The sequence below is a fragment of the Brevibacterium sp. genome (assembly GCF_052105255.1).
In the GTDB taxonomy this organism is placed as follows: domain Bacteria; phylum Actinomycetota; class Actinomycetes; order Actinomycetales; family Brevibacteriaceae; genus Brevibacterium; species Brevibacterium linens_B.
Genome location: NZ_JBQDYQ010000003.1, coordinates 262 through 57932 on the forward strand (window position 1 = coordinate 262; position 57671 = coordinate 57932).

The window sequence follows — 57671 nt, forward strand, 5'->3', positions numbered from 1 at the left end:
GGTTGTTTTTTTGGCGGTGTTCGGGGGGTGGTGGTGGGGGGGGGGGGGGGGTGCAGTGGGTGTGTTGTCCCCCCCCCCCCCCCGCCCCCACCCCCCCCCCCCCCCCCCCGCCGGGGGGGGGGGGGCGGGGGGGGGCCCCCCCCCCCCCTCCGTTGCCGGTCTTGGCTGTCGACCTGTCTCGGATCAGAAGCTGGTCGGAGTCTGGCCGAACTTGTTCTTGCGGCCGGTCAGAGCGATAGCAGCGCCACCGACGAGGAGGAGCAGTGCTCCCGTGGTCAGTCCGCCGAGGTCGGCACCGGTGCGCGGCAGCTGGCTACCGCCTCCACCGTTTCCGGCGTTCCCGTTGTCGCCGCCGTCCGAGCCGCCGCCGTTGGCGCCTTCGGTGACCTTGAAGGAGTCCTTCATGGTGTCATCGCCGCAGGTTGCAGTCGCGGTGTAAGCGCCGACGTAGGCCGAGGCGTTCGAGGAGGTGCCGAAGACGTTGACGGAGGCATTGCCTTCGTCATCAGCCTTGACGGTATTCTCGTAGGCCGTGACGTTGATGCCCTTTGGATTGACCTCGAAGTGGACATCTGCGCCCGGTTCACAGTTCTCAACAGCGAGGGTGACGCCCTTCTTGTCGTTGGCGAAGTCCGCGGCCTCGATCGTCTTCGGGGAGACTGTGAAGGTCGCCTCGGCGGGAGCCTCGGTCTCACCATCGTCTTCGCCGACAACGTTGATGTTGCCATTGAGAGTCTCTGACTCGGTGCCTTCGCGGTCGATGGTGACGGTGAACGGAACCTTTCCGACCTCGAGGTTGTCGGGGTTGCCCTCGTACCAGAGGTGGAGCTTGTAGTCGCCATCGGCATCAGCGGTCTCGCTCTTGCCGGTGAGCGAATCGGTGATCGTGTCGCCCTTCTTCACGCCGGAGACGGTGACGGTCACGCCCTTGTCCTTGTTGGCGAGATCCTCGGCGGTGATCTCCTTGGGGTCGACCTTGAGCGAGGCGTCGATCGGATCGACGGCATCGTCTTCGGTCACAGTGATTTCGACGACATCGGACTCTTCGCCGGACTCGTCGTCGACGAAGGTCAGTGAGTGCTTGCCTGCTTCGATTGGCTCGGGTGCGATCACGGCGCCCACGACATTGCCGTCCTCGTCGGCACGAAGTTCATCGGCCTGAGTGGCTGCGGCACGCTGGGCCGAGACGGCTTCGCCCTTGACGCTGACGGTCTGATCCGGAGAGAAGCCGGTTCCGCTGAACTTCAGTCCGTCCTTCTTGAAGTTCTCGAGGGAGATCGTCTTCGAAGCAACCTTGACGGTCGGGTCGATCTCCGAGTCTTCGGTGATGGTGAAGTCCTGGCCGGGGGAGTTGGTCTTGGACTCCTGGTCGACACCCCAGACGGGGTAGTCGCCGGCCGGGAGCTCGCCGTCGCCCTCGAGCTTCAGGGTTGCGGAGACCTTTCCTTCGTCGTCGGCTTCGACTTCCTGAGTTGCGAACGGCGATGTTTCGTCGCCGCCGTCGACGGTAACCTTGCCGTTCGGGGTGAAGCCGTCGCCGGAAACCTTGATGCCGTTGTCCGCGAACTCGCTCTGTGTGAACTCATCGGCGTTGAGCGAGACCGTCGGATTGACATCAGGAGCAGCGTACGGCGTGTACGAGAATGAGGTCGATTCCGTTGCTGTCGGAGCGCTCGTGCGTTGCACCTGGACGGCGAGGCTCTGCTTGCCGGATGTGAGCGACTCTGCGTCTTTGGCAGACCGCAGCTTCAGGGTCGCGGTCGACCCCTGAGCGGTGACGGCCGGACCGGCCAGGCCGGACTTGGCGGCGACCTTGTCGCCCTTCTCGAGGCCGGTGACTTTGACGGTCACACCGTCTTCGTGGAGCTCCTCGGCGGTGACTTCACCCGAGGTCACCTGCACCGAAGCGTTGATCGGGTTGGCCTTGTCCTCGGACTGGTCCTCGTCCTTAGAGTCCTTGTCGTCCTTGGGGGCAGGAGAGGGCTTCGGATCGACCTTCTTCGGAGGCGTCTTTGCCTCGTCCTTCTCATCCGTTTTGTCCTCGGCGGCCTTCTTCTTGTCCGCCTTCTTCTCAGCGGCTTTCTTGGCAGCCTCGGCCTTTTCCTTGGCCTTCTTTTCGGCTGCCGCCTTCTCCGCAGCTGCCTTCTTCTCGGCTTCAGCCTTCTCAGCCGCGGCCTTCTTGGCCTCTTCCTTCTTCTCGGCTTCGGCCTTTTCGGCTTCAACCTTCTTCTGCTTGGCCTTCTGCGTGGAAGCCGACTGGGCGGACATCGATTCCGCGGCGGCGACCGGGCTCGCGACAAGTCCGGTGAACGCGAGCGCGACTGCCGGCGCGAGGATGATCTTCTTCATGGGTGTGCCTTCAATCTCTGTGGCGAGGGGTGTGATACGGCACTCATCCTAGGTTCTAAGGGTTTTCCAAACTATTTCTGTACGTTTTGTTCAGGTGTAATTGCTGTAACGCTTAGGTGAATTCCTTTTACCGTTTCGTGACCTACTGGTCGGTAAAGGAATGACTGTCGGGGCCGCCTCGGCGAGGGGAATCGGCGCCCGCGCCAACTCAGCGGTTCCGAGCTAGACCGGCCACGCCTCGGCGCGGATCTGCTTGCGCTGCTCGACTGTCGGCACACGGACGGTCAGGGCCGCGGGGGCGACCTCCATCTCGAGGTACGATGACTGACCCAGCGGATCCCCGTCGAGTTGGATATCAACGTCTTCACCGGCTTCGATGACGACCTTGCGGCACTTCCGGATGTTCGTGTGCAGCCCGCGTGAGGCCCGCCGGCCGGCGATCGATGCGAGCACGCCGACCCATTGGCCGAGGTTCTTTGGGCTGACGATGAGCACATCGAGCATGCCGTCGTCGATGACCGCCTGCGGCAGCAGCTGGATGCCTCCCTGCAGACGGCCGCAATTGCCGCCGAGCACTGAACGGACCCTCGCCGAGACCCGATATTCGTCGTCGAACGTGACCTTGACATGACTGGGTTTGCCGGTGAGTTTCCGTGATCCGGCCTCGACGTAGGCGAGCCAGCCGAGGCGAGCCTTGAGCTCGTCGCTGGTGTCGGCCATGACCGCGGCATCGAAGCCGAGCCCGGTCATCACGGTGAAGATTTGGGTGTCGCCGTCCGGATCGGTCTTCGCCGTCCCCACGTCGATCTCGCGATTGCGCCCCCATAGGGCGATCCGCAGCGCCCACTCGGTCTTGTCGAGGATGAGGTCGATATTGCGGGCGAGCAGATTCCCGGTCCCCAACGGCACGATCCCCATCGGGGTCGATGTCCCTGCCAACGCCGAGGCGACAGCGCGGATGGTGCCGTCTCCGCCGGCGGCGATGACGACGTCGACTCCCTCGTCGAGGGCGCGGACCGCGGCCCCTTCGCCGGTGTCCTCAGGGGTGGTCTCGAGCACGAGCGGAGGGTTCCATCCCTCGAATCGACAGATCGCCTCGGCGGTGGAGGCCAGGTTGTGCACATCGGTCTTCGTGGGATTGACGATGAGGGCGGCGCGATATCTGGCGGCGTCATCGACCACCTCGTCGGAGAGATTTGCCGGGTGGGCGTAGCGTCTCATCGTGTTGAGCGTGCGTCGCACGCCGGTGCGACGGCCGATGAGGAACACGGCCGCGAGCACAGCGAGTGCGCCGACGATGATGACCCAGGTCATCAGGGGATCCAGCTCGATGATCATGGCTCAAATGTACAGTGCGGAACTCAAATGCGAGCTGAGGGTCGAATATCGAAAACACGTCCGGCCCGTTAAGCTGAGAGGGTGATCGATCTAGCGCTTCTCAGAGACAACCCGGCCCTGTTCAAGGCATCGCAGGAGGCTCGCGGGGCATCCGTCGAGCTCATCGACGAGGTCATCGCCGCCGATTCTGCTCGTCGTGCGGCCATCACCGCGTTCGAAGACGCACGTGCGGATCAGAAGTCTTTCTCCTCCCAGATCGCGAAGGCGGCGAAGGAGGACAAGCCGGCACTCATCGCCGAAGGCAAGGCGAAGTCCGAGACCGTGAAGTCGCTGTCGGCCGAATCCGAAGAAGCCACGTTCGCCTTCGACCAGCTCGTGTCGAAGGTCCCGAACCTCATCATCGACGGTATCCCCGCCGGCGGCGAAGAGAACTTCGTGACGCTCAAGACCGTGGGCGTTCCCCGTGACTTCGCCCCTGACGGCTTCGAACCGCTCGATCACCTCGAGATCGGCGAGAAGCTGAAGGCCATTGACACTCAGCGCGGGACGAAGGTTTCCGGCTCGCGGTTCCACTACCTCACCGGTTTCGGCGCGAAGCTGGAGATGGCTCTGCTCAACCTCGCCCGCGATGTCGCCGAGGAGGCCGGGTTCAGCCCGACCATCACCCCGACCCTGGTCCGTCCCGAGGTCATGCGCGGCACCGGGTTCCTCGGTGAGCACGCCGACGAGGTCTACCGTCTCGAAGCCGACGACCTGTTCCTCGTCGGCACCTCCGAGGTGCCGCTGGCCGGCTACCACATGGACGAGATCATCGACCTGACCGACGGTCCGCTGCGCTACGCCGGCATCTCCTCCTGCTACCGCCGCGAGGCCGGCTCCTACGGCAAGGACACCCGCGGAATCATCCGCGTCCACCAGTTCCAGAAAGTCGAGATGTTCGCCTACGTCCCGGTCGAGGATGCCGAAGCCGAACACGAGCGCATGCTGTCGCTGCAGGAGAAGATGCTCGGACTGTGCGAACTGCCCTACCGGGTCATCGACACCGCTGCCGGCGACCTCGGCGATTCCGCCGCCCGCAAGTTCGACTGCGAAGCCTGGGTGCCGACTCAGGGCACCTACCGAGAGCTGACGTCGACATCGAACTGCACGACCTTCCAGGCTCGCCGCCTGCAGATCCGCGAACGCCGCGACGGTTCGACCCGCCCGGTCGCCACCCTCAACGGAACCATGGCCAACACGCGCTGGTTGGTGCCGATCCTCGAGAACCATCAGCAGGCAGACGGTTCGGTCACGGTGCCCGAGGCACTGCGGCCCTACCTCGGCGGGATGACCGCGCAGGGCCCGGAGGGACCGCGCTACTGAGGCCGGACTCGGTCACGGGGCACCGACCGTTTCGGGGGCCTCGGCGGAACTCGGCGGAATTCGGTTGGGTTCGGTCGCCTCGGCGCCGGAACAACGACGACAAGAAGATTGACGCATACGTTGGGAGACACCTTGACCCCGCACCTCATCGCACTCGATGTCGACGGCACGATCGTCGGTTACGACGGATCTCTGTCGGAGTCGGTGAGGCAGGTGCTCGATCGGCTCGCCGAGGATGGCCACCACCTTGTGATCTCCACCGGCCGAGCCCTGCCGGGAGCGCTCGAGGTCGTCCACGCGCTCGACCTCAAGCGCGGTTTCGTCGTGTGCTCGAACGGATCCGTCGTCGTCCGCCTCGACCCGGAGTTGCCGCTGGGGTGGGAGCTGCACCATGTCGTGTCCTTCGATCCGAAGGATGCGCTCGAGCAGATGCACGCGGCACTGCCGACGGCGCTGTTTCTCGTCGAGGATCCGGACCTGCACCGGTGGGCGTCCGGAGCGTTCCCGGTCGGTGAGCTCGCGGAGTCCGACACGCTCGACATCGTCGACTTCGACGAGCTGCTGACCAAGCGGGCCACCCGCATCGTCATGCGCGAGGTCAACGGCACCGCCGAGGAGTTCGCGGCCGCCGTGGACTCGCTCGGACTGCATGAGGTCAGCTACTCGGTCGGCTGGAGCAACTGGCTCGACATCGCCCCCGACGGGGTCTCGAAGGCCAGCGGGTTGAAGATCGTGGCCGACGAGCTTGGGATCGAGCATGCGCACACCGTGGGCGCCGGAGACGGGCTCAACGACCTCGAGATGATCGAATGGGTCGAGCACGGAATCGTCATGGGCCAGTCGAAGGACGAGCTCAAGGTGCTCGCAAGCGTGGTCACCGATTCGGTCGCCGACGACGGCCTGGCAGTGGCGTTGGTCGACTACTTCGGCATGGACGCGGCGCTCCTCGAAGCAGAGGGCACCACGAACACCCGCCCCTGATTACTACCCGACGGCGGCCCAGCAACCTCGCGCGAGGTTGCTGGGCCGCCGTCACGTAGCAATTGGGACTAGTTGGGGCGGGCGTCCAGGACGGCGTCGAGGTAGCGGGCGACTCCGTCGTCGTCGACTTCGTCGGTGACCGCCGCGGCGATCGCCTTGACCGAACCCAGTGCATTGCCCATCGCGACTCCGTGCCCGGCCCACGACAGCATCTCGATGTCGTTGGGCATGTCCCCGAACGCCATCACCTGCGACCGTCCCACCCCGAGGTGGTCGCACAGGTCCTCAAGCGTCTTCGCCTTCGTGATCCCGAACGGGGCGAGTTCGACGAGCCCGTTGTCCGGCTCGGAGAACGAGGCATGGCAGGTGCCGTCGACGAGCGGATCGATGAGGTCGTGCATCGCCTGCGAATCGCTCGTGGCCAGACGCACCAGCACCTTGACGACGTCTTCGCCGGCGAGTTCGGAGACATCATCGATGATCCGGGCCTCTCGCGGCCGCCCGGGGACGAAGTCCTGGTCGATGAAACCGCCGTTGAGGGTCTCGTAGGCGAACCGGGCCTCGGGATGGTCCACGCGGACGGCCGCGATGATCTCCGTCAGCGACTGTGCGTCGATGGTGTGGGCGTCGACGACGGACTGAGAGGCGATGTCATAGACGACCGCTCCGTTGACGCACACGACGCGTCCGAGGTCAGGGATCTGATCGGCGATCGGCGCCAACCACCGCATGGGCCGCCCGGTGACGAGGACGAACGGGATTCCAGCGTCCTGGCAGCGGTGGATCGCATCGATCGTGGCCGTCGAGATCGGCTCCCAGTTCAGCAGCAGAGTGCCGTCGATATCGCTGGCGACGAGGCCGAGGTCGAAATCGCCAGGCGGCAGGATGTCGGGGCTGATCGGAGGTCTCATGATGCCTCTACCCTAGCGAGAATCTCTCGTGCCCGCCCCAGCAGCTCCTCGGCGTCCGAGATGAATCGAGCCGTGGCCTCGGCGCTCGAGTCGATCGACGGCCCCGTCGGACCCTCCGACCGTGCCATCGACGCCGCCAGCACCGCCTCACCGACCTTCGACGAGGCCTTCGTCAGCAGCTCCGGCACGTCGCCGACGGCCTGCCGGGTGGGCCCGGGCACCACCTGACCGGTGACGGGACAGTGGGCGTGGAGGGTCGCGGTCAGGTCGTCGACGACATCGACGAGTGCGTTGAGCCGGTGGGTGCCGTCGACGATGACGTCGACCGGATCCGTCGCCGAGGCGGGCGTGGCCTCGCCGTCGGATGTGTCCGCCGAGGCGGCTGACGAGGTGGTGCTGCCACCGGAGTCCCGTGCTTCGTGGAGGGCCACCGCGGTGGTGTAGTACCGGTCGACGGCGCGGATGAAGCGGTCACGGTTGTGCCGCCACAGGCCGGTGCCGAACCGATCATCGTCCTTGACCGCGGTCGTCGCCTTCTTGCGCAGACCGGAGAAGAAGCGCTTCACAGATAGTTTCCGGTGCCGGGGTCGTTGCGATCCGGCTCCTTCTTCTCACCCGGCTGTTCTGCAGACGGTGTCATCCCGGGCGGAACCATTCCCGGAGGCAGCTGACCGCGACCGGCCATCTGCTGGGCCATGGCCTGCTGAGCCGCGATCGCCGTCTGGATGCCGTGGAAGAGACCCTCGAGCCAGCCGACGAGCTGAGCCTGGGCGATCCGCAGCTCTGAAGTCGTCGGGGGACCGTCGGCCGAGTCGAAGGGCAGGTCGAGGCGTTCGAGCTCCTCGAGGAGATCCTTCGACAGGCCCTCTTCGAGTTCGTCGATGGACCGACGGTGGATCTCGGCGAGGCGTTCGCGTCCCTTCTCATCGAGCTCGGTGCCGCGGACTTCGTCGAGCAGCTGCTTGACCATGGTGCCGATGCGCATCACTTTCGCCGGTGACGAGACATCCGCCTGATCCTGTTGCGCCCGCGCCAGGCCGGCCTGCACACTGTCGGCGTTCGCCGCACCGTCTGTGTTCGCAGCATCCTCGGTGCGCATCTCACCCGCGGAGTTCTGGACGCCGCCCGCGGAATCAGGAGTCTCAGCCATTGTTCATGCACCTTCCTCATCGACGATGAGCAGAACCTTGCCGATGTTCGCCCCGTCCTCGAGTGTCTGATGGGCACGGACAACATCGGTCAACGGCATAGCTTCATGGATGATGGGGCGGATGTCTCCTGAGATCACGGCCGGCCACAGCTGCTCAGCCACCTCAGCGACGATGGCGATCTTCTGTTCCTTCGGCCGCGCCCGCAGGGTCGTGGCGGACACGGTCTTGCGCGGCTGCATGAGCCAGCCGAGGTTGATCTCGGTCTTCGTCCCGCCCTGCATACCGATGATGATGAGACGGCCGTCGGTGTTCAGCGCCTTGATATTGCGCTCGAGGTACTTCGCGCCGATGATGTCGAGGATGACATCGGCGCCGGTCGACCCGTCGTCGTGGGTGCAGATCTCGCGGACACGGTCGACGAAGTCCTCCTCGCGGTAGTTGATGATTGCGTCGGAGCCGAGTTCACGGCAGAATTCGGCCTTCTTCTCGGAACCGACGGTCACGACGATCTTCACGCCGAGGTGGCGCGCGATCTGGATGGCGGCCGTGCCGATGCCGGACCCTCCGCCGTGGACGAGCAGCCATTCGCCGGCCTGCACCTGCCCGCGGCCGACGATGTTCGACCAGACGGTCGACAGCACCTCTGGCAGGGCTGCTGCCTCGGTGAGGTCGAAGCCGTCGGGAACGGGAAGCAGCTGACCTGCGGGAACAGGCACGTATTCGGCGTAGCCGCCGCCGGAGAGCAGAGCGGCCACCCGGTCGCCGACGGACCAGCCGGTGACATCGGCGCCGAGCCTCTCGATGGTGCCGGAGACCTCGAGTCCGGGAATCTCGGTGGCCCCGGGCGGGGGGTCGTAGAATCCGCGTCGCTGCAGCAGGTCGGCCCGATTGACCCCGGCGGCATGGACGCGGACGAGGACCTCATCGGCGGCGATGTCGGGCGTCGGTTCGTCGGTGACCTGCAGGACCTCGGGGTCACCGGGGGAGGAGATCGTGATAGCGCGCATGCGTCCACTCTAGTAGCTGGGCGCGCGAGAGGGCAGGGGCGCCGGGGCGCGGGAGCCGTTCGTGCTCATCGCTGCTGCCCGGCGAGTTCTGCGTCGGCGCTGTCGGGTTCCGGCGGCTCCTTCGCCGCGCGACGCATCGCCGCGATTCCTTCGATCGAGACGAGGACGCTCGAGCCGATGATGACGATGTCGATGGCCAGAAGCAGCCAGTCCGGGCCTGCCGGGTCGGCGAACGAGACGAGCTGTTCGATCGCCGCCCAGAACGAGAGGACGAAGACGAACGCCAGCGGGATCAGAGCGGGCCAGGGATTGCGGCGCTTGCGGATGAGGACGACGGCGATGATGATCAGCGTGAGCGCGGCCAGCAGCTGATTGGTGGTGCCGAACAGCGGCCAGATGCGCATGCCGCCCTCTCCGCTCATTCCCTGCGAGAAGGTCAGACCGCCGCCGAGGACGAGCACCACGAGAGTGGCGGGGACCTTCGGCAGTCGGATGTTCATGTTTCCGCCGATCTCTTGGACGACGTAACGCATCAGTCGGACCACCGAATCGAGCGTGGTCGCGGCGAACAGCACCGCCATCGTCGCCAGGACGGTGGCGCTCAATCCTGCGGGCAGTCCGATCCCGGTCTCGAGGAGCATGCCGCCTCCTTCGACGAACGACTGGACCCCGGCATCGCCGAACTTGCTGTAGACCTCTTCCCAGTCGGCGACTGTGCGGTAGCCGCCGGCGATCGCGAGAATGGCTCCCAGCGCCAGCATTCCCTCTCCGACAGCGCCGAAGTATCCGACGAATCGTGCATCGGTCTCCGTGTTGAGCTGTTTGGCGGTGGTCCCGGAGGCGATGACCCCATGGAAACCCGAGATGGCTCCGCAGGCGATCGTGACGAAGAGAAGGGGGAGGATGCTCGGCGTGCCCGCGGGCAGATCGGTGTTGATGGCGGGAGCGACCAGTCCGTGTCCTGTGCCGAAGAGCGCCGAGGTGATGACGGCACCGTAGAGGAGGATGAGGGCGATGAAGAGCTGGACGCCGTTGATGTAGTCGCGAGGCTGCAGCAGCACCCAGACCGGCAGGACGGAAGCGATTCCGCAGTAGACGAGCAGGACGATGATCCACAGGGCCGTGGGTTCGAGCCCGAGGAAAGAGTCCGGCATCGACACCGGGAACCGGTCGCCGAGGAGGATGAGCGAATAGAGAGCGGCAACACCGACGATCGTGACGGGGATGAGGGGCCACCGCAGCCTGTATATCGCAACCCCGACGAGCAGCGCCACGCCGATGGCACCCCAGGAAGGGATCACGGCAGAGGGCAGGGCCACGAGCAGATCGGTGATGACCACGGAGAACGCGGCGATGACCATGAACCCGAGAATGAAGATGACCAGGAGGAAGAGCGCAGCTCCGCGTCGGCCGATGTAACGAGCCGACAGCGCCGCAATGGTCTGTCCCCTGTTCCTCGTCGAGGCCCACAGGGAGCCGAGGTCGTGCATTCCCGCGAAGAAGACCGTGCCGATCGTGACCCAGAGGAACGCGGGCAGCCATCCCCAGATCATTGCGATGGCAGGTCCCACGATGGGAGCGGCTCCTGCCACGGAGGTGAAGTGGTGGCCCCAGAGGACGAATCTGTTGGTGGGGACGTAGTCGACGTTGTCGCGCAGCTCATGCGCCGGCGTTGTGAATCGGCTGTCGAGCCGGTAGATCCGTTTCGACAGGAACTTCGAGTAGAACAGGTATCCGAATGCGAAGATCGCGATTCCCAGCAGGAGAAGCAGAACGGGACTCATCGTTGAATTCCTTTCGGAGACTGGGCGACATCAGCGTCCTCACCCTTCTGCAGGCGAGTTGTGACCCGGTCAGGGGACGGTTCTTCGTAGAATCCTAACAAGTGTTCTCTGTTCTGAACTCCCTCACCGCCGTCGAGGGTGTCCGCCGTCGGCCCGCCGCCCGGTCCCTCAGGCGAAGAGCCGGAACATCGGCGAGTTCTGGTGCACGCGCTCGACCTCGATGTTCGAGGCCTCCATCCTCTCGAGCAGATTCGGCAGGTCTTCGGCATAGCCGAGCTGGATGCCGACGAACGCCGGTCCGGTCTCGCGGTCGGAGCGTTTGACGTACTCGAACATGGCGATGTCGTCCTCGGGTCCGAGCACCTCGTTGAGGAATCGGCGCAGGGCGCCGGGCTCCTGCGGGAAGTCGACGATGAAGTAGTGCTTGAGGCCCTCGTGGACGAGTGAGCGCTCGAGGATCTCCGGGTAGCGGGAGATGTCGTTGTTGCCGCCGGAGACCAGGCACACCACGGTCGATCCGGGTTCGATCGTGATCGGTTTGTCCGAATCCGGTCCGCCGATCCCGGCCGAGGCCAGGGCCCCGGAGGGTTCGGCGATGATGCCGTCGACCTGGTACATGTCGAGCATCTCGGTGGCCACTGCGCCCTCGGCGACGGGACGGATGTCGAGGCCGAGTTCGGCGATGACGTCGTAGGTGATGGCACCGGCGCGACGCACGGCCGTGCCGTCGGCGAAGCGGTCGATGTTCTCCAAGGTCACGGGGTGGCCGGCCTTGAGCGCTGCGATCATCGAGGCGGCCCCGGCGGGTTCGGCGCCGATGATCTTCGTGTTCGGCATCCGTTCGGCCGCATAGGCGGCGATTCCCGCGAGCACGCCGCCGCCGCCGACGGGCACGACGATGTAATCCGGGTCGGTTTCCAGCTGAGCGTGGATCTCAGCGGCCACGGTGCCCTGACCGGCGATGGTGCGCATATCGTCGAAGGCAGAGACTAGGAGTGCCTCATTGCGTTCGGCGAACCGGTGGGCCAACGCCGAGGCGTCATCGTAGGTGGAACCGGCGATCTCGATCGTCACCTGCTCCCCGCCGAAGTGACGGACGCGTTCGATCTTCTGCTTCGGCGTGGTCTTCGGTACGAAGATCGTGCCCTGGATGCCCAGTTCCCTGCAGGCGCGGGCGAAGCCCTGGGCATGGTTGCCCGCCGAGGCGCAGACGACACCGCGTGCGCGTTCGTCGGCATCGAGCTGGAGCATGAAATTGAAGGCGCCGCGGATCTTGTAGGAGCGCACCATCTGCAGGTCCTCGCGCTTGAGGTAGACCGTGGAACCGGTCGCGGTCGTCAACCGCTCGCAGATCTGAAGTGGCGACAGGATGACGGAATCGGAAATTCGCAGCGCAGCGGCCTCGACCTCGCCGGCGAGTGTGAGCTTCTGGGGAGTCATGTCTGTTTCAACCACCAGACTATTGTGCGCCCTTCGTCTTGCCATTTGGCAACTCGTATCGATATGAGGACCGTCGCCCGGTCAGTGAGAACCCGCCCCGTGCCCGCCTCGCGCCCACCTGAGCCCCGTGATTCGGCTTCCGACTTCGGGGCTTCGGGTGCGCCCTGGACCGCGAATACCCCATATCATGATTGGATGGAGGATGCCCGTAATCCCTTCTAGGAGACGTCATGGCCATCAGCAGTGAGCTCGAACAACTGTTAGCCAGCTGGATACCCCGACAGCCGTGGTTCCCCAAGCTCGCAGCAGATTTCGGGACCGACCCCGACATCACTCCCATGTCGGTGGCCCGTGCGTTCACTTACACCGCCGAGGAGCTCGGTGGTTTTGCGGGTCTCGTGACCGTCATCTCCGTCGGCGACGGCCCCACCCTGCGTCGCCTCAACATCCCCCTGACCCTGCGCGGTGCCGAGGACATGCACCTGCGCCACGCCCTCATCGGCCGCGTCGACGACCTCGCGCTCGGCACCGTCTACGTCTACGACGGCGCAGCCGATCCCGTATTCGTCAACCTCATGGCCGACGCGATCACGAAGCGCAAGGTCTTCGACGGCGGGCAGCTGTCCACCGAGTCCCTGCGCCACAGCCAGGAGAAGACCGAGGCTCGGGACCGTGCGCCGATGCCGTTCCCGGTGACCGCGAACGGGGCGGCCGCCTCGGCGAATGGATCGACGAACACCGCCGTCGAGGCGGTCCCGCCGAAGCCGTCGATCGGTGACCTCACCGCGGGGGCGGAGGACGTCATGCCCGTCGAGATCCGCCCGATCGAGGTCTCGGACTCCGGCCAGCACAAGTCGACCGTCATCATCCACGACGAATACGAGCCGATGGAGCTCTCGTTCTTCCGCGTGCTCGAGAACGGAATGCCGTCGTCGCTGACGATCCCGGTTCTGCTCACCGAGGCGGGGTCGCGCAGCGTGCCCGAGGTCATCGGTTGGGGCTCGGGCCGCTGGTACGACATGTTCGAGGTCCAGGAGATGGAGGCGCCGATGGCGCTGCTGTCCCACGTCGATGTCGATGCCGAACCCGCCTGGCGCGAGGCCGTGAACACGGTGTGCGCCGTCGACTCCGGTTCGATCGGGGCCTACAACGCCCACGCAGCGGAGATGGGGCGGCGCATCGGTGAACTCCACACCGACATGGCCGCCGAGTTCGGTGTCGTCGAGGGCGCCGGCGAGCCGACGAAGCAGCTCGTTGCCAAGTGGGTCGAACGCATCGATTGGGCGCTGGGTCGGGCTCCTCTGGCCCTGGATTCGCTGGTGTCGGAGCTGCGCGGCCACCGTGCCCGGCTGCAGGGGCTCGAGACCATCGGCACCCTGCAGAAGATCCACGGCGAGCTGACGCTCGACCATGTGGTCAGCTCGTCGACCGACGGCTATTCGGTCGTGAAGTTCACGGACTCGACGAATTCGGACCCCAAGCCGGCCGCCTTCGACCTCGTGGCTCTGCTGCGCAGCATCGACTACGCCGCCGGATTCGCTCGTCTCCAGCGCACCGACGCGTTGGACTCCGAAGACGGCTCGCTGGTCGTCAGCGGCTTCGGCAATGATCCGGGGGCGCTGCGCGCGATCTTCGATTCGCCCGAATACCTCTGGGCCTCGCAGGTGCAGAACTCGCTGCTGTCCGGATATTCGCGGGCACGCGGCGACAGCATCGGGCTGAGTGATCCCGTGCTGCGAGCCGCACTGGTCGACCGGCTTCTCGTCGAGGTCGTCACCGAGCTGCGCAACCGCCCGAACTGGCTGTCCGTGCCGCTGGCGACGCTCACCCTCGTACTCAAGGGCAAACCGCCCCGCACCGAGGAGGGTGCCGAGACCCGTCCGAGGTGGGCCGAATCCGGCGAGACGGAGTCCGAGGCAGCCGAGGGCTCAGCTGCATCCGGCGACGCAGCCGGTGCTGCTGGTGCCGAGGACTCGGATGCGGACGCCGAGGGCCCGGACGCGGAGGCTGAGTCGACTGACTCGTTCGCCGTGGCTCCACCTGCCGACGAGTCGACCGCTGCCGATTCGGAATCGGTCGCTGCGGCACCCCGCGGAACCTCCGGCGCCGTCGCGGCCGCGATCGCGAGCTCGGATACCGATGACTCGGAATCCGGAGAATCGGACGCCGAGGACTCCGACGCCGGCGCCCCCGAACCCGAAGAGGTCGAGGTCGCCGATATCGCGGAGAACACCGTTGACGCGGTGGCGGATCCCGACATCGACGATGTCGAGGACTCCACCGTGGTCCCGCCCCAGGACGATGCATCCGAAGCGGCTCCAGCTCCGGCTCCTGCTGACGACGAAGAGTTCGTCGACGAAGAGTTCGTCGACGAAGAAGAACCGGAAGCTCCGGTCCGACGAGTCCCGGCCTCGTTTGCGGCGCGCGGCGCCACCTCGGAGGACGCCGACAGCACCGGACACGAATCGCAGCCGGCCAAGCCCAAGGACGCACCGAAGCTCGGTCACACATGGAGCGAGCGTTCGCAGAACCCTGGCAGCGACCGCGGAACATTCGGCGAACCGCTGTCCGACCGATCGGACCAGAACCGCAGCGACGCTGAGACTCAGCCGAAACTCAGTGACGCTGGGGCACGGTCCGCGGGCTCGAACGACCGGTCCGGTGACGATTCGAAGCCTGCCAGCGGTTCCGTGTTCGATGACCTTTTGGGCACCGAACGCAAGCGGAACCGGATGAAGAAGCGCAAGAAGGACTGACCGCCTCCGCGGACTCGTCGCCTCGATGCCGGTCATGCCCGCTCCGGTGAAGTCCGTGCGTGGCCCGCTCCGGTGAAGTCCGTGCGCGAAACGGCCAATTGGCAGATGCTGTTGCGGTTGTGAGAAACTATGGTGGCTTGACCTCGCGTCGAGCAGGCCGGGTTCGCTCCATCTCTGTCACAGTCATGGAAGAACCGAGGGAAGCGTGTCCGAGCGGCCGAAGGAGACGGTCTTGAAAACCGTTGTGCGGCAACCCCGCACCGTGGGTTCGAATCCCACCGCTTCCGCCCAGTGAAGAGCCCCCGAACTCATCGTCAGCAGCGAAGAGTTCGGGGGCTTTCACATGCCCGCGATTCGGCCGCGCCAGCACCCGCGGCTTCGAAATTCATACGCCCTGATCAAGATCACCGCATATGAATTTTGAGGCCGCGCTTGCACACCATCCGGCCGGTAGCGAGCGCCGGAAGCGAAGGCTCAGTCGCGGACCGGCGCTCCCGGTTCGCGACCGCTGGATCCAGCGTGTGTCCCGGCGCCTTCGCCGGCCTCCGGCACCTCGGGTTCGGACATCTCGGCGTCGGCCTCGGGGTCGTCGAAGCTGCGCACCGAACGTTTGAATCCGCGGGTGAGCACGGCCAGGTAGATGATGCCGATCGCCAGCCACACCAGGCCGCCGATGAGTGCGGTTCCGTGCAGGCTCGCCCACAGGATTCCTGTGAGGATCGCACCGATCCCCGGCATGACGATGAAGCTGAACGCCGACTTGAAGTCCTTGACCTGCCTGGTCCGGAAGGCATAGTGCGCGATGACCGTGAGGTTGACGAAGGTGAAGGCGATGAGCGCACCGAAGTTGATGAGTGCGGAGATGAGCTCGAGGCTGAACGACATCGCCAGCAGGCACACCGCACCGACGAGCACGATGTTGAACACCGGGGTGTGCGTCTTCGGGTTGATGTATCCGAAGGCCCTGCGCGGCAGCACGCCGTTGCGGCCCATGACGAGCATCATTCGTGACACCGACGCGTGCGAGGCCAGCCCCGAGGCGGCGGTCGCAGCGAATGCCGCGGCGACGAAGAAGAGTTGGAACAGGTGGCCGCCGGTGATCATGCCGATCTCCGGCAGCGGATCGTCGACGATGGTGAACTGCGAATTGTCGGGGAAGAGCAGCTGTGCGAAGTAGCCGGCGACGAGGAAGATGAGGCCGCCCGCGAGAACGGTGAGCATGATCGCTTTCGGCATGAGGCTGACGTGCTTGGCTTCGTTCGTGTACATCGTCACGGCGTCGAAGCCGATGAACGAGAAGCACACGACGGTCGCACCGGTGAGGACCGCGCCGAGGTGGACGCCCTCATGGATGAACGGCTCCGGACTGAAGACGACTCCGGCCCCTTCGCCGGCGTTGAGCTGCATGACGGCGAGCACGCAGAAGGTGGCGACGAGGACGACCGCGAAGACGAGGAGGATGCCGTTGATGTTCGCGGTGCCCCGCATCGAGGACAGCACGATGCCGGTCATGACGATCGTATAGACGACGACCCACACCCACGCAGGCGCATCGGGCACCATCGACTCCATGTAGAGCCGGATGATGAGGCAGTTGACCATCGGCAGCAGCAGATAGTCCATCAGCGACGTCCACCCGACGAGGAAGCCGAGCGCCGGTGACATCGTCTCCCGCGTATAGGTATAGGCCGAGCCCGCGGTGGGGAAGACCTTGACCATCTTGCCGTAGCTGAAAGCCGTGAAGATCATGACGATGAGAGCAACGAGATACGCCGCCGGAACTGCTCCATTCGTCTGCTCCGAGACGATTCCGAAGGTGTCGAAGACGACCGTCGGCGTCATATACCCGAGCCCGAGTCCGACGATGGACCACAGCCCGAGGTTGCGCTTCAGTGAGCCAGAGGCAACCATATCAATCCTCCCCAATGAGATTTGCCGCCCACCGGGCCGTCGATGCCGACATCGATGACCGGCCCGGAAGTGATGTGCGTCATGATCTTAACGCCCAAAGCACTGAAAGCGAAACCTTCGCCGAGGATTCGCCCGAATATCAGTGCCAAAATGCAACATTTTCGATGAAAAACGTCAAATCAACGACGATATCGGTAGTCCCGACAGAAACCGGCATGTCCGGTGATCGAACGAACTGTCAGTGCCGACGCGAAACAGAGTAGATTGCAGTCAACGGACAATGTGGCCCCACGAGAGGTGTGAGAGAAGTATGGCGATCGAAACACTCAGTCCCCAGCAGTCGGCGGCGTGGAAGGACCGCGTCCTGCCTCCGGTCGAACAGGTCGCCGAGGGTGTCTGGGCCCTGCCGGTCCCGATCCCCAACAACCCTCTCGTCTACACCTACTGCTATGCCCTCGCCGACGGTTCTGGCGTCGTCCTCATCGACCCGGGCTGGGACGGCAAGGATCAGTACCTGGCGCTCACCTCGGCGCTTAACGACCTCGGCTTCAGCGTCGCCGATATCCACGGAATCGCGATCACTCACTATCACCGCGACCACATCGGGCTCGTGCCCGCACTGCTCGCGAAGAACCCCGACGCCTGGGTCGCCATGCACGGCGAGGACCTGCGCGCGATCAAACGTTTCTACACCAACGCCGTCGACCTCGGCACCGGCATCGACCCCAACCTCAACATCGCCCGCGCCTACGGAGTCCCCGAGAACCGGTGGGCCGAAGTCGAAAGCCTGCAGGTCGGATCGAGCAAGGGCGGTAGCAAGAGCGAATCGATGAGCCTGTACAGACAGGCCATGAGTCGACTGCCGGAGAACATTCACGTCCTCGACGACGGCGCCGAACTCCCTCTCGACGAGGGCCGAGTGAGCGCTATGTGGACGCCCGGACACACCTACGGGCACTCGGCGTTCGTCCGCGACGAGGACAAACTGTTCTTCTCCGGCGATCACGTGCTGCCCACGATCACCCCGAACATCGGCCTCGATTCCGGGGCGATCACGCACAGCCTCGGCGACTATCTGCGCTCGCTGGAGAAGATCGGCGAGCTCGACGAGGACGTAGCGGTGCTGCCGGCCCACGGCTTCCGCTTCACCGGACTCCACGACCGCAAGGTCGAACTCGTCGAACACCATCACGAGCGCCTCGGCGAGATCCGCGCCCGCATGGAGGCCACCGACGACCACAGCGTCTACTCGATCGCGGCGGGCCTGCATTGGTCCCGCGGCTTCGAGAGCCTGCACAACTTCAACCTCTTCGCCGCCCTTGCCGAAACCGCCGCGCACATGCATTATCTCGGTATCGACATCGGCGTCGGCTCGCTCGTCGGCAGAGACTGAGCCGGGCTCGGTCGTAAGAAGAGGGACAGCAAGGAGGAACCAGCATGAGCACCGAATTCGTCCCCGCCGCCGAGGTGCGGCCCGTGACCTTCGCCGTCCGCGCGAACGACCACATCGAACGCGGTCACCGCCGTGGCGAGGAGCTGCGCACGGGAATCGCGTCCGCCCTGGACGCGTATCGGCGCTACTTCTCGCACCTGTCTATCACCGAGGCGGCCGTGGCGTCCGCGGCCGTGTCGAGTTGGCGACAGCTGCAGGTTTGGTGGCCGACCGGCGCCGAGGAGGTCGAAGCCGTCGCCGCCGGGGCCGGAATCGCCGTCACCGAGCTCATGGAGATCATCGCCCGCACCGAGATCATGACCCTGGCGGCGGCCGCGCCGACCGAATGCTCGACCGTGAGCCACACCAGCCCGGGGGCCTCCGTAGCCGCGCAGAACTGGGATTGGGCGGCGGACTTCTCCACCCTGTGGCACTTCAACGATGTCGGTGCCGTGCCCGGTCAGCACCGGCATGTGGGCATCGCCGAGTTCGGAATGCTCGGCAAGATCGGTCTCAACGAGGCCGGCGTCGGCGTCCTGCTCAACATCCTCAAGCACACCGGCGACGAGGCCGGGGGAGTGCCCATCCACATGATCCTCGCCCGGGTCCTGGCCGAAGCGGACACCCTCACCGAGGCGCTCGAGATCATCGGCTCGGCCCCGACGTCTTCGTCGTCGGTCATCACCGTCATCACCGCCGAAGCGGCCGTCCAGGTGGAGGTCGCCGGCGAGCTCAAACGCGAACGGCGGGTGCGGTCGGCCCGCGGGGCCGACGGGGCGACGGGGGCGTCCGGGTTCCTCCTCCACACGAACCATTTCCTGCACCCGGATCTGCTCGACGGTGCGCTCGAGCTGCGCCCCGATTCGACCTCGCAGGAACGGTACCGTCACCTCGCCGAGGCGGTCGTGCACTTCGAAGCCGAACGTGCCGCCTCGTCCGGTGATGCTGCAGAACCGGCAGCCGTCACGGTCGGAGACCTGACGAAACTGCTGACGACGGGACCGGGCGAGGCGCCCGTGTGCTGCACGCCGGCACCCGGTGCCACCTACGGGAATCGTTCGGCGACACTCGTGAGCGTGCGCATCGATCCCGCGCGCAAACAGATCGACCTCGCACCCGGGTCACCGGCCGACGGCCTGCACGGAAACCGCCGCTTCCAGCTCTGAACCGGCGGCGGCCGCTCAGTCCTCGTCTGCTCCGTCCGCCGCACTGGCGGAATCATCGGAACTCTCGTCCGCATCGGCGGCTTCCTGCTCGCGCATCTCGATGACTGCATCGAGGGCTGACGCGATCGCATCGTCGTTCTCCAGTGCGGCCTGGATGAGCCGCCACGGCACGAGGTCGAGATTCTGATCGCCGATGACGAAGCGGATGAACGGCTGCTTGCTGCGCGGATCATCGGCTTCGAGCCCGGCGCCGTAGCGCCACTGACCGAAGGCGATGCGGCGCACCGTCTCACCGATGAAGCGCATGGCCCCGGCGGTGAAGGGGGTCTCGTCCTCGGCGATCATGTCATCGGGGCCGTCGAAGCGGACCGCGACCTGCTTGCCCAGACGGGCGAGGCTCTCCCGGTCGAAGCCCCACGAACTCGGATCGGCCTGCTCCTGCGTCCAGGCCGCGATGCCCGGTTCGACGGTGCCGATGAAGCGGGTGAGGAATTCGACCTCCTCCTCGCTCGAGTTCTCGGCATTGAGCACGCCGAGCGAGAGCCCTGTGCACTTGCGTCTGGGCTGCCCGTCCCCGCCGAGGAGCTCCCGTGCCTTGTCGAGCACGGCGGTGAACACCTCGGCGCTGCGCTGATCGACGGCGGTCAGCACGATTCCCACGAGCGGGATCGGCTCACCGGCGGCCGGGCCGTCGGCATTGTCGGGGCGGATGAACGGCATCCCGTTGCCTGTCGATTCGTCGTGGTCCCAGACCCCGCCGATCGCACGCAGATAGGTTTCGCCGAGGTACCGGATGAGTCCTTCGAAGAAGCGGCGGTTCTCTGGCTTGAGGATCTCTTCGGTGTTCGGGAACTTCGAGAGCACGAAGAGTTCGAGCATCGGCAGTGATTTCGGCCCGAAGTCCTTCGGGAACTTCACGGTCTCCCCGTCCTCCTTCTCGAAGGTCTCGGGGAGGTCGGCGAGGACGAACGCGCCGAGGCGGACGTCCATATTGTTGATGAAAGCAGAGAATTCGCGCTGGAGTTCGTTCACGGGCACCACCTTAGTGCCTCGAACCGTCTCGTCGAGCGCGTTCAGACGTTGTTATAGGGACAGGAGCCTCCGGGCATCGCTGTCGGGGCAGACTCGTTCAGCCATCTCTGTCGGGACAGAAGTCGATGAGGTGCATGAGGGCCTCGACGATGAGGCTCGGATCGATGTCGACGTGCTCGTCCATCTTCTTCCCGGCCGCCGCAGTCAGGGCGATCCGGTTGAACACGGAGATGATGACCGTGAGGAAGTCGCCGATCGGCTGCTTCGTCGTGGCGCCGGCGACGTCGAGGGCCGTGGTCACGAGTGCGGCCAGCCGGTCGAGCTGAGTGGCGTTGAGTTCGACATAGCGGGCGTGAAGATGTGGGACCCGCAGGCAGTAGAGCTCGATCTCCTGTTCCGTGATCGTCTCGGCCACGGTCTGCTTCTTCTCATTGAAGACATCGTCGATGAACTGCGTCATCAGCGCTTTGATCTCCGGCACCTCGGCAGTGGCCATGAGCTGCTCAGACCACCGCTGGATCGTGTCGTCGAGGCGATCGAGATTCTCCGAGATGCGCATCTCGATGATCGCGAGCACCAGATCGTCACGGCTGGAGAAGTTCGAATAGAACGCCCCGCGGGTCAGGCCTCCAGCCTCGCAGATCTCCTCGATCGAGGCGCCGTCGATGCCGCGCACGGCGAAGACCGAGGTGCCGGCCTGAACGAGGGTGGATCGGGTCTGGCGTCTGCGTGGGCTGAGTTCGTCTGTGTTCATCGTCATTTCGTTGCGGCGGGGTCGGCGATGGCCAAGGTGGTGCAGTCGTCCGCGCAGGCATCCGAGCCGGCGGCGGCGGGGCGGAGGGCGAGTCAACTGAGCATCTCATGGGAATCCTCGCTCAACCTGGGATCCATTTGCATGGAGGGTGGGCAGTGCACAACAATACAATACTGTATCCAATACACTTTTGTATCGAGGTTTTCGTGTCAACTTTCCTCTACGCCCTTGGGCGTCGTGCGTATCGCACCCCGTGGCGCTTCATCGCCGCGTGGCTGCTGATCTTCGTCCTCGTCGGAGCCGGAGTCGCCGCCTTCTCCAAGGACTTCGACAATGACTTCACGCTCCCGGGTTCGGAGGCGCAGACCGCTCTCGACTCGATGAAGTCGACGTTCCCCGAAGCCGCCGGCGTCTCCGCCTCGGTGATCGTCGTCGCCGATGACGGCGATTCGGTCGAGGACGAGGAATACAAGGACGCGATCGAAGACGAGATCGACCGCATCGAGGACCTCCCGCACGTCGACACGGTGACCTCCCCGTACTCCGACCTCGTCGAGGGCGCCATCAGCCAGGATGAGACGGCGGCCATGATCTCCGTCCAGTACGACGGCACTCAGCAGGACGTCGGGGAAGACGCCGGCGACCAACTCATCGAGGCCCTCGACCCGCTGCGCGATGCCCTGCCCGGCGCGCAGGTCGAAGGCGGCGGTGAGCTCTTCCAGATCACCGGTGTCGAGATCTCCTGGGTCGAAGGCATCGGCGTCGTCATCGCCTTCATCGTCCTCCTGCTCACCCTCGGGTCCTTCCGCGCCGCGGGAATGCCGCTGATCACCGCGCTCATCGGAGTCGGCATCTCCGTGCTCCTCATCGTCGGGGCCACCGCGTTCGCGACGATCAACTCCTCGTCGATCATGCTCGCGCTCATGCTCGGTCTGGCCGTGGGCATCGACTACGCACTCTTCATCGTCTCCCGCGCCCGCGACCTCCTCGCCGAGGGCCACGACCCCGTCGAGGCGACCGGACGAGCCGTCGCGACCGCCGGGTCCGCCGTCGTCTTCGCGGGCATGACCGTGATGATCGCACTCCTCGGCCTGTCCCTGGCCGGAATCCCCTTCCTCACGATCATGGGCATCGGGGCCTCCGGCTCCGTCGCCGTGGCCGTGATGATCTCCCTGACGATGATCCCCGCCCTGCTGGGACTCGCCAAATCCAAGATCACCCCGAAGCCGACGAAGCGCTACCGGAAGGCCTACGCCGCGGCCGCTCAGCGGACGACGACGGGCACGACCGCCTCGGCGCAGGGATCATCGACCGGCACCGAGGCAGGCGACGGTTCCACGGGAAGCCCCGCCGAAGCGGCCGATCCAGCACTGCGGGAGAGGATCGCCGACGAGGCGCGCGCCGAGGGCGGCGATCCGTACCCGCCGACGATCATGAACAAGTTCTTCGCCGGGTGGCTCAAGGTCGTCACGAAGATCCCGCTGCTGACGATCGTCGTCATCGTCGGCGGCCTCGCGCTCTTCGCGATCCCCGCCACCCAACTCCAGCTGTCCCTGCCCACCGCAGGCGACCAGGAGCAGGGCACCCCGGCGCGGGCGACCTACGACCTCATCGACGAACACTTCGGACCCGGCTACAACGGGCCCCTGGTCATGACCAGCCAGATCGTGACCAGCGACGATCCGCTCGGAGACGTCGAGGAGATCGAGAAGCGCATCGAGAAGGTCGACGGTGTCGAGCAGGTCATCATGGCCACCCCGAACAGGGATGCGACCGTCGGGCTCTTCCAGATCATTCCGACCACCGCCTCCGATGATCCGGCGACGCTGGACACGGTCGATCGGCTGCGGGACCTGAGCACGGAGATCGAGGACGACTTCGACTTCGACACCGCCGTCACCGGTGCCACCGCGATCCAGATCGACGTCTCCGACCAGCTCGGCAAGGCTCTGGTGCCCTTCGGCGTCTTCGTCGTCGGCCTGTCCATCATCCTGCTCATGATGGTCTTCCGCTCCGTGGCGGTGCCGATCAAGGCCACCGGCGGGTTCCTCCTCTCCGTCTTCGCCTCCTTCGGCACGGTCGTCCTCGTCTTCCACGACGGACTCTTCGCAGGCCCCTTGGGCATCGACGGGACGGGACCGGTCATCAGCTTCCTGCCGATCATCGTCATGGGCATCCTCTTCGGCCTGGCCATGGACTACGAGGTGTTCCTCGTCTCCGGCATGCGCGAAGCCTACGTCCACGGCGCCTCGGCCAAGGACGCCATCAGAGCCGGCTTCGCCTCGTCTGCCCGCGTCGTCTCCGCCGCGGCGATCATCATGTTCTCCGTCTTCGCGGCCTTCGTGCCCGCCGGCGAACCGATCATCAAGTCGATCGCGCTCGCCCTGGCCTCGGGCATCTTCGTCGACGCCTTCGTCGTGCGCATGTCGCTGGTGCCGGCGATCATGCAGCTGCTCGGCGACAAGGCCTGGTGGCTGCCGAAGTGGCTCGATCGGATCCTGCCGCGCCTCGACGTCGAAGGTGAGGGCCTCGCCCACGAGGTGGCCCTGCGCGACTGGCCGGAACCGAACTCGGACTTTTCGGTCTACGGACGCGGAATCGGCGTGTACTCCGGAGACCGCGGCTTCGCCCGCGTCGACATCTCCCTGCTGCCCGGTCAGATCCTCGTCGTCAGCGGCGCCGCCCGCCGGGCTCTCCTGCTCGCCGTGTCCGGTCGCGTCGGACTCACGGCCGGGGAGATGAAGATCGGCCAGAACGTCCTGCCCGAACACGCCGGACGGGTCCGCCGCCAGGTTCCCTACCTCGACCTCAACCGGGGTGAAGCCGACCGGATGATCAGTCCGCGCGATATCTCTCGGATGGCCGCCTCGGCGCCGGATCTGCTCGTCATCGACGGGGCGGAGAAGCTCGCTGCCGGAGCACGGGAATCGGACGGACCGGCACGGGACCTGCGCGATCTGCTGCCGCAGCTCGTCGCCGACGGCACCACCGTGATCCTCGGCCTGCCCGACGGGGATGTGACCGGGATCTTCGATCCCGAAACGAACTACTTCCACCTCGACCTCGACGAGGCTCGACCCGATGAGCGGGGCGGAACCGATAGCGAATCCGACGGCGACCACACCCACGCCGTCGACAGCACCAACATGGAAGGTGTGCAGTCGTGAGACTCGAACGTGCGAACTCGAAGAAGCCGGTGAACTGGCTCTCACTCCTCGGCCTGGTCCTCATCCCGATCATCGTGGCGGCCGGTTTCATCCTCGCCACGTGGAAGAGCGGCGATCGTCTCGAGACCATCGAGGCGGCCATCGTCAACAACGACGACGGGGCGAAGGTCGACGGCAAGACCGTGCCGATCGGGCGACAGCTGACCAGCGGTCTGGTGGGTGAGGACGAGAACAACATCCACTGGGTCATCACCGACGAAGAGGATGCGCAGAACGGGCTGTCCGACGGCACCTACGCTGCGAAGCTGACGATCCCCGAAGGCTTCTCCCGCGCCGTGACCTCGGTCGATGATGCGAAGTCGGCGACGCAGACGCAGCTCGACGTCGACGTGTCCGGGACTGCGCCCGCGCTGGACACGCAGATCTCCCGATCCGTCGCCGAGGTGGCGCGGACGACCTTCAACACGCAGATGACCGAGAACTACCTCGACAACATCTACCTCGGCTTCAACAAGATGGGCGAGCAGATGAAGGACCTCGGCGACGCCGCCGGGGAACTCGACAAGGGTGCCGAAGGCCTCAAGGAAGGCACCGGGCAGTCGGCTGAAGGCGCCGGCGAGCTGTCTACGGGCATGCAGCAGCTCAGTGACAATGGCGGCGAGCTCAAGTCCGGAGCCACGGAGCTGTCGAAGGGCGCCGGCGAACTGTCCAAGGGCGCCTCCGAGATGTCCGGGGGCCTGAACGAACTCGACAAGAAGACCTCGAAGCTGCCCGAGAGCACGCAGAAGCTGGCCGACGGCTCCGGTGAGCTCTCCGACGGTGTCGACGAGTACACGAAGTCCATCGACGAGATCATCAAGGGCTTCGCCGGAACCGGTGACTCGGGTGAGGGCGGCCTCGGCGACATCACAAAGGGCGGCAAGGAGCTCGAAAAAGGCGCCGAGGGTGTGTCCACGGGAGCCTCCGGCCTCTCCGACGGACTGCACGAGTACCGTGACGGGCTGAAAGACGGTGCCGACAAAGCCGATCAGCTGGCCGGGACGAAGCCGGACCTCGACGGGCTCGTCGCCGCCGGCATCATGACCGAAGGCGAGGCCGAGCAGGCACGGGCTCAGATGTGCCCGACCGGCACTCCCGACCAGGTCTGCCAGGGCATCGAACAGGCCTACGCGCAGGGGCTGCTGGGCGGAACCTCGGGTGGTCTGAACCAGGCCGTCGACGGGCTCGAACGGGAGCAGAACGGCTCGTCCCTCCTCGGCGGGTCCGATGAACTCGCCAAGGGCGCTTCGGAACTCTCCGACGGGGTCACCAAGTTCGTCAAGGGACTCGAGGACGGCCTCGGTGACCTGATGAAGGGCATGGAGGACATCTCGGAGAACGCTCCAAAGCTGCTCGAGGCCTCGAAGGGGCTGCGCGACGGAGCCGCCGGAGTCGCCGACGGCAACCAGCAGCTCGCCGACGGAATGCCGGCCCTGTCCAAGGGCATCGGCAAGGTCGCTGACGGCTCCTCGGAGCTCTCCGACGGTGCCGGTCAGCTCAGCGATGGGCTGAGCGAATACAGCACCGGCGTCGGCAAATACACCGACGGCGTCTCCGAAGCCGCGACCGGCACCTCAGAGCTGGCCGCCGGCCTCGACGAACTCGATGAGGGCACGGGCAAGTACGCGAAGGGCGTGAGCAAATTCGCCGACGGCGTCAAGGACGGTGCCGACGAAGTGCCGTCCTACACGGCACCGGAACGTGACCGCTTGGCCGAGGTCGCCTCGGCGAATATCGAATCCCCCGACACGGACAGTGTGACTGATGTGCTAACGGGATCGACGATCGCGCTGCTCATCATGCTCGCCCTGTGGATCGGCGGACTGGTGACCTACACGGTGCTCAAACCGATCCCGGCATGGGCACTGCTCTCAACGAAGTCCTCGCTGGCCGTGTGGGCGCTCGGACTGCTGCCCGGCCTCGTCGTCGGCGTGCTGCAGGCGCTCGTGCTCTCGATTCTCGCGGTCACCGTGATGGACATCGACGCGATCCAAGGCTTCGACATCGCCGTGCTCACGTTCGTCTCGGCGATCGTGTTCATGATCTTGAACTTCGCTCTTGTGGCGTGGTTCGGGGGAGTGGGCAGGTTCCTGTCGGTCATCGCCGTGGTGCTGGCCGTGGCAGGCCGGACGATCGGGGCGGTGCCGCAGTTCTTCGACTTCGTGGCGCCGATCCTGCCCCTGACTCCGTCGATGAACGGCTTCGCTGCGATCGCCGCGGGCACCAGCGGGCAGGCTGCCGCGTACGGCGGACTGCTGGCCTGGGCGGTCATCGGCATCGTGATGTCGCTGCTGGCCATCGTCCGGGCACGGACCACGAAGCCCGAAGCCGCCCTCGAAATGGCGTAGTCGCGCTTGGTGGGCGCGGCGCCACGTTTCCGGCCCGGCGCCACGCACCACGTCGCCTCTGGGAATAGCCCAGTCTGAGTTGAATAGCCCATGTTCGAAACAGGGCTATTCAACTCAGACTGGGCTGTTCGCGTTCGGTGGTCGGTCTCTGGAGCGCAGCAAAGACGTGCCGAGCTTCAGAGGAGGTCGAGGATCGCTTCGGCAGCGGCGTGCGAATCATTGAGGGTCGCCGCATTCGTGCCCGGATTCGCTGCGATCGCCAGCCCCCACTGCTTCGACGACAGCTGGATCGACAGCGCGAATCGGCGCGGATGGACGTTGCCTTCGACGTCGATCGTGCGATAGGGCCGAGGTGTGAGCGCGAGCCCGTTGAGGAACTTCTCCCGACCGTCGTCCAAGGTCAGGCGGGCCGGAGTGAGCTGGCCGCGCTCAAGCATTCCGTACAGCAGGACATCGGCGGCACGCGAGACCGAGTTCGTCGGTGAGGCGGCATCGATGACGACGCTGCCCGTGATCGCTCCGGCGGCCTGCGCCGAGGTGACCGTGAAGATCTCCGGTCGCGGTCCCAGCGTTTCGGATTCGGGCGCCTCCTCAACCTCGCGGAGCGCGTCCGCGTTCTCTTCGATGCGCATATCGGGGCCGATGAAGGACACGATTCCCGCCTCGGCGAGGGCGATGAGTTCGGCGATCCGCTGCGGGGGAGGACCATCGCAGATGCCGGAGACGAAGCCCTCGAACCAGCCGAGGATCTCCATGTCGATGCTCACGCGGTCGATGTGACCGGCGACGATGAGGTCCTTGAGCAGCAGTCGGGACTGCCACAGCACGGTGAACAGCGCCTTCTCCGGACTGCCGGTGGGACCGGCCAGGGAGCTGCGCAGGTCGGTGCGCAGGAAGTCGAGCATCCACTCGTGCAGGGACCCGGGCTCACCGGGTTCACGGCTGGTGAAGAGCTCTCCTTCGAGCGGGTTGAGCAGGGTGTGCAGGGACATGCGGTCGGCGGGATCGGGCACGAGTGCCTCTTCGATCTCCGACCAGGCGAAGGCCTCGCGGGTGACACGGCCCTGGCGGGAGGCCTCCTCGGTGATCGCGGCGCTGGCTGATCGTGAAACGCTGCTCGTGCTCGCGGCGTAGGCTGTTCCTGCCGCGCCGGCTCCGTCCCCGGCACGAGCGGTCGCGGCTCCGTCCCCGGCACGAGCGGTCGCGGCGGCCCCAGCCTCGGAGGCGCCGGAATCGCCCGCCTGCTGCGGATGGGTCTCCTGCCAGGTGCGGCGGGTCAGGTGGCGCGAGACCGCCTCGCCGATGGCCTCGCGCAGCTGGCCGGGATCATCGGTGAACGCTTCGGGACGGACCTGGGAGAGCGTGTGATAGTACGCCAGGCGCAGGTCGGCGAGGATGAGTGGCCACAGCTGATCATTGAACCGGGCGCCGGCCTTGCGCTCCCCGTCGAGGTTCTCGAGGCCCGCGAGGAGCGCGATGTTGTTTGTCGTGAAGTACCGCAGCGGCCAATCCCGGCGAGGATGTTCGCGACAGATCGGTTTGCTGCGGTACGGGATTCCGCGTCGTGATCCCAGCGCCAGGCGCGGTTCGTCGCCGCTGGGCACATAGCGCAGCAGTCCGCCGGGCTGCGGCTCATAGCGACCGCCGCGCTCCAGAGTGAACAGAGTCTGCAGGTCGAAGTAGTTGAGCCCCATGCCACGGACGATGACCCGCTCACCGGGGGCCACCTCGGTGACAGGGGTTTCCGCAGGCAGCCCCTGCGGCAGGTAGAGACCGCCGCCCAGCTCGGCGAACGCGGCGAGCCGGGCGCGCTCCTCCGGCTGGGCGCTGGGAATATGACCGACGGCCAGCACGACGGCGCTGGCGACGATCGTCGTGCCGTTCTGGCAGCGCACGAGCTGCTCGGGGACAGTGGCCCGTGAACTCTCTGCCACCGATTGGGGGAGGTCCATCGCGGGCAGGTCGATGACGGATTCGGCCTTCGTCGGGTGTTCGACGATCTCGATGAAGTCCGGTGCGCCCTCGCGGATGCGCCGGTAGGCGTCACGGAGGTAGCGTCCGTAGAGGCTGCGGCTGGGGAAGGTCGAGTGCAGCGGTTCGGTGCCGCCGTTGTCCAGGTACCACTCGGCCATGGACGGCCCGGCCGGTGCTTCGTCCGGGCCGAGGAAAGTGCAGCTGGAGTCGGGGAAGACGGTCTGTTCGGCGATGGTGGTGTTCATCAGCAGAGACTCGGGCTGGTCGGTGCGCCACACGATTCCCGGTCCGGGCGGATACGGGTCGATGAGGTGGATGCTCAGCGCGGTCTCGGTGGTGCCGGCGAAGCGCTTCGCCGCCAGCGCCACGAGCCGCTCAAGAACCGTGAGACCCCGCGGTCCGACACCGATGATCGCGACCGCGGGGACGGGAGTCTGTCGGTCCTGACTCACCCCTGCTCGCCGGTTCCGCCGTTGGGCCCGGGGTAGCCGGGGAAGTCGTCACCGGGCTTGTAGCCCTTCGGGTAGCACTTGCCTTCGGCGTTGGGCTCACCCGGCGTCGTCGTTTCGGTGGCGTCCGCCTCGGCGCCGGCCTCATCCGTGGATCCATCCGCAGAATCGGCCGGTTCCTCGGTGGCGGCCTCTTCCGAACCGCCCTCGGTCGAATCCGCGCTGTCCTCGGATTCCTGGGACTTGCTGCCGTCGTTCGTCGGCTTCGGTGTCTCCTCGCCGTCGGACGCACCCTTGACTTCGCCGAGGATCCACTTGTGGAGCACATCGTAATCGGGGTCGTAGGTCGGGGTGACGTCATTGTTGATCTGGACCGTGGTGACGTCGCCCTTCTGCATCATCATGGCGAGTTCGATGAAGGCCGGGATCTCGTTCTGTGGGATCGACGTGGCGATGTTCCGTGTCGCGGAGTTCGCGAGCTTCGGATAAGCCGAGGCGATCTCCTGCGGATCGATCTGCTCGAGAGTGGTCTTGAGCATCCGCTGCTGACGGCACATGCGGTCGTAGTTGTCGCTGCCTTCACGGGAGCGGACGTACCAGAGTGCGTCCTTGCCCTTGAGCGTCTGCGGGCCCGGATCGACCCAGCCGTAGATCTCGTTCTTCACACCCGACATCGATTTTCCGCCGCCCATCGGGATCGGGCGTTCGACGTCGATCTTGACTCCGCCGATGGCGTCGACGACGTCTTCGAATCCGGCCATGTCGACCGAGGACCAATAGTCGAGCTTGAGACCCAACGAGCCTTCGACGGCCTGCATCGTCGCCCACATGCCCGGTTCGAGTCCGTGCGGGTTTCCGATCTTGTCGGGGTTCTGTTCGCCCCACTGCCATACGGCGTTGATGAGGTCCTCGGACGAGTCACCGGAGGGGCGGAATCCGTCGGGCCACGCCTTTTCGAGTTCGCTGCCTTCGGGGAAGACCGGGAACGCGAGGTTACGGGGCACGGAGATGAGCGCGGCGTTGCCGGTCTTCGTGTCGATGGAGGCCACGAGCATCGTGTCCGGTCGGGTGCCCTCACGATCGTCGCCGTTGTCGCGGCCCATGAGGAAGACGTTGATATAGGGCTTGTCGGCCCAGAGTTCTTCGGCGCTGTGGGATTTGCCCGTGCTGTCGCCGAAGAGGCTGGCGACGGTGTCGGACTGCACGCGGGCGAAGACGGAGCCGACGCCCAGCGGAATGCCGATGATGAGCGCCAGGGAGACAACGAGGACGCCGGCCAACTTGTTCTGCCAGGGCCGGTATCGGTGCCCGCGTCGCAGCCCCAGGTGGGACACGACCATCACGAGGATCCAGATCACGGCCACGACCGCGGCGGCGATGGCAAGGAAGTTCAGCAGCGAGGGGCTGGCGATGATCGTGGCGATCGCGCGCACGGGTCCCTTGACCAGCAGGTAGACCAGCCCGACGAGCAGAGTGAGGACGAAGAGTCCGAACACGATGAGTCCGGCGGGCCGGAAGCGTGTGCGCAGCAGTCCGACTCCGGGCAGAAGGGTGCTCAGTGACGTCCAGCCGACGAGGCTGGGGAAGGTCTCGCCGAGGCGGGAAGAATGGCGGCGAGCCCGTCCCGGTCCGTGGCCGGTCGGCTTCTCCTCGCGGGCGGCGTCGTCGGCGTCGGCTCCTCGTGCCGCCGATGATGCGCCGGCAACGGCCGTCGTGCCGCCCGCACCGACCGTGGCCGGCGCATTGCGCGCTGCTCTGCCGCCGGATGGCGTCTTCCGGCCCCGGCCGCGGGATTCGGCTGCGTGGCGCTCGCGGGCGTCGCGGCGCGTCCTCGGAGCGGAGTCAGTGTCGCTGTCCGTGCGGTCGAATTCCCGGGGATCCCCCGCCGAGGCGGCCGATTCGTCCTGTGCGAAAGTGCGCGGGGCATCGTGGGCAGAGCCGCGCCGTGATCTGGTGGTCGGATCGTCCTGGGTGTCCGAGCTTGCTGCCGCGGCCACCCCGGCCGCAGAGGCTCCGCTGGCCGCGGCTGCACGCAGCATGCGGGCTTCGCGGCGAGTGCGCGGGGCGACCGGGCGCGGAGGCGGTGCATGCGGCGAGCGGGACGATGATCCTGCGTCACGGGTGCTGCCGCCGAGTCGGTTGTCCGACGGATCGCCGGACGAGCGGGAGCTTGTGCGGAACGAATAGTCGGATCGTGGATCGGCTGACCGATCGGAGTTCCGGTCCGAGCGCTGATCGGAGCTCGTGTGGGACCGGCGAGGGTTCACTGCCGAGGTCGGCTGCTGTGAGTCCGTGCCCTGCGAGTTCGAGCGCTGGGCGCCCGAGCGCTGAGGCTGCGACGACCGAGAATTCTGCTGCGGCGAGTTCGACTGCGGTGTCGAGTCGTTGTCACTGGCGGCGGTGTCGCCGCGGAATCGGGGGCGAGAGGAGGCGCGGAGCCGACGGCCTGTCGTCTGGGAATCGGGGTCGCTCCCATGCGGTCCGCTCTTGTCAGGGGGAAACTCTGGCAAGTTGTCTACTCCTCAAAAACTGTCTTCTCGTGCAGTACGGCCCGCTCGCCGTTCTCGTTTCCGGCGCAGGGCACACCTCGGCCAACGGTTTTCCGACCGGTGTTGCTGCGAGGATCCGAGACCAGACCGCAAAGCACATCACGCCGATTTTACGCCTGGACATTGATGAATGCTGGAATTCCGGTGTGGGGGAGCGGTGCAAAGGGGACGTCCGGCCCGAATCAGCGCCGCTCACCGGTCGACCCGACTATGACGAAGCCCACTCTCTGCGGCTGCGCTTTGCCCTGGATGGCTCCTTTCCCTTAGGCTGTATCCCGTAGTGCTGGAGGGTCTGTCGCCGGGCATTTCGCCGGACCGGATCGCCGCATTGCAGATGGAGTCGTGGCTGAGCGGCCGAAAGCGTCACCCTGCTAAGGTGAAGTCCTCCAATAGGGGGACCGTGGGTTCAAATCCCACCGGCTCCGCGTTAGGCAGAACCCCTGCGATCCGATGAGACTTCGGGTGCAGGGGTTCTTGCGTTCCGACAGGATCGCGTGTGCCCATGCTTTGCCCGCAATGCCGCTCACGAGCGTCTTCAAAATGCATGTGTGATGATCTGGATCAGGGCGCATGATTTTTGAACCCGCGTGTGCTGAGAACTGTGTTCGTCTCGACTTACGTTCGATGTAGTGGAAGTTCACCTGTTCGGGGTACGGTGTTCCCCGTCCGCCCCGCGCCACCGGAGCTCACCAGCAGAGATGCTGCTCCGGCGACTACTGAGGAGAACTCCCATCGCGATGCCCCTGATCCGCAGGGCAGCTCTGTCCGCTGCCGCCGCCGCTCTGGCGCTGACCCTGACCGCCTGCACATCCGGAGACGATGCAGAGGACCCGAACCCCGAGAGCACTGAGACCCAAGAAGCCGACCAGGAGTCCGGCGAGGCCGCAGGATCGACGGAAGGCACCGGATCCGCCGAGGCGGCCGGCCTCGATCCGAATGATCTTCCCGATCCCGTCGCCTCCCAGGAGATCCCCGCTACTGTCGAGGGCGATGACACGGCCACGATGACTGTCGAGCTGTTCCCGCTGAAGCGTCAGGGCGAAACTGTCGTGGCGCAGTTCGCGTTCACCGTGAACTCGGACAAGGCAGACGAGGATGATGACGGCGACGATCTCTACGGCTACCTCGGCGGCAGTTGGACTCCCTTTCTCGTCGACTCGCAGAACCTGCGCAAACACAACGTGTTGGACAAGTTCCCGCAGCGGGCGCAGACGAACATCCAGCAGACGACGTTCAAACCCGGCCAGTCCCACTACGCATTCGCTGTCTTCGCGGCCCCGCCGCCGGATGTGAACGAGGTCGAGGTCTCCGTCGTCGACGGAATGAACCTCGTCACCGGAGTGACGATCTCGTGAGGTCCGCAGTCTCCGGTCCTGCAGCGGTGATCCTTGCTGCCGGCATAGTCATCGCCGGCCCACCCGCATTCGCGTTCGCAGACTCCGTGACTCCGCAGGAGATCGCCCACCGAGTTGCCCCGACGCCGGATGACTTCACCGATCCCGACCAGTCGCAGATCGACGAGAGCATCGTCGAACTCGAACCGGGGATCCATGACCTGGAGAAGGGAATCGAAGACGTCGAAACGACGAAGGCCAGCGGCGGCGACACCGTGGTCACACTCGACACCGACATCCTCTTCGACTTCGACTCGTCCGACCTGAGCGACGCCGCGACGAAGAAGATCAAAGACCTCGTCACGGACCTGCCGACCGAGTCCGAGATCACCGTCGGCGGGCATACGGATTCCAAAGGCGACGACTACAACAAGAAGCTCTCCGAAGACCGTGCCAAGGCCGTCACCGAGGTGCTCACCTCTCAGAACCCGGACCTCGACGTAACTGCGAAGGGATTCGGCGAGTCCAATCCCGTTGCGTCGAATGAGACGGGCGGCAAGGACGACCCCGAAGGCCGAGCGAAGAACCGCCGCGTCGAAATCCGCTACGAAGACTGAGTCCGTTCTCAGCTCGGTCGGGAAGGGCGCCTTCTCTCTTCGTCGATTCGTCAGGCGTTCGAAGAGCGCCTGACGAATTCAGTCATTGACGAACCCGACAGCACTGCATAGCGTCTCTTCCAACAGATGGTCATCCACAAGGCCGCTTCGGTGACGTCGGCTCGGGCCAGGTGACGTCACCGCAGATTCGGGGAACCAATGGAGGGCAACCGGATGAAGACAGTCATCATCGGAGGCGGCGTGGTCGGTCTGACCACGGCCTACGAACTGGCACTGAGTGGGCACAACGTCACCGTCATCGAAGCAGGTCGCTGCGGTGCCGGTGCCTCCCACGGCAACGCCGCGAAGGTCGCCATCGCCGAGAGCACCCCGGTGCCTGCCCCCGGGGTGCTGCTGCAGGGGATCCGATGGATGCTCAACCCCGACAGTCCGCTGTCGATCCGACCGTCGCTGGCGCCCGGCTACCTCACGTTCCTGCTGCGGATGGCCGCACACTGCAACGCACGTGACTTCGACGCCGGGCTGGAACTGCACCTGCGCCTCGGCGAGGACGCGAACGACCTCTTCGACGAATACCAGACTCAGGGCATCGACTTCGAGATGCATGACCGCGGTGTGCTGCTGGCCTTCGAGACCCGGGAGCGCTTCGACGAGCACTGCCCAAGCCTGCCCGCATTCGAGGCTGCCGGCCACCGACCGCAGCGGCTGCACGATGACGAAGTCCGCGAAGCAGAACCGGCACTGAGCGACCGGATCCGCCACGGTCTCTTCTTCCCCGCCGACCGACAGATCGAACCCGATTCCCTGACTGCGGGCCTCGTGGCGAAACTCTCCGCTCTCGGCGTCGACGTGCGGGAGCACACGCGAGTGCAGCGCTTCATCCGCACCGGCGAGTCCGTCACTGCTGTCGTCACCTCCGATGCGGAAGTCATCACGGCCGATGCCCATGTCATCTCCGCCGGAGTCCCGTCTGGCGCCTTGGCCGCGCAGCTCGGCCAGAACATTCCGATCCGATCGGGCAAGGGCTACAGCATCGACTACTCACCGGCCCCGATCCGACTGCGCACATCGCTGACCCTCGAAGATGCCCGCGTCGCCGTCACTCCGCTGAACGGCATGCTGAGATTGGCCGGCACGATGGAGTTCGGAAGCACGGACGACGACGTCAATGAGGTGCGCGTCGGCGCGATCCGCCGAGCGGCGCAGGAAGCTTTCCGCGAGTGGGGCGACGGTCGGGGAGAACTGGCTCCATGGGCCGGGTCGCGTCCCATGACCCCCGATGGCCTTCCCGTCATCGGACGCCTGGACTCCGTGGCGAACGTCTACATCAACTCCGGCCATGCGATGCTCGGCCTGACACTGGCACCGGGATCCGCCCGACTGCTTGCCGGGCTGATGACCGACGGAGGCTCGACGTTGCCCGACGACCTGCTCGCCCGGGTGTCCCCGAACCGATTCTGATCGACCCTCGCCGGCATCATACATTCCCGCCGACACGCATAGCCCATACGAGAAGAGGAGAGGTCCATGACCGCACAGCACGTCATCGAAGCCGACGACTGAGGCTCGAACAGAGAGGAAGGACCGTGAGGAACAGACAGCTCATCCAGGCCGTCGATGTCCACGCGGCCGGCGAACCCGGCCGCGTGCTCATCGGTTCTGGACTGCGGGTCACAGGGGCGACGATGGCCGAGAAGCTCCGCTGCTGCGAAGAGCACCTCGACGACTTCCGGCAGCTCATCCTCCACGAACCCCGCGGCTATCCGGGCCTGTGCTCGTCGATCGTCGTGCCTGCGACAGATCCGAGCTGCGATTTCGGAATGATCGTCATGGAACAGGGTGGGTTCAAGCCGATGTCGGGGTCGAACCTCATCTGCACAGTCACGGCGCTGATCGAGACGGGGTCCGTCGACGTCAGCGAACCGGTCACCGAGCTGCGGGTCGACACCGCCGCGGGTGTCGTCACGGTCCGCGCCGAGGTGGAGGCCGGCCGAGCGCAATCGGTGACCTTCGACAATGTCCCGGCATTCGTCCACGGACTCGACCTGCCACTCGAGGTGCCGGGGTATGGGACGATCCCCGTCGACATCGTATTCGGGGGTCAGTTCTACGTGCAGACTGCGGCGGACAGCCTCGGCGTGGACCTTGATCCGGGCAATGCCGAGGAGATCATCAGAGCGGCCAGCGTGATGCGGCAGGCGGCGAACGAGACCTTCGAGGTGAGGCATCCCCTCATCCCGGAGATCGACGCGATCGGTCTGCCGCTGATCCACGGGCCCGCCCGCACAGCGGGCACCGACGGACGCAATGCGGTCGTCCTGCCCAACGGCATCGTCGACCTCGACGATCCGAGCACGTGGACGGGGACGTTCGACCGTTCGCCCTGCGGCACCGGCACGAGCGGCCGAGTCGCAGCCAAGCACGCCCGCGGCGAACTGGCCGTCGGTCAGCGATTCGTCCACGAATCGATGCTGAAAACGACCTTCACCGCCGTGGTGAAGGAAGAGACCGAGATCGGCGGACTGCCGGCCGTGATCCCCTCGATCACCGGGCGCGGATGGATCACCGGATTCCAGCAGCTCGTCCTCGAGCCCGACGATCCGTTCCCGATCGGCTTTACCGTCGGTGACATCTGGAGCGGCGGCACGAGCGCTGTGGAACCCGCAGACGAGAACTGAGGACCCGCAGACGAGAACCGAGGAACGGACAAGGATCCGCAGGGCCGATGACCGATCGACCGATAGTCTGTGGGGTAAGGGCAGTGGTCGACGCCGACACGATCGGCCGCACATGAGGAGCACACAATGACGAATGAACCCGACCGAATCTCTTTCGACGACCTTGTCTCGGCCATCGAAGCGAAGCTCGTGGCCGCCGGCGCTTCGCCTTCGGTGGCCGAAGTGCTGGCGACCAACTGCGCCACTTGTGAACGCGACGGCACTCTCAGCCACGGAGTCTTCCGGGTTGCCGGCTACCTCGATTCGCTGACCCGCGGCTGGGCGGACGGGGCTGCGGAGCCGAACATCGACGTTGTCGGCCCCTCATACATCCGCATCGACGGACGCAACGGCTTCGCCCAACCCGCACTCGCCGAGGCGCGCCCGACGATCGACGAGGCGCTTGCCGAGTCCGGCGTCGCTGTCATCGCCCTGCGCAATACCCATCACTTCAGTGCCCTGTGGCCCGAACTCGAGGCTTTTGCCCGCGAGGGTCGGGTGGCGATGGGCATGATCGCCAGCGGCAAGCTCGCCGTGGTCCCCCAAGGGGCCACGCGCCCGGTCTTCAGCACCAACCCGTTCGGTTTCGCCACTCCTGTGGCTGGTGCGGACCCGATCGTCTTCGACTTCTCCACATCGTCGATGTCCCACGGGGACCTGCAGCTGCTGCGGGCCGAGGGCCGGGACGTTCCGGCCGGGACCGGGGTCGACTCGACCGGCGCGGACACCACGGATCCCAGCGCCATCCTCGACGGCGGCGGAATCCGGCCCATCGGCGGGCATAAGGGCGCGCTGCTGTCGTTCATGATCGAAACGCTGGCGGCTGGGCTGACCGGCGGTGCCTTCACCTACGAGATCGACGCCGAAGCCCCCGAAGGCGCCCACACCTTCCGCACCGGTCAGCTCTTCATCGTCATCGACCCCGAGCGCGGCGGCAACGACGCCTACCTGGGCCGAGTCCGCGAATTCGTCGATATGCTCCGCGACGCGGGTATGGACCGTCAGCCCGGCGATCGTCGTTACGCCAATCGCGCCGAGGCGGCCGCCCGAGGAATCCCCGTCACGGATACGATCCGCTCCCTCTTCGAATGACTCACTGACCGGGCCACCGGAGCCACCGCGGGCTCACCGGCACCGCCCTTCAGCCGTGCATCCGCCACCACAGCAGCGCCACATGCAGTGCCGCGCGCGACTCCGCATCATCGAGTGAGACGCCGAGGCGGTTCTGCAGCTTCGTCATTCGTGCGTAGAGCGCGGGTCGGGACAGATACCCGGCCCGCGCCATCGCCGAGATGTTCCCACCGTGGGCGAGGTGGAGCTCGAGGAAGTCGAGCAGACCCTCATCGGCATGGGAACGACGGTTCGCAACACTGTCACTTGCTGACGCGCTCGGGGCACGGCTGGCGGCATCGCCGAGCAGGGGGCCGAGCTCGCCCTCGGCGAAGGCACGCATTCGAGAGTCATCGGCGAAGAGGGAGAGCAGGCCGCGGAGTCGGACATCGGAGGAGCGGTAGAACGAGCGCTCGCGCACGTCGAGAGTCGATGCCACCTCGGCGACCTGAGACGCCGAGTCGAGACCGGCGACCGCACCGCACAGTGATGCGCTGCCGCGCCCGACGCCGACCACCCAGCTGGCCGCATATTGCTCGACCTCGTTCAGGAGACCGGCGAGGAGCTGCTCGGCTTCCGGGCTGCCAGACGTCTCTGATCGACCAGACGTCTCTGTTCCGCCCGTTCGGCGCGAACGGCGTCCGCCCGATCCGGCTCTGGTGCTGGCCGCAGCGAGGACGAACCCGAAGACTCCCGACTGCAGGCTCGTCACCAGGCAGGCCGAGCCCACACGGGCCGCTGCGGCGACGACCTCTTGGGTCAGTCCGCGCTCCTGCAGCTGAACGCGCGTCGGATCGGTGTCGGAATCCCGATCGAGGCGGACGACGACGGGAAGGAACTCCGCACCGGGCGCCGGAGAGAACCCCAGCGACCGAGCGCGCTCGAGGGCCGCACGGTCGTCGAGACCGTCGTAATCCGAGATCTCCCTGATCAGACTGCTCTGCGCCTGCAGCAGCAGATCCAGTTCGTCCCGATCGGCCATGCGGGTCAGCGTCAGCGCCTCTCCGGCCCGTTCGATGATCTGGTCGAGGGCCGCCGTCGACTCGGCCGGCCGGGGCACGACGAGCCGCCCCCACCTGCGTGCCCGCATCCCGACCGGCGTCTGCCGCCAATCCGCCGCGGCCTCCACCCCGGGCTCGGTGCTCGCCCCGGTGACGAGGCCCGCCCACTTCTGTGCCAGTGTCGCCGAATCTCGCCCCGCATGGGCGAGCACCCGGTGCGCGACGTCCTCGAGGATCACCGGAGTCCCCAGCAGCTCGGCGGTGCGGTCGACGATCGTCTGCGCTCCGGCCCGATACAGGCTCAGCTGGGTGTACGTCTCGTGGATCTCGCGGGCATGTTCGAGCTGGGAGATCTGCTGTGCGAGGAGACATCGATGGGCAAACTCCGTGATCTTGACGAACTTCACCCGGTGCGGGAGCACCACGACGGGCAGATCCCTCGCCGAGGCGGCCTCCCGCACGATCGTGCCCGCCGCCTCGTCGAAGGCCGAGTCCTCGTCGACGAGTTCGATGATCGTGCCCGCCGCTGCCGCCCGCTCGAGCTGGTCGAGGAACTCGGACATCGCCTCGGGGCGGCGGCGAAACGCCGTGGCCGTGGTGAGCACGAGCTCGCCACCTTCGAGGAACCGTTCGACGTGTTCGGAATCGGCGATGTGGACCCAGCGGATCGCCCGATCGAGACGTGCGTCGCCGGCGATCACCTGCGGGTCGGCGACGCTGATCTCCTCGAATTCGAGCAGACCGGCGATGCTCAGAGACGGCCCACCCGAATCCATTGCAGTATCCATTTACACAGTGTAAAGCCTGAGGGAAAAAGTCTGACACTCTGACACTGTCGGGATCGGCGGTGCCGACCGAGGATGGACTCAACCGACGCACCGACGACGCAGAAGGACACCACATGGCAACGCTGACCCATTGGATCAACGGACAGACCGTCACCGCGGACACGGACACCCGCCTCGGCGAGATCACGAACCCCGCCACCGGAGTCGTCAGCGGCCAGGTGGCACTGGGTTCGAAGGCGACCGTGGAATCAGCGATCGCCGCGGCCTCGGCCGCCTTCCCCGCCTGGCGCGACACATCGCTGGCCAAGCGGACCGCTGTCCTCTTCAACTTCCGCGAGCTGCTCAATGCGCGCAAGCAGGAGCTGGCCGAGATCATCACCGCCGAACACGGCAAGGTCGTCTCCGACGCCCTCGGCGAGGTCGCCCGCGGTCAGGAGGTCGTCGAATTCGCCTGCGGCATCGCCGGCCATCTGCGCGGCGCTCACACGGAGAACGCCTCGACGAACATCGACGTCCACTCCCTGCGCCAGCCCATCGGCGTCTCCGCGATCATCTCGCCCTTCAACTTCCCGGCCATGGTCCCGATGTGGTTCTTCACCGTCGCCATCGCGACCGGCAACACCGTCGTGCTCAAACCCTCGGAGAAGGACCCGACGGCCGCGAACTGGCTCGCCGAGCTGTGGAAGGAAGCGGGCCTGCCCGACGGTGTGTTCAACGTCGTCCACGGCGACAAGGAAGCCGTCGACACGATCCTGGGCAGCCCCGACGTCGCCTCGGTGTCCTTCGTCGGATCGACCCCGATCGCGAAGTACGTCTACGAGAACGGCACGGCGACCGGCAAACGCGTCCAGGCGCTCGGCGGAGCGAAGAACCACATGCTCGTCCTGCCCGATGCGGACCTCGACCTCGCCGCCGACGCCGCCGTCAACGCCGGCTACGGAGCAGCCGGTGAGCGCTGCATGGCGATCTCCGTGGTCGTCGCCGTCGACTCGATCGCCGATGAGCTCGTGGCGAAGATCGCCGAGCGAACCACGACTCTGCGCGTGGGCGACGGGGCGACCGAGCCGGACATGGGACCGCTGGTCACCGCGGCTCACCGCGATAAGGTCGCCGGCTACATCGATGCCGGCGCCGAGGCGGGAGCAACGGTCGTCCTCGACGGTCGGGAGAACGTCCCGGCCGAGGGGTTCTTCCTCAACCCGACTCTGTTCGACGACGTCACCCCGGACATGTCGATCTATCGCGATGAGATCTTCGGCCCCGTGCTCTGCGTCGTCCGCGTCCCCGGCTACGACGAGGGCCTCGACCTCATCAACGCCAACCCGTACGGCAACGGCACCGCGATCTTCACCAACGACGGGGGAGCGGCTCGCCGCTACGAGAACGAAGTCGAGGTCGGCATGGTCGGCATCAATGTGCCGATCCCCGTGCCCGTGGGCTACTACTCCTTCGGCGGGTGGAAGAACTCGCTGTTCGGCGACACCCACGCCTACGGTGACGAAGGCGTCCACTTCTTCACCCGTGGGAAGGTCGTCACCTCCCGCTGGCTCGATCCGAGTCACGGCGGACTCAACCTCGGGTTCCCGACCAACGACTGAACAGACCCCTCGGACGTCCGCCCCGATCACGGGGCGGACGTTCACGCAACGACGACCCACCTCGGCGAAGGAGCAGCCATGACCACCACCGCGGATTCCCCGCTCACCGAATCGCACCTCGACGCGGATCGCACCGGCGCCGACAGGATCGGCCCCGACCGTATCGAGGCCGGGCGACGTGCCCACGAACTCGACCGGGCGCACGTCTTCCACTCCTGGCAGGCACAGGGACCGTTCGACCCGATGACGGTCATCGACGCCGAAGGTCCCTATGTCTGGGACGGAGAAGGTCGGAAGCTGCTCGACATGTCATCGCAGCTGGTGAACACCAATATCGGCCATCAGCACCCGGGTGTGGTCGCGGCGATCCAGGAGCAGGCCGGCAAGCTGTGCACCATCGCGCCGCAGCACGTCAACGACGCCCGCTCCGAAGCGGCCCGACTCATCGCCGAACGCACCCCGGGCGACCTCGACCACGTGTTCTTCACGAACGGGGGAGCCGACGCCAACGAGCACGCGATCCGGATGGCCCGTCTGCACACAGGCCGGACGAAGGTGCTCTCGGCCTACCGCAGCTACCACGGCGGCACGCAGCTGGCCGTCAACGTCACCGGTGATCCGCGCCGGTTCGCCAACGACTACTCCGCTGAGGGCATCGTTCACTTCATGCCCGCCTACCCGTATCGGTCGTACTTCAACTCGATGTCCGAGGCCGAGGAGACGCAGCGGGCGCTGGCCCACCTCGAAGACATGATCACCCTCGAAGGGCCCGGCAATATCGCCGCACTCATCCTCGAGACCGTGCCGGGCACCGCAGGGATCTACGCCCCGCCGGCCGGCTACCTCGCCGGCGTGCGCGAGCTGACGGCGAAGTACGGGATCGTCTTCATCGCCGACGAGGTGATGGCCGGCTTCGGTCGCACCGGTCGCTGGTTCGCCCTCGAGCACTGGGACGTCACCCCGGACCTCATCACCTTCGCCAAAGGTGTGAACTCCGGGTACGTTCCGCTCGGTGGGGTTGCCATCTCGGACGCGATCTTCGAGACGTTCCGCGACCGGGCCTACCCGGGCGGACTGACCTATTCGGGACATCCGCTCGCCTGTGCGGCAGCGGTTGCGACGATCACCGCCATGGAGGACGAGGGGATGATCGCCAACACCGACCGCCTCGGCGAGGACATCATCGGCCCGGGTCTGCGGGAGATCGCTGGGCGTCACCCCTCGGTCGGGGATGTGCGGGGGATGGGCTGCTTCTGGGCGGTCGAGCTCGTAAAGGACGGGACGACGAAGGAGCCGCTGGCAGCGTACGGCGGCAGCTCGCCGGAGATGAACGAGGTCATCGCAGCGCTCAAGGCCGAAGGTGTGCTGCCGTTCGCGAACTTCAATCGGATCCATGTCGTGCCGCCGCTGAACACCCCGGATGAGGACGTCAGGTTCGGTCTCGCCGCCCTGGATCGGGCGCTCGATGTCGCGGATCGGTACGTCACGGAGCAGATTCGTCACGCGTAATCGAGGCGTCGCCTCGGCGAGGGAATTGCGGTGTTCGGGCCCCGTTCGGAATGTGAGTGCTATTGCACTCTCAGCCGGGCGGGGTCCGTTTACGCACGTCAGAAGTGAACAAAAGGTGAATGAGGTGGAGTAGGGTCGAATTGCAGGTGAAGAGCAGTTGAATCTGTGGGTAGACTTCTGCGGGATAGTGATTGCTGGCCGTCAGCTGCATCATCCACGGTCCGAATAGTGTCTACACCCAAGGTCGATTAGTGGAAATCATCTTCGTCGTCGTGCTCGTCATCGCACTGGCACTGTTCTTCGACTTCACCAATGGCTTTCACGATACGGCCAATGCCATGGCCACCCCGATCGCGACCGGGGCCATCAAACCCAAGACCGCGGTCACGCTCGCTGCGATCCTCAACCTCGTGGGCGCTTTTCTCTCCACCGAGGTGGCCAAGACCATCTCCGGCGGCATCATCAAAGAAGGCGGCGGGGGAGTCCAGATCAGCCCCTCGTTCATCCTTGCCGGTCTCATCGGAGCCATCATCTGGAACATGGCGACATGGCGCTTCGGCCTTCCGTCCTCCTCGTCCCATGCACTATTCGGCGGCCTCATCGGTGCGGCCATCGTCGGTGCCGGACTCAACTCCGTCGACTACGGCGTGTTCCTGTCCAAGGTCGTCATCCCGGCTCTGGCCGCCCCGCTCATCGCCGGCTTCAGCGCCTACCTGTGCACGAAGATCGCCTACGCGATCACCCGCCGCAACGAGGAAGGCAAGACCGCTCGCCGTGCACCGTTCAAGTACGGGCAGATCTTCTCGTCCTCACTGGTGGCGCTCGCCCACGGCACGAACGACGCGCAGAAGACGATGGGCGTCATCACTCTCGTCCTCGTCTCCGCGAACCTGCAGGAGCACGGCACCGGCCCGCACATCTGGGTGATCACGGCGTGTGCTCTGGCGATCGCGTTGGGCACCTATGTCGGCGGTTGGCGCATCATCGACACCCTCGGCACCAAGCTGACGACGGTCAAGGCCGCGCAGGGCCTGTCGGCCGAGACGTCGACGGCCGCGGCCATCCTCGCCTCCTCGCACCTCGGCTTCGCTCTGTCGACGACGCAGGTCGCCTCCGGCTCGGTGCTCGGTTCGGGACTGGGTCGTAAGGGCGCCGATGTCCAGTGGTCGACGGCCGGACGGATCGCCTCCGGTTGGCTGTTGACGATTCCGGCCGCCGCGATCGTCGGCGGGTTGGCCGCCGGCATCGCTCACTTGGGAACGGTCGGCGTCGTCATCGACACGGTCATCGCCGTCGTCGTGGTGCTGTGGATCTACCTCAGCTCCCGCCGGGTCCAGGAGACGGACATCTCGAACTTCGACACCGTCGGCGAGGCCGTCAACATCCGCGGCCGCAAGCGCAAGCTGCGCAAGGACCGCAACCGCAAACGTGCTCAGGAGAAGCGGGAGGCCCGGTACGAGGCCTGGGCAGAGAAGCAGGCGGCCAAAGAGAAGCGCCGGGCTCACCGTCACGCCAAGAAGAACGGCGCCGTTCCCGCCGAGGCGACGACTGGATCGTCGTCGACCGGTTCGGCGTCCGGCTCGACCTCCGGACCGGCGTCCGGCGCCGATTCGGGGCGTGCCTCGAACACCGGAGCCGATGCGAGTCGGGCAGATGCGAGCGATCAGGGAGACGCGAAATGATCGAGTGGAGTTCCTTCGCCATCGTTGCGGCTGCGACATGGGTCTCGGCCATCATCGTCATCACGCTGTTCTCCGTTGCCGTGCGCATGCGCGCGACACATCTCGATCGGGTCGACGAGGGCCGCAGCAGCGCAGGGCTGCCGGTCGCCTACTGGACGGTCTTCGGAATCTGCGGAGCAGTCGTGCTGCTCGGCGTCTACCTCATCGTCCCGGCTCTCCACGGTGCCTGACGCTTCGGGCGCCGACCGCCTGACGCCTCCGTGCTGCGGGCCACGTGTCGTGTCTGAATTGCTCGCCCGCCCTCTCTGGGTGCTCCCCGCGTGGCGGCTCGGGCGGCGATCGCTTGCCGTCGGCAAGCTGCTTCTAAGCGACCATCTCTCACCGGTAGCGTCACGTACACCCTTTAGCGCGCCATCCCTCACCCGTAGTTGCAGCGCCTACAGCTGCAACGGTGCAACGTGCCGCCGCGACGGTGTTTTTGCTCCCACTGGTGCCTAGCGACAGCAGCGGTGAGGGATGCTCCGGGCTATGTGCATGGAACATCCCCGCGTCACGAGAGGAAGCGCCACTGCCAGGTGGTTATGCCGCTGACAGTGCGAGATACCCAAGCGGTGGAGTCGGGGCGGCTCAGTGAAAGCAGCTGCGGGTGGCTTTCCTGAGACCTCGGCGCCTCGGCTTAGACTCGACCTGTGAGAACTCCGCCGCACAATCCTCGACATGCCGCCGATCTGCAGAAAGAGATCGGCAAAGCCGACCGCCGCCGTATCGACCAATGGCATGCGGCGATGCGGCGCGATGGCCGCGTCGTGCTGCGAACAAACCTCGTCAAGACTTTCGCTCTCGCGCTCGTCTGTTGGCTGTTCGTCGGAGCGATCATCCTCACCTTCGCCGTCACTCCCGGCTCGACCTGGAACCCGCTGTCCCCGGGATTCGGCGGGTGGCTGGTGTTCTTCCTCCTTGTGGTCTTCGCCATCGGTTTGGCGCTGTTCGGCATCGGAGCGCTGTTGTGGACTTTTGTCTTTCCCTTTGTGCGACCACAGTTTGTCGTGTCGAGATGGGGCGTGGAGTCCTCATGGTGGAAGCCTGGCGGGCGGGTCATGCAGTTCGCAACGCCGTGGTCAGGTGTCGTCGACATCGGAGGAGAGTTTCACTGGAGGAAAGGGGCGATTCCCGACGCACTGGTCGTGACGATCACTGCCCGCGGTGTGACCGCTCATCGGAACGCGCTGATCGGCAACGTCAAGAGTCCGGAGATGGTCACCTATCGCGTGTTGAGGGAGCTCAAAGCGAAACCGCGTGATGTCTTGGTATTTCTCCGTGAGGTTCACAGGGCGCAGGCGGCGCATTGCTGAGTCTGCGCGGCTTCGGCACTAGGGCCCGGAAGCACTGGCGAATCAACGGCGAGCTTCAAACGGCCGAACGCGCGCCCTCAGCGAAATACGACAATCCCCCAACCACCTCGGCGGCGGTTGGGGGATTGTCGATGAACGGGCGGCTCAGACTGTCAGCGATGAAGCCGAACGACTCAGACTAGCAACTCAGCCGAACGACTCAGGCGAGGCCGAGGCGCTGGCGGAGGTTGTCGACCTCGGCGCGGAGTTCGGCCGGAACCGAATCGCCGAGCTCGGCGTACCATTCCTCGATGAGGCCGAGCTCGGTCTCCCACTCCTCGGGCTTGATGGCAAGAGCCTTGCGCAGCTGCTCGTCGGTGAAATCGAGGCCTTCGGTGTCCAGGCCGCCTTCGACCGGGGTGAGGCCGAGCGGGGATTCCTGAGCATCGGCGGTGCCGGTGACGCGTTCGAAGACCCACTTGAGAACGCGTGAGTTCTCGGAGAATCCGGGCCACAGGAACGAGTTGTCGTCGTCGCGGCGGAACCAGTTGACGTAGAAGATCTTCGGCAGCTGGGCGCCCTCGGTGTTGCCGATGTTGATCCAGTGCTGCAGGTAGTCACCGACGTTGTACCCGATGAACGGACGCATCGCCATGGGGTCGCGGCGGACGACGCCGACGGCACCGGTGGCAGCCGCGGTGGTCTCCGAGGAGAGCACCGAACCCATGAACACACCGTGGGTCCAGTCCTGGGTCTCGGTGACGAGCGGCATCGTGGTCTTGCGGCGACCGCCGAAGAGGATGGCCGAGATCGGCACACCGTTCGGGTTGGTCCACTCGGGAGCCAGGGTCGGCACGTTCGCGATCGGGGTGCAGAAGCGCGAGTTCGGGTGAGCGGCGGGGGTATCGGACTCGGGGGTCCAGTCGTTGCCCCTCCAGTCGGTGAGGTGAGCAGGCGCCTCGTCGGTCTTGCCTTCCCACCACACGTCACCGTCGTCGGTCAGCGCGACGTTGGTGAAGATATTGCCGCCTTCCTCGATGGCGCGCATCGCGGTCGGGTTCGTGGTGTAACCGGTGCCCGGGGCGACTCCGAAGAGTCCGAATTCGGGGTTGACGGCGTAGAGCTGGCCGTCTTCGCCGAAGCGCATCCATGCGATGTCGTCACCGAGGGTCTCGGCCTTCCAGCCGGGGATGGTCGGTTCGATCATGGCGAGGTTGGTCTTGCCGCAGGCCGAGGGGAATGCGGCGGCGACGTACTTGACGACGCCTTCGGGGTTCGTCAGTTTGAGGATGAGCATGTGCTCGGCCAGCCAACCTTCGTCCCGGGCGATCGCCGAGGCGATGCGCAGTGCGTAGCACTTCTTGCCCAGCAGCGCGTTGCCGCCGTAGCCGGAGCCGAAGGACCAGATGGCGCGATCCTCGGGGAAGTGGGTGATGTACTTGGTGGTGTTGCAGGGCCAGGCGACGTCTTCCTGTTCCTCTTCCAGCGGAGCGCCGACGGAGTGGACGCACTCGACGAACTTCGCGTCCTGGGCGTCGATCGCATCGAGGGCGTACTTGCCCGAGCGAGCCATGACGAGCATGGAGAGGACGACGTACGCCGAATCGGTGACCTCGATGCCGAACATCGGCTGGTCCGCCTCGGCGTGGCCCATGACGAAGGGGATGACGTACATGGTGCGTCCGCGCATCGAACCTTCGAAGAGACCGTTGAGCGTCTCCTTCATCTCCGCGGGAGCGACCCAGTTGTTGAGTGGACCGGCATCCTTCTCGTCTTCGGAGCAGATGTAAGTCCGGCCCTCGACGCGGGCGACGTCCTCGGGGTCGGAGGCCGCGTAGTAGGAGTCCTTGGTGCCGTTGACGCGCTGGATGGTGCCGGCTTCGACGAGCTTCTCAGCGATCTCGTTCTTCTGCGCGTCGGAACCGTCGATCCAGACGATGTCGTCCGGGGAGGTCAGGGCGGCGATCCGGCTGACGAACGAGAGCACTGACTTGTTCTCGGTCGGTGCGTTCTTCAGCTGGTCAGCGACGACATCATGGTCGAGGACAGTCATGAGTGGTCTCCTGGTGGGTCGTGTGTGTGGGGTTTCGTCTCCGGCGGCTGGCGTCCGTCGAGCGGTTGGTACATATCCACCGTAGGATGGGAGTGGAAGCGAAAAACGCGCGTTTCGGTCACTCGAAGATGTGCATTGGATCACAGCCAGGGACCAATTGACGTAAATGCAACAAGTGAATGCCGTGTTGTTTCAAGTGATTGACGGTTTGTTTCACCGATGAGCGACAGCTGAAATCTGCGATTTCATCCCCTCTCGCCGAGGCGGCTCTGACCGTGAGTGTGAATGTGGCGAAGCGCACGTGGGCGCGATTTGAGCTTCGGTGAAACTGGTGTGTATAGTTGTTCGAGTTGCAGGGCGTGAGTCCGAGCGGCATGCGCCACTAGCTCAACGGATAGAGCATCTGACTACGGATCAGAAGGTTGGGGGTTCGAATCCCTCGTGGCGCACCCATCATCTCCCCTCGGGCCTCCGGGCTCGGGGGGATTTTTCAATTCACCCGTCTCGATCCACTCGATAGGAACGCCGGTGCGCATCGCCCAGGTCGCGAGGTCTGTGCGCCGCTGCGGCTGAGTTCTGCCGTTGATCCAGTTGGACACCGTGTTGCGCGACACGCCCAGGGTGTCTGCCATTGCCTGCACGGACACTCCCGAGACCGAGAGCGACTTGGTCATTCGATCGGCTTGGTTGAACTCGAGGAGCTGTGCAAGGTTCGAGTCGGGGTTTTCACTCATATAGACAGTGTGCCAAAGCTTAGGTAATTATGCAAGAGTTTCCGCAAAGCTCGTGTTGATGATTGCGTAAACTTGAGCAATGGGGAATACTGATCGCCATGAACACCCCAAGCCTTGATCTCATCGGCAGCGCCGAAGCTGCCAGAATCCTCGAAGTCGACCGATCAACATTCCTCCGCTGGGCCGCAGCCGGAAAAATCACCCCTGCCGTTGCCGGCAACGGCAGGACAGGGGAGAAGTTCTTCAATCGCTCAGACGTAGAAGCGCTCGCCGCAGAGCGCGACTCCCCCGCATCGAAGCGGGTGGCGTCATGACCGTCATCTACAGCAACCTCATCGCCGAGCGGGTCACGGTTGCTCAGTTGAACAACGGCTGTGTGACCACGCTCCGATGCTCACGATTCCCGCGGATCATGCGCAGCCGCCCCTCCGCATTCGGGATGAGGCGGCCGGCATGAATCAGATCCGCACTATTGACCTCGCCAAAGTCCGTTGCCGAAGCGAGGGGCCTCGGCGTATCGAGCAGATCAACGCCGAGAAGATCCGATGCTCGTGCGCATCATTCCAGAGGCAGACCCTTGGACTGTCGCTCGAGTCGGTTAAGCGCATTGGCGACCGCCCCAACCTTCTTGTCAACGGCAGCGATCGCCTCGGCGACGTCGATCTCCGACTGACTGTTCAAAGAGTTGGTGATGTCGTTGAGCTCGACCGAGAGCATGTAGGTGATCGGAGTATCCGGACCGATTTGGTGTTCAGACATAAGACTTCCCTTACGGGTCACGGCGCCCACTGTGCTTGTGCGCCTATGGCAACGACGGAAGCGGCTACTTCTGTCGTTGGGGACATCGTAAGGGACGGCACTGACGAAACTCCCGGGCGCCACCGTTCCCCGGTCGAGAAGTCAGATGCCACTGGTGCGGCCGTTCCGCCTCGGCGGCCGCACCCCAAACCATCCGCCAAGTCAGGAAGTGTTCAACGATGACCACACCCGCATCCCACCCCACCCCGATCAACGTCCGCCGGCAGGCAACGATCACCGACGCGGTCGGTGTAGCCGAAAGACTCGCCACTGTTCTCCGCCAGTACAGGGGCGCCCAGAAGAACGGGTTCCCCATGTCTCGCCTCGCCGAGATCGAGGCGGTGCTCGAGCAGACCACGAACGCTGTCTTCGAGATGACTGGCGTCGAGCGTTCTGCACTGCTCAAGTCCGGTGCCGCCGCCGAAGAGGAAGTCCGCCTCCGCGTAGCCGCGGCGTGGCCGGTGCCCCGCACCAGGAGTGAGCCGACTCTGCCGGCCTCCGCGGTGCTGCACTCCATCTCAGGAGAGGACTGCGACTGATGCCCCGCGCCGAGTTCCCCACCGAGCAGGAGCAGTCGCGCCTCGACGCCCTGTTCAACATGAAGCTCGCCACGAAGCACCGCGTCGAAGCGCTCGCCGCCGAGGTCATGGCCGCTCCGGTCTCCTACGACATGGACCCGGACAATATCGACTCCGTCGCTGACACGCTCCTCAACATCTACGACGAGGCAGACGCGAACATCGCGGCGCTTCGACTGATCACTGAGGACGAGGTCGTGTCGAAGTTCCGGCAGAAGCCGATCCTATGATCCGGGTGGGTCCCGGTGGAGGGGAAGCCCGGGGCCTGCTCGCAGCCATTGCAAATGAAGAAGCCCCCGCCGGCCAGGGCGAGGGCGACGACTCCCAGGAAGGGAATCCAATGAACGATCTACAGATCTTCAATTACCAGGATACGCCAGTCCGCACGGTGATGGTCGATGACGAGCCATGGTTCGTACTAGCTGACCTATGCCGGATCCTGGACCTCGAGCAGGTAAGCCGAGTCAAAGCCCGGCTAGAGGATGGGGTTACTTCAAATACCCCCATCCAAGACAGTCTTGGACGTACGCAAAACTCGACCATCGTCTCGGAGCCGGGCATGTACGAAGTCGTGTTCATGTCACGCAAGCCTGAAGCCGTTGCATTCCGCCGATGGATAACGACAGAGGTTCTCCCGTCGATCCGCAAGACCGGAGGATACAAGCAGGTCGAGCAGTCGTTCGAGGCAATGACGCTCGAGGTTCTGAACGGGCTGCAGGCAATGGTTGCGGCGAAGGACGAGACGATCGCCGAGCTCGAGCCGAAGGCTCGCGCCTGGGACCACATCGTCAGCTCGGAGGCTTCGTGGTCGTTCAACGATGCCGCGAAGTTCCTCTTCGAGCACAAGAAGATCGTCGTCGGCGAGAAGCGCCTGTTCAACCGTTGCGAAGCCTGGGGATACCTCTACCGCGACAGTAAGAAGCGGCCGCACGCCTACCAACGTTCGGTTGAGCAGGGACTGTTCGTGCAGCGAGCCCGCTTCTACACCGACCAGGAGACAGGCGAAACCCGGGAATCGTCGGCCCCGCAGGTGCGGGTCACGGGCAAGGGACTCGACGCGATCTTCCGTCGACTCACTGATGGACAGTTGGAGATCGCGCTGTGACCGCCCCGGTCCGCGCCGAGGTGCGCCGGTTCCCGCGTGAGGTGTACTTCCTCCGCCGACTGTTCACCATCTACCTACCGATGATCGTGACCGGCATGGCCGGCTACTTCTACTCCTACACGCTCACCCTCACCGCGAACGGACTCTCCGCCCTCACCATGCTGTGGGTCATCGGCTGGATCGGCATCGCCGCCAAAGACGGGAGCCGGTCATGAGGTATCAGGTGAAGATCCGCCAGGAACAGCCGAAGTGGACGCGCGCCCCGCATTCGCGAAGGTTCTGGGAACTGTACGTCGTGAACCGGCATTCGAAGGTGTACGAGTACTACGCCTCGACGTGGTCGTTTGAGGCTGCGATCGAACTGTCGTCTCGCGTGTGGATGAAGTCGAACCACGTGAGTCCGCTCGAATTCCAGGAGGCCCCGTGCTGATCACCCCGGCAGTTTCAGAGGCAAACTATGTCGAGTTCCTCAAAGCCAAGGCCGCCGTATCACCAGCCGTAGGATTCGACGTCGACCTCGACGGACTGCATCCGAGCTTGTACCGGCATCAGAAGATGCTCGTGAAGTGGGCGCTCAAAGGCGGTTGCCGGGCAGTGTTTGCCAAGTTCGGCATCGGTAAGTCGATCATCCAGCTCGAGATCCTCCGACAGATTCGTGCACGCCACGATGGCCCCGTGCTCATCGTCTGCCCATTGGGTGTGCGTCTCGAGTTCGCCAATGATGCGCAGAAGATCGATATGGCCACGCAGTTCATTCGCCGGAACGCTGAAGTCGATCGAGAGTTCGACGGCGCCTACATCACGAACTACGAGAGCGTACGCGACGGCAAGCTCGACCCTGCGCAGTTCACAGCCGTCACCCTCGACGAGGCGTCGATCCTGCGCAGCTACGGGTCGAAGACCTACCAGGAGTTCCTGCCGAAGTTCGCAGGTGTCCGTTTCCGATTCGTTGCCACGGCCACGCCTTCGCCGAACCGCTTCAAAGAGCTCATCCATTACGCCGGGTTCCTCGGCGTCATGGACACCGGGCAGGCGCTCACGCGATTCTTCCAGCGCGACTCCACGAAGGCCAACAACCTCAAGCTGTACCCGCACAAGGAGCGCGAATTCTGGCTGTGGCTCAACACATGGGCCGCGTTCGTTCAGTCGCCAGCCGACCTAGGTTGCGATGCCGCCGGCTACGATCTGCCGCCACTCGACGTGGAGTTCGTCGAGGTCGACGTGTCGCTGGCCGATGACACCGTGGACCGCGACGGGCAAGGCCACATCTTCCGCTCCGCCGAGCTCGGACTGAAAGAGGCCGCTAGGGAGAAGCGAATCAGCCTCGAAGAGCGCGTAGCGAAAGCAATCAGCATCATCTCCGATGTGGACCTGGCCGGGGAGCAGTCGATCATCTGGTGCGACCTCAACGACGAACAGGACCTCGCGGAGAAGGCGCTGAAACATCACGGCATCACCTTCTCCACCGTCCGCGGCTCACAGTCCGCCGACGAGGTTGAAGCGCAGCTGACGGCATGGAAGTCCGGTGAGGCTTCGGTGCTCATTGGAAAGCCGGTGATGCTCGGGCAGGGCATGAACCTGCAGCAGTCCCGCACGGCCGTATTCCTCGGCGTCACCTACAAGTTCAACGACACCATCCAGGCCGTTCACCGCATCCACCGATACGGGCAGGAACGCACCTGCCACGTGTACCTCATCCACTCGAACGCAGAGAGCGGCGTCGTTGCCGAACTCAAACGCAAATGGCAGCAGCACGAGGAGCTGACAGAAACCATGACAGACGTCATCCACGAACACGGCCTCGACCCGGAAGCGATCGCGCAAGCGCTCGTGCGGTCCATGGGTATCGAACGCATCGAAGCCACCGGCGAAGGCTGGCAGGTGGCCAACAACGACTGCGTTGACGAAACCAGGGCCATGCCGGAGAACGAAGTCGACCTCATTGTCACCAGCATTCCGTTCTCGAATCACTACGAGTACACGCCCAGCTACAACGACTTCGGGCACACCGACGACAATGGCCACTTCTGGGAACAGATGGACTTCCTCACCCCGGAACTCCACCGGATCCTCAAGCCGGGACGCATCTACGCCTGCCACGTCAAAGACCGCATCCTGTTCGGTTCCGTCACCGGCGCCGGCGTGCCCACCGTCTCCCCGTTCCACGCCGAGGCACTCCAACACGGGATCAAGCACGGCTTCGACTACCTCGGCATGATCACCGTCGTCACCGACGTGGTGCGCGAGAACAACCAGACGTACCGTCTCGGATACACCGAGATGCGCAAAGACGGCACGAAGATGGGCGCCGGGTCCCCGGAGTACATTCTGCTGTTCCACAAGCCGCAGACGGACCGCACGAAAGGCTACGCCGACACCCCAGTGAAGAAGGAAGCAGAGGACTACTCGCTGGCCCGCTGGCAGGTCGACGCTCACGCATTCTGGCGCTCCTCAGGCCAGCGCCACATGACTGCAGCCGAGCTCGCCGCACTCCCACCAGAACAGATCTCCCGAATGTTCACGAAACAGACTCTTGCCGAAGTCTACGACTTCGAAACCCACATCAAAGTCGGCGAACACCTCCACGGTGAGGGCCGCCTCCCGTCAACATTCATGGCGCTCGCCCCTGGCTCTTGGCATCAGGACGTGTGGCATGACGTGAACCGGATGCTCACTCTCAACACGGAGCAGTCTCGAAAAGCGCAGGCAATGCACGTATGCCCTCTGCAGTTCGACATCGTTGACCGGCTCATCGACCGCTACTCGAACGAAGGCGACCTCGTGTTCGACCCTTTCGGCGGCCTGGCCACGGTGCCATTGCGTGCACTCAAGAAGGGCCGCCGCGGTCGATCAGTCGAACTCAACCCCGGGTACTTCCTCGACGGAGTGAAGTATCTCGAAGCAGAAGAGCGGCAGCGGGAGATGCCGTCTTTGTTCGACCTCGAAATGAGCGAACCGGCATGACGAACGCACCCGGGCAGATCGACATCTTCGAGATGATCCGCAAACCCGCCGACAACAAGGAACGGAAGGTCATCGACGCCGCGTCCGGCCAGACCGGCCGCGTCATGGTCAAACTGCCCGTAGAGGTGTCCGAGTGGTACGGCGCGGCGGAATCGGACTGGTGGCACGGTGACGAGGAATGCATCGGGTGCCGCCAAGTCGAATGCAGACAAGCCCTGTACACGGGCCACGGCGTGCAGTTCGACGAAGACGGCAAACAGTACCTGCCGGGCGGTCCACGCATGGCCGAGCACGGCGTGTGCATGCTCATGTCGTTCGTCGCGATGAGAGCCGACATCGCCCAGAAGATCGCCGATGAGGATCCGCGCTTCGCCGATTGGCGACGTCAGTGCCACAAACACGAGCACCCCACGAAACGGAAGAAGTGCCCTCAGTCCCACTTCGCCGAGGAAGCCGAGTATCGCGCTCGCCTCGCCACGAAGGTGTGGGGATCGGACGCATGGAAGGAACGAGCATGGTGAATAAGAACATCTGCAAGACCGACGGCTGCACGCGCGTCGTGCACGCGGCCGGCATGTGCCGGGTCTGCCGGAACAAGCACCTCGAAGCGACGATGCGGCCGATCGGTGACGCGAAGATCCGTGTGATCGACCTCGTCGCTCATTACGGCACGGTGAGTGCTGTCGCGAAGCGGGTCGGTGTCGCGGGGAACACGATCGCCCGTGTCTACCGGGGCGAGATCGCATCCCGCATCACGAACACCGCCTACAACGCGATCATGACCCATCAGAAGGTTGGGGATCCGGTGCCGGTCCATCACAAACCGAACAGTGACCGTGCCTCGTGGGCTGACGCCGCCGAGTACGCGCTCACCCCGGAAGGGCGCGAGTTCGTCGACCACTGCATGGCACCGCCGAAGTGCCGAGGGAAGGTGCCGGCGTGACGATCCCGAAAGTCGAATCCGCCCGAGACAAATGGGGCCGCTGCTCCTGCGGTGGCACTGCCGTCGCCTGCAAGGCCCTCACCCGAGATCGAGGCTACGGCTGCTGCCCGAAATGCACGCACAAGGAGAACCACGATGCCACTGCTTAAGAACTGTTCCCACCGGTACTGCGACCACCCAGTGTTCCCCTGCCAGTCCTGCAACACCACACCACTGGCCTGCACGGCAGGGCAAAAGAACGGCCGCGGCTGGTGCTGCACCAACTGCCGACACACGCGCAAGAAGGAGACGAACTGACCATGGCCACTGCAACAAACACCATCCCGAAGGCCGACCACGAGACGATGCTCACGATCTTCCAACTCATCACGAAGAGCCGAGTAGACCCCAGCAACGTCGTCGCCGGGTCGCTCCGACTCGTCGATGCAGGAAACTACCTCCTCGTCGTCGAATTCGAGCACATCGTCTACGACATCAACGGAGACAAGGTCAAGAAGCCCGAAGGCGGGTTACTAACCCGGACTCGAACCTTCCATCTCCCCCTCGGATACGAGCTCACCGAGGAGGAAGCCCAGTGAACGCGAAACACGACGCTGACGACCACCTCGCCGTCGTGAAGAACTTCATGGACGGCAAAGAAGCCAGAGAGACCCGCCGCATCGCCCTCGGCCTGTCCGCCCGCATCAACCCCATCCACCTCACCTCGGCGCTCGCCGCCGTCCTCCCGCACGTCGCGAAGGACGATGCCTCTGACAATCACCTTGTTGGTCTAGTCTTCACCTACGACAACGTGCTCCTCCTCGCCTCATCGGGACGCACCTCGATCGTCACGAAGACCCCAGCCCGAGACGGTGCCCGAGTTACCGGTGACGTGGTCGCGGACTCGATCATCCTCACCCCGGTCATGGCCAAGCAGCTGATGGGATTCGCCGGCCTCACCCCGAAGGAAGCCTGGGACCCCGAAGTCGAACTCACTGTCACCGGCACCGGACCGGACAAGATCCGCATCCGCGCCACCGACCGCACCGGCCTCTTCGAGGGCAAGTCCCTCACCCTTCCGGTCCAGGAGCCGACGCAGAACCTCGCACGCACTGCGAAGATCCTCGAATCCATGGCCGCCCAAACCTCGCGCGCCACCCGCACCTACGCGGCCCCGGCTGAGTGCCTGGAACTGTTCGTCACCTCGGCGAAGAAATGGGGCACCGACTTCGAAGTCGACTCCATCACCGACAGCCTCTGGCGCGTCACCGCCGAAGGCCTGTTCTACGGCCTCATCGCCTCACCCACCATCACCGACAGCAACGAACAAGCAGCGCTTGCCGATGATCGGCAGAAGGTCCGGTCCCGGTGGTTTGCCGATCTGACTGGTGTCGGCCAGGAGCTCGTGAAGGGATTCCAATGATGCTCAACTTCATCGAGAGACTCCTCGTTCTTCCCGCCCACATTTGGGTGTGGGTCATCACCCACAACATCATTCCCGCCTCGGTGTGGGACCGGCTCATGGTTTGGAGGACCCGCAAATGAGTCTCAGCCTCGCAATCTCACTTCTCACCGTCCTCGTCTCGGCTACCGCTGTGGTTATGGCGTTGCGTTTCCGCCGCGTGTACCGGCGCCGGGTGCTTGAGCTCGAGAAAGAACTGGCGGCCCGACGTTCGGCCGAGGAGTTGAGGCGTGCGTTCGTGGCCCGTCTCGCAGCACAGGCCGGCGCCGACCTTGTCGAACCGATCCGGGTGGAGGACATCAAGTACGGCGACAAGGTGTGCTGGCACCCGCACGACATGTCTGACCACAAGCATTACGTCGCCGGTTACGACGGCGACCCCGGCCCCTCCGCTGACGGGGTGCACGCCCGACCGATCGTCCCGAAAGGACTCTGACGATGACCGAGGCGGAAGCGCTCACCGAGCTGGCTCGGCAGAAGCGGATCGAGAACATGATCCGCTTCCACGAAGCACTCGATTCCAAGAGCAGAAGAGCACGGAGCCTGCGTGACGACATCAGCAGGGAGCTCGAACAATCGTGATGAAACCCGGGCACGAGGAATGCCCACACGAGGCGATCACGGAGAAGCTCCTGTGCGAGGCAGAACCCCGTCTTGTGTCGTTCCGATGCCACCACGAGCACAAGGACCCCATCGTCATCGGTGAGGACCTGTGCAGCCCGGAAACGGTCGGCTGGCACTGCCACTGCTGCGGCCGGGTCTGGGTCGACGAAACCTATGTGAAAGGACCACAACCATGACCGAGCGATACATCGACTTAAGCGAAAGGGTCTATCAGGAAGCTGCAGGACACACGCTCCGTCGCGCGATCATTGACGGAACCCTCGAATGGCTTGACGAGCACCCCGACCAGGTGCCCGGACGGACGATGAAGAAAAGCGATTACCAGGAACTTATGGACGGCACTTCGGTCTCCTACGGGGTCGGTTTCACTGATGGATTCCACATGGCCGGGGGATCTATCGCCCCGGACCCGGAGCCGACGAATGCGGAGAAGTGGAAAGACCTACTCCTCCGAGCGGTTGGTGACTCCGGCTACTGGAACGCTCAACTCGTGGCGGAGGCTCTAGACGGCTACGGCATGACCGCACCTGGCGACGATGAGAACGCTGAGCATGACCGCGCTTGGTGGGTCGAGCACGCGAACGTCAACGATGCCGAGGACTGCGAAGCCTGCGTCGATGACCTGTGCCCCGTCCATCACGGTATCGCGCTGGGTGTCGAGTTCGTGACGAAGAAGATCGCCGCGCTCGGGGATGACCCGGAACTGTTCAACAGCATCCCCAACCCGACGAAGGCACCCGGAGGCGACCATGAGTGAGAAGTACATCAACCTGCATCGGGAGATCTTCAGCGACCTTCGCGACAAGGCGGGGACAGCCCGGATCAGTGTGGCGGACGTTCTCGA

49 protein-coding genes and 3 tRNA genes (1 of these 52 running past the window's edge) are annotated in these 57671 nt (G+C 65.1%); 35 read left to right on the plus strand and 17 right to left on the minus strand.

Annotation, left to right across the window (positions count from 1 at the left end; genetic code table 11):
- Positions 1–183 precede the first annotated feature (183 nt).
- Together ACTIIH_RS01445 and ACTIIH_RS01450 are read right to left on the minus strand one after the other, a co-directional pair.
- A complete protein-coding gene (locus ACTIIH_RS01445) occupies positions 184–2349 on the minus strand; it encodes a hypothetical protein (protein ID WP_441450156.1) in 2166 nt (721 codons plus the stop codon).
- A gap of 222 nt (positions 2350–2571) precedes the next feature.
- Positions 2572–3687: a diacylglycerol/lipid kinase family protein gene (locus tag ACTIIH_RS01450; protein WP_441090065.1), complete on the minus strand. Its 1116-nt coding sequence runs from the start codon at positions 3685–3687 to the stop codon at positions 2572–2574.
- Between the two features lie 81 nt (positions 3688–3768).
- Between ACTIIH_RS01450 and serS the strand changes: the two genes are divergently transcribed.
- Both serS and ACTIIH_RS01460 read left to right on the plus strand, forming a co-directional pair.
- Entirely contained in the window at positions 3769–5049 is a 1281-nt protein-coding gene (serS, locus tag ACTIIH_RS01455; protein WP_441450157.1) for a serine--tRNA ligase, read from the plus strand.
- Between the two features lie 120 nt (positions 5050–5169).
- Positions 5170–6030: an HAD family hydrolase gene (locus ACTIIH_RS01460; protein WP_441090067.1), complete on the plus strand. Its 861-nt coding sequence runs from the start codon at positions 5170–5172 to the stop codon at positions 6028–6030.
- 68 nt (positions 6031–6098) lie between these two features.
- Here the strand turns inward: ACTIIH_RS01460 and ACTIIH_RS01465 are convergent, their stop codons facing one another.
- The 6 genes from ACTIIH_RS01465 to ilvA form a co-directional block, all read right to left on the minus strand.
- A complete protein-coding gene (locus ACTIIH_RS01465; RefSeq protein WP_441450158.1) occupies positions 6099–6941 on the minus strand; it encodes an HAD family hydrolase in 843 nt (280 codons plus the stop codon).
- Positions 6938–7507 (minus strand): hypothetical protein, encoded by a 570-nt coding sequence (locus ACTIIH_RS01470; protein ID WP_441450159.1) that lies wholly within the window; start codon positions 7505–7507, stop codon positions 6938–6940. Before ACTIIH_RS01470 ends, ACTIIH_RS01465 begins: the two co-directional genes overlap by 4 nt.
- A complete protein-coding gene (locus ACTIIH_RS01475; protein WP_441450160.1) occupies positions 7504–8091 on the minus strand; it encodes a proteasome activator in 588 nt (195 codons plus the stop codon). The genes ACTIIH_RS01470 and ACTIIH_RS01475 overlap by 4 nt, the downstream gene beginning before the upstream one ends.
- A 3-nt stretch (positions 8092–8094) precedes the next feature.
- Entirely contained in the window at positions 8095–9099 is a 1005-nt protein-coding gene (locus tag ACTIIH_RS01480) for an NAD(P)H-quinone oxidoreductase (RefSeq protein WP_441450161.1), read from the minus strand.
- 65 nt (positions 9100–9164) lie between these two features.
- Positions 9165–10883, minus strand: coding sequence for a carbon starvation CstA family protein (locus ACTIIH_RS01485; RefSeq protein WP_441450162.1), 1719 nt, complete (start codon positions 10881–10883; stop codon positions 9165–9167).
- Positions 10884–11051: 168 nt separating this feature from the next.
- Positions 11052–12323, minus strand: a complete 1272-nt coding sequence (ilvA, locus tag ACTIIH_RS01490; RefSeq protein WP_441090170.1) for a threonine ammonia-lyase IlvA — start codon at positions 12321–12323, stop codon at positions 11052–11054.
- A gap of 230 nt (positions 12324–12553) precedes the next feature.
- Between ilvA and ACTIIH_RS01495 the strand changes: the two genes are divergently transcribed.
- Together ACTIIH_RS01495 and ACTIIH_RS01500 are read left to right on the plus strand one after the other, a co-directional pair.
- Positions 12554–15079, plus strand: a complete 2526-nt coding sequence (locus ACTIIH_RS01495) for a maltokinase N-terminal cap-like domain-containing protein (RefSeq protein ID WP_441450163.1) — start codon at positions 12554–12556, stop codon at positions 15077–15079.
- Between the two features lie 199 nt (positions 15080–15278).
- Positions 15279–15366, plus strand: a tRNA-Ser gene (locus ACTIIH_RS01500).
- A 187-nt stretch (positions 15367–15553) separates the two neighbouring features.
- Here the strand turns inward: ACTIIH_RS01500 and ACTIIH_RS01505 are convergent.
- On the minus strand, positions 15554–16990 hold the full coding sequence (locus tag ACTIIH_RS01505; RefSeq protein ID WP_441090073.1) for an APC family permease: 1437 nt from the start codon (positions 16988–16990) through the stop codon (positions 15554–15556).
- Positions 16991–17004: 14 nt separating this feature from the next.
- Between ACTIIH_RS01505 and ACTIIH_RS01510 the strand changes: the two genes are divergently transcribed.
- The 3 genes from ACTIIH_RS01510 to ACTIIH_RS01520 are packed head-to-tail and all read left to right on the plus strand — an operon-like array spanning position 17005 to position 19588.
- Positions 17005–17253, plus strand: a complete 249-nt coding sequence (locus ACTIIH_RS01510; RefSeq protein WP_441090074.1) for a hypothetical protein — start codon at positions 17005–17007, stop codon at positions 17251–17253.
- A gap of 47 nt (positions 17254–17300) precedes the next feature.
- Complete coding sequence (locus ACTIIH_RS01515; RefSeq protein WP_441090075.1) at positions 17301–18383, plus strand: MBL fold metallo-hydrolase; 1083 nt, start codon at positions 17301–17303, stop codon at positions 18381–18383.
- Between the two features lie 44 nt (positions 18384–18427).
- Positions 18428–19588: a C45 family autoproteolytic acyltransferase/hydolase gene (locus ACTIIH_RS01520; RefSeq protein ID WP_441090076.1), complete on the plus strand. Its 1161-nt coding sequence runs from the start codon at positions 18428–18430 to the stop codon at positions 19586–19588.
- A 15-nt stretch (positions 19589–19603) separates the two neighbouring features.
- Here ACTIIH_RS01520 and ACTIIH_RS01525 read toward each other — a convergent pair whose 3' ends face one another.
- Positions 19604–20620, minus strand: coding sequence for a hypothetical protein (locus ACTIIH_RS01525; protein ID WP_441090077.1), 1017 nt, complete (start codon positions 20618–20620; stop codon positions 19604–19606).
- A gap of 97 nt (positions 20621–20717) precedes the next feature.
- The gene (locus ACTIIH_RS01530; RefSeq protein ID WP_441090078.1) at positions 20718–21374 is read right to left on the minus strand and encodes a TetR/AcrR family transcriptional regulator; all 657 of its coding nucleotides are present in this window, start codon (positions 21372–21374) and stop codon (positions 20718–20720) included.
- A 206-nt stretch (positions 21375–21580) separates the two neighbouring features.
- Here ACTIIH_RS01530 and ACTIIH_RS01535 point away from each other — a divergent pair, with 206 nt between their 5' ends.
- A complete protein-coding gene (locus ACTIIH_RS01535) occupies positions 21581–24541 on the plus strand; it encodes an MMPL family transporter (protein WP_441450164.1) in 2961 nt (986 codons plus the stop codon).
- Positions 24538–26928: a YhgE/Pip family protein gene (locus ACTIIH_RS01540; protein ID WP_441450165.1), complete on the plus strand. Its 2391-nt coding sequence runs from the start codon at positions 24538–24540 to the stop codon at positions 26926–26928. Before ACTIIH_RS01535 ends, ACTIIH_RS01540 begins: the two co-directional genes overlap by 4 nt.
- A gap of 176 nt (positions 26929–27104) precedes the next feature.
- Here ACTIIH_RS01540 and ACTIIH_RS01545 read toward each other — a convergent pair whose 3' ends face one another.
- Together ACTIIH_RS01545 and ACTIIH_RS01550 are read right to left on the minus strand one after the other, a co-directional pair.
- A complete protein-coding gene (locus ACTIIH_RS01545; protein WP_441450166.1) occupies positions 27105–29354 on the minus strand; it encodes an FAD/NAD(P)-binding protein in 2250 nt (749 codons plus the stop codon).
- Positions 29351–31390 (minus strand): LCP family glycopolymer transferase, encoded by a 2040-nt coding sequence (locus tag ACTIIH_RS01550; protein ID WP_441450167.1) that lies wholly within the window; start codon positions 31388–31390, stop codon positions 29351–29353. The genes ACTIIH_RS01545 and ACTIIH_RS01550 overlap by 4 nt, the downstream gene beginning before the upstream one ends.
- 846 nt (positions 31391–32236) lie before the next feature.
- Here ACTIIH_RS01550 and ACTIIH_RS01555 point away from each other — a divergent pair.
- The 6 genes from ACTIIH_RS01555 to ACTIIH_RS01580 all read left to right on the plus strand — a co-directional run bounded on the left by ACTIIH_RS01555 (position 32237) and on the right by ACTIIH_RS01580 (position 37660).
- Positions 32237–32325 (plus strand) — tRNA-Ser (locus tag ACTIIH_RS01555).
- 312 nt (positions 32326–32637) lie between these two features.
- Positions 32638–33255 carry a hypothetical protein gene (locus ACTIIH_RS01560; RefSeq protein ID WP_441450168.1) on the plus strand — a complete coding sequence of 206 codons (618 nt, stop codon included), beginning with the start codon at positions 32638–32640 and terminating at the stop codon, positions 33253–33255.
- On the plus strand, positions 33252–33851 hold the full coding sequence (locus ACTIIH_RS01565; RefSeq protein WP_441450169.1) for an OmpA family protein: 600 nt from the start codon (positions 33252–33254) through the stop codon (positions 33849–33851). The genes ACTIIH_RS01560 and ACTIIH_RS01565 overlap by 4 nt, the downstream gene beginning before the upstream one ends.
- A 213-nt stretch (positions 33852–34064) precedes the next feature.
- Entirely contained in the window at positions 34065–35312 is a 1248-nt protein-coding gene (locus ACTIIH_RS01570; RefSeq protein ID WP_441450170.1) for an FAD-dependent oxidoreductase, read from the plus strand.
- Between the two features lie 125 nt (positions 35313–35437).
- The gene (locus ACTIIH_RS01575) at positions 35438–36529 is read left to right on the plus strand and encodes a proline racemase family protein (RefSeq protein ID WP_441450171.1); all 1092 of its coding nucleotides are present in this window, start codon (positions 35438–35440) and stop codon (positions 36527–36529) included.
- A 126-nt stretch (positions 36530–36655) separates the two neighbouring features.
- Entirely contained in the window at positions 36656–37660 is a 1005-nt protein-coding gene (locus ACTIIH_RS01580) for an Ldh family oxidoreductase (RefSeq protein WP_441450172.1), read from the plus strand.
- Positions 37661–37709: 49 nt separating this feature from the next.
- On the opposite strand, the gene ACTIIH_RS01585 is transcribed toward ACTIIH_RS01580, so the two are convergent.
- Positions 37710–39467: a PucR family transcriptional regulator gene (locus ACTIIH_RS01585; protein WP_441450173.1), complete on the minus strand. Its 1758-nt coding sequence runs from the start codon at positions 39465–39467 to the stop codon at positions 37710–37712.
- 113 nt (positions 39468–39580) lie between these two features.
- On the opposite strand from ACTIIH_RS01585, the gene ACTIIH_RS01590 reads away from it, so the two are divergent.
- From ACTIIH_RS01590 to ACTIIH_RS01610, 5 genes are all read left to right on the plus strand, one after another.
- Positions 39581–41065 carry a CoA-acylating methylmalonate-semialdehyde dehydrogenase gene (locus ACTIIH_RS01590; RefSeq protein WP_441450174.1) on the plus strand — a complete coding sequence of 495 codons (1485 nt, stop codon included), beginning with the start codon at positions 39581–39583 and terminating at the stop codon, positions 41063–41065.
- A 78-nt stretch (positions 41066–41143) separates the two neighbouring features.
- The gene (locus ACTIIH_RS01595; RefSeq protein WP_441450175.1) at positions 41144–42574 is read left to right on the plus strand and encodes an aspartate aminotransferase family protein; all 1431 of its coding nucleotides are present in this window, start codon (positions 41144–41146) and stop codon (positions 42572–42574) included.
- A gap of 251 nt (positions 42575–42825) precedes the next feature.
- Positions 42826–44256 (plus strand): anion permease, encoded by a 1431-nt coding sequence (locus tag ACTIIH_RS01600; RefSeq protein WP_441450176.1) that lies wholly within the window; start codon positions 42826–42828, stop codon positions 44254–44256.
- On the plus strand, positions 44253–44486 hold the full coding sequence (locus ACTIIH_RS01605; RefSeq protein ID WP_169253338.1) for a hypothetical protein: 234 nt from the start codon (positions 44253–44255) through the stop codon (positions 44484–44486). Before ACTIIH_RS01600 ends, ACTIIH_RS01605 begins: the two co-directional genes overlap by 4 nt.
- Positions 44487–44945: 459 nt before the next feature.
- Positions 44946–45608 (plus strand): hypothetical protein, encoded by a 663-nt coding sequence (locus ACTIIH_RS01610; protein WP_441450177.1) that lies wholly within the window; start codon positions 44946–44948, stop codon positions 45606–45608.
- A gap of 199 nt (positions 45609–45807) precedes the next feature.
- Here the strand turns inward: ACTIIH_RS01610 and ACTIIH_RS01615 are convergent, their stop codons facing one another.
- Positions 45808–47640, minus strand: coding sequence for a phosphoenolpyruvate carboxykinase (GTP) (locus ACTIIH_RS01615; RefSeq protein WP_441450178.1), 1833 nt, complete (start codon positions 47638–47640; stop codon positions 45808–45810).
- A gap of 376 nt (positions 47641–48016) precedes the next feature.
- Here ACTIIH_RS01615 and ACTIIH_RS01620 point away from each other — a divergent pair.
- Positions 48017–48089, plus strand: a tRNA-Arg gene (locus tag ACTIIH_RS01620).
- Here the strand turns inward: ACTIIH_RS01620 and ACTIIH_RS01625 are convergent.
- Positions 48048–48374 carry a helix-turn-helix domain-containing protein gene (locus tag ACTIIH_RS01625; protein WP_441450268.1) on the minus strand — a complete coding sequence of 109 codons (327 nt, stop codon included), beginning with the start codon at positions 48372–48374 and terminating at the stop codon, positions 48048–48050. The genes ACTIIH_RS01620 and ACTIIH_RS01625 overlap by 42 nt on opposite strands.
- Positions 48375–48472: 98 nt before the next feature.
- Here ACTIIH_RS01625 and ACTIIH_RS01630 point away from each other — a divergent pair, with 98 nt between their 5' ends.
- Complete coding sequence (locus ACTIIH_RS01630) at positions 48473–48688, plus strand: helix-turn-helix transcriptional regulator (RefSeq protein ID WP_441450179.1); 216 nt, start codon at positions 48473–48475, stop codon at positions 48686–48688.
- Positions 48689–48932: 244 nt separating this feature from the next.
- On the opposite strand, the gene ACTIIH_RS01635 is transcribed toward ACTIIH_RS01630, so the two are convergent.
- Positions 48933–49133: a hypothetical protein gene (locus ACTIIH_RS01635; RefSeq protein WP_441450180.1), complete on the minus strand. Its 201-nt coding sequence runs from the start codon at positions 49131–49133 to the stop codon at positions 48933–48935.
- 218 nt (positions 49134–49351) lie between these two features.
- On the opposite strand from ACTIIH_RS01635, the gene ACTIIH_RS01640 reads away from it, so the two are divergent.
- From ACTIIH_RS01640 to ACTIIH_RS01700, 13 genes are all read left to right on the plus strand, one after another.
- Positions 49352–49711 carry a hypothetical protein gene (locus ACTIIH_RS01640; RefSeq protein WP_025780186.1) on the plus strand — a complete coding sequence of 120 codons (360 nt, stop codon included), beginning with the start codon at positions 49352–49354 and terminating at the stop codon, positions 49709–49711.
- Positions 49711–49980 (plus strand): hypothetical protein, encoded by a 270-nt coding sequence (locus ACTIIH_RS01645; protein WP_441450181.1) that lies wholly within the window; start codon positions 49711–49713, stop codon positions 49978–49980. Before ACTIIH_RS01640 ends, ACTIIH_RS01645 begins: the two co-directional genes overlap by 1 nt.
- Before the next feature lie 110 nt (positions 49981–50090).
- The gene (locus tag ACTIIH_RS01650; protein WP_441450182.1) at positions 50091–50855 is read left to right on the plus strand and encodes a phage antirepressor KilAC domain-containing protein; all 765 of its coding nucleotides are present in this window, start codon (positions 50091–50093) and stop codon (positions 50853–50855) included.
- The gene (locus ACTIIH_RS01655; protein WP_441450183.1) at positions 50852–51070 is read left to right on the plus strand and encodes a hypothetical protein; all 219 of its coding nucleotides are present in this window, start codon (positions 50852–50854) and stop codon (positions 51068–51070) included. Before ACTIIH_RS01650 ends, ACTIIH_RS01655 begins: the two co-directional genes overlap by 4 nt.
- 208 nt (positions 51071–51278) lie before the next feature.
- Positions 51279–53819, plus strand: a complete 2541-nt coding sequence (locus ACTIIH_RS01660; protein ID WP_441450184.1) for a DNA methyltransferase — start codon at positions 51279–51281, stop codon at positions 53817–53819.
- On the plus strand, positions 53816–54340 hold the full coding sequence (locus ACTIIH_RS01665) for a hypothetical protein (protein WP_441450185.1): 525 nt from the start codon (positions 53816–53818) through the stop codon (positions 54338–54340). The genes ACTIIH_RS01660 and ACTIIH_RS01665 overlap by 4 nt, the downstream gene beginning before the upstream one ends.
- Positions 54334–54762 (plus strand): hypothetical protein, encoded by a 429-nt coding sequence (locus ACTIIH_RS01670; protein ID WP_441450186.1) that lies wholly within the window; start codon positions 54334–54336, stop codon positions 54760–54762. The genes ACTIIH_RS01665 and ACTIIH_RS01670 overlap by 7 nt, the downstream gene beginning before the upstream one ends.
- Before the next feature lie 299 nt (positions 54763–55061).
- Positions 55062–55340: a hypothetical protein gene (locus ACTIIH_RS01675; RefSeq protein WP_441450187.1), complete on the plus strand. Its 279-nt coding sequence runs from the start codon at positions 55062–55064 to the stop codon at positions 55338–55340.
- On the plus strand, positions 55337–56164 hold the full coding sequence (locus tag ACTIIH_RS01680; RefSeq protein WP_441450188.1) for a hypothetical protein: 828 nt from the start codon (positions 55337–55339) through the stop codon (positions 56162–56164). The genes ACTIIH_RS01675 and ACTIIH_RS01680 overlap by 4 nt, the downstream gene beginning before the upstream one ends.
- 118 nt (positions 56165–56282) lie before the next feature.
- Positions 56283–56639: a hypothetical protein gene (locus ACTIIH_RS01685; protein ID WP_441450189.1), complete on the plus strand. Its 357-nt coding sequence runs from the start codon at positions 56283–56285 to the stop codon at positions 56637–56639.
- Between the two features lie 2 nt (positions 56640–56641).
- Entirely contained in the window at positions 56642–56785 is a 144-nt protein-coding gene (locus tag ACTIIH_RS01690) for a hypothetical protein (protein ID WP_441450190.1), read from the plus strand.
- Positions 56786–56999: 214 nt separating this feature from the next.
- Positions 57000–57584: a hypothetical protein gene (locus tag ACTIIH_RS01695; RefSeq protein WP_441450191.1), complete on the plus strand. Its 585-nt coding sequence runs from the start codon at positions 57000–57002 to the stop codon at positions 57582–57584.
- Positions 57577–57671: the start of a hypothetical protein gene (locus ACTIIH_RS01700; protein ID WP_441450192.1), read on the plus strand. The gene runs 289 nt beyond the window's last position; 95 of the gene's 384 nt are visible here — the first part of the coding sequence; it begins with the start codon at positions 57577–57579; its stop codon lies beyond the right edge, outside the window. The genes ACTIIH_RS01695 and ACTIIH_RS01700 overlap by 8 nt, the downstream gene beginning before the upstream one ends.

What these genes read in the sequence shown, in the direction of transcription:
- ACTIIH_RS01445 (WP_441450156.1), bottom strand. Translation starts at nt 2,349, where the DNA reads ATGAAGAAGATCATCCTCGCGCCGGCAGTCGCGCTCGCGTTCACCGGA.
- ACTIIH_RS01450 (WP_441090065.1), bottom strand. Translation starts at nt 3,687, where the DNA reads ATGATCATCGAGCTGGATCCCCTGATGACCTGGGTCATCATCGTCGGC.
- ACTIIH_RS01465 (WP_441450158.1), bottom strand. Translation starts at nt 6,941, where the DNA reads ATGAGACCTCCGATCAGCCCCGACATCCTGCCGCCTGGCGATTTCGAC.
- ACTIIH_RS01475 (WP_441450160.1), bottom strand. Translation starts at nt 8,091, where the DNA reads ATGGCTGAGACTCCTGATTCCGCGGGCGGCGTCCAGAACTCCGCGGGT.
- ACTIIH_RS01480 (WP_441450161.1), bottom strand. Translation starts at nt 9,099, where the DNA reads ATGCGCGCTATCACGATCTCCTCCCCCGGTGACCCCGAGGTCCTGCAG.
- ACTIIH_RS01485 (WP_441450162.1), bottom strand. Translation starts at nt 10,883, where the DNA reads ATGAGTCCCGTTCTGCTTCTCCTGCTGGGAATCGCGATCTTCGCATTC.
- ilvA (WP_441090170.1), bottom strand. Translation starts at nt 12,323, where the DNA reads ATGACTCCCCAGAAGCTCACACTCGCCGGCGAGGTCGAGGCCGCTGCG.
- ACTIIH_RS01495 (WP_441450163.1), top strand. Translation starts at nt 12,554, where the DNA reads ATGGCCATCAGCAGTGAGCTCGAACAACTGTTAGCCAGCTGGATACCC.
- ACTIIH_RS01505 (WP_441090073.1), bottom strand. Translation starts at nt 16,990, where the DNA reads ATGGTTGCCTCTGGCTCACTGAAGCGCAACCTCGGGCTGTGGTCCATC.
- ACTIIH_RS01510 (WP_441090074.1), top strand. Translation starts at nt 17,005, where the DNA reads ATGAGATTTGCCGCCCACCGGGCCGTCGATGCCGACATCGATGACCGG.
- ACTIIH_RS01515 (WP_441090075.1), top strand. Translation starts at nt 17,301, where the DNA reads ATGGCGATCGAAACACTCAGTCCCCAGCAGTCGGCGGCGTGGAAGGAC.
- ACTIIH_RS01520 (WP_441090076.1), top strand. Translation starts at nt 18,428, where the DNA reads ATGAGCACCGAATTCGTCCCCGCCGCCGAGGTGCGGCCCGTGACCTTC.
- ACTIIH_RS01530 (WP_441090078.1), bottom strand. Translation starts at nt 21,374, where the DNA reads ATGAACACAGACGAACTCAGCCCACGCAGACGCCAGACCCGATCCACC.
- ACTIIH_RS01550 (WP_441450167.1), bottom strand. Translation starts at nt 31,390, where the DNA reads ATGCTGCGTGCAGCCGCGGCCAGCGGAGCCTCTGCGGCCGGGGTGGCC.
- ACTIIH_RS01560 (WP_441450168.1), top strand. Translation starts at nt 32,638, where the DNA reads ATGCCCCTGATCCGCAGGGCAGCTCTGTCCGCTGCCGCCGCCGCTCTG.
- ACTIIH_RS01570 (WP_441450170.1), top strand. Translation starts at nt 34,065, where the DNA reads ATGAAGACAGTCATCATCGGAGGCGGCGTGGTCGGTCTGACCACGGCC.
- ACTIIH_RS01580 (WP_441450172.1), top strand. Translation starts at nt 36,656, where the DNA reads ATGACGAATGAACCCGACCGAATCTCTTTCGACGACCTTGTCTCGGCC.
- ACTIIH_RS01585 (WP_441450173.1), bottom strand. Translation starts at nt 39,467, where the DNA reads ATGGATACTGCAATGGATTCGGGTGGGCCGTCTCTGAGCATCGCCGGT.
- ACTIIH_RS01590 (WP_441450174.1), top strand. Translation starts at nt 39,581, where the DNA reads ATGGCAACGCTGACCCATTGGATCAACGGACAGACCGTCACCGCGGAC.
- ACTIIH_RS01595 (WP_441450175.1), top strand. Translation starts at nt 41,144, where the DNA reads ATGACCACCACCGCGGATTCCCCGCTCACCGAATCGCACCTCGACGCG.
- ACTIIH_RS01605 (WP_169253338.1), top strand. Translation starts at nt 44,253, where the DNA reads ATGATCGAGTGGAGTTCCTTCGCCATCGTTGCGGCTGCGACATGGGTC.
- ACTIIH_RS01615 (WP_441450178.1), bottom strand. Translation starts at nt 47,640, where the DNA reads ATGACTGTCCTCGACCATGATGTCGTCGCTGACCAGCTGAAGAACGCA.
- ACTIIH_RS01625 (WP_441450268.1), bottom strand. Translation starts at nt 48,374, where the DNA reads ATGAGTGAAAACCCCGACTCGAACCTTGCACAGCTCCTCGAGTTCAAC.
- ACTIIH_RS01630 (WP_441450179.1), top strand. Translation starts at nt 48,473, where the DNA reads ATGAACACCCCAAGCCTTGATCTCATCGGCAGCGCCGAAGCTGCCAGA.
- ACTIIH_RS01635 (WP_441450180.1), bottom strand. Translation starts at nt 49,133, where the DNA reads ATGTCTGAACACCAAATCGGTCCGGATACTCCGATCACCTACATGCTC.
- ACTIIH_RS01640 (WP_025780186.1), top strand. Translation starts at nt 49,352, where the DNA reads ATGACCACACCCGCATCCCACCCCACCCCGATCAACGTCCGCCGGCAG.
- ACTIIH_RS01645 (WP_441450181.1), top strand. Translation starts at nt 49,711, where the DNA reads ATGCCCCGCGCCGAGTTCCCCACCGAGCAGGAGCAGTCGCGCCTCGAC.
- ACTIIH_RS01650 (WP_441450182.1), top strand. Translation starts at nt 50,091, where the DNA reads ATGAACGATCTACAGATCTTCAATTACCAGGATACGCCAGTCCGCACG.
- ACTIIH_RS01665 (WP_441450185.1), top strand. Translation starts at nt 53,816, where the DNA reads ATGACGAACGCACCCGGGCAGATCGACATCTTCGAGATGATCCGCAAA.
- ACTIIH_RS01670 (WP_441450186.1), top strand. Translation starts at nt 54,334, where the DNA reads ATGGTGAATAAGAACATCTGCAAGACCGACGGCTGCACGCGCGTCGTG.
- ACTIIH_RS01675 (WP_441450187.1), top strand. Translation starts at nt 55,062, where the DNA reads ATGGCCACTGCAACAAACACCATCCCGAAGGCCGACCACGAGACGATG.
- ACTIIH_RS01685 (WP_441450189.1), top strand. Translation starts at nt 56,283, where the DNA reads ATGAGTCTCAGCCTCGCAATCTCACTTCTCACCGTCCTCGTCTCGGCT.
- ACTIIH_RS01690 (WP_441450190.1), top strand. Translation starts at nt 56,642, where the DNA reads ATGACCGAGGCGGAAGCGCTCACCGAGCTGGCTCGGCAGAAGCGGATC.
- ACTIIH_RS01695 (WP_441450191.1), top strand. Translation starts at nt 57,000, where the DNA reads ATGACCGAGCGATACATCGACTTAAGCGAAAGGGTCTATCAGGAAGCT.